The sequence below is a fragment of the Caballeronia zhejiangensis genome (assembly GCF_000698575.1).
Taxonomy (GTDB): Bacteria; Pseudomonadota; Gammaproteobacteria; order Burkholderiales; family Burkholderiaceae; genus Caballeronia; species Caballeronia zhejiangensis.
In genome coordinates, this window is sequence record NZ_JFHD01000014.1 from 1 (window position 1) to 57,671 (window position 57,671).

Genomic DNA, 57,671 nt, shown 5'->3' on the forward strand with positions numbered 1-57,671 from the left:
TGCCGAAGTGCCGGATACGAGGAATGTGAAGGTGGTGAATTTGATTGGGGCGTGATGTTCCGCTTCAATGAAGGACCGAACCGATCAGACTTCGAAGGTTTCGCGCATCGAAGACGACGGTCTTCCAGGTGTAGTAGTTGGCGCGTTCGAACTGTGCCTTGCCGACGGCCAACTGACTCTCGGCGATCGCCAGTATGTGCCCTGACTTCTTTGCCTCGCGATACTGCATGTGAATCAATTCCCCTTCCAGGAGTCGCGTGTCGCTCATGGCTGCAATGACGATCGACGGCGTCGGCGTCTCGATCACGTGGTCCGCGATGAATTTCCCTGAGATGGGCAGTTCGACCTCGGCATAGTGCTTCAAGTCGAATTCTTGGGCTATGTCGGCAATCGTGCGTGACAAGCGTCCCTTGAAATCACTTCCCGATCGGCGTTCGACGCGCGACGTCGCCACACCGTAAAGCTGCTGCGCCGCCTCGGCCACGCGAAACACGTAGGGGACCACCAGCCGCTCGTCCATTGTCGTGGCGCGAATGACTTCGTCGTTGCAAAGACGCGCCGGACTGTACTGCAAAAGGCTCTGCGACCACTGCTCGACGGCGCCGGACTCGACGTCCCCGCCGATCATGCTTGCGCAAAGGCAAGCCTCACCGTTCTCGTCGATCGAAAACGCGCCATCGCGAACGCGCACTCGAACCACCACGCGATCTCCGGTGCCCGGATACTCGAGCGGAGTGACGATGCGAAACACCTGACGCGGATCTTCGTGAACTTCGAAGAGCGCGCATACCGTTCGCTTCAGGAATTCGGCTAACACAATAAATCGCCTTGACCGTTTTGCTCGTTAGAGATCGTGATGCCTGTCGCTCGGCAAAATAGGACGATGAGCGCCGAGCGATCATCTGTGACGCGCGGATCGAAAATTCGAGATGACTTGAGGTTAAGCTCCGGCGCGCCCGGCAGCAAGCGATTCCGATAATCGATGGTCGTTTCGGAGGGCATCTTGCAATGCACGCCTCTATGGCTCGGATGATAGTGAAACTCCAACAGCGGATACAAATCGCCTTGAGGCAAAGTCCAGAGCAGGTGTCCGTAGAACGATCGATCCATTAGCTCTTCGCCATCGCGCCACATGAACAGCACGCAGTGCGCATCCGAAACGGGAATCAGATCGGTGGCCTGGACACGCGGACGCGCCATTCTGCTGAATGGCTTCGGCCACTTGCTCTTGTTCATCTGCCTGAACTTGGGCGACGCAGTCAGCGTCTTGAACGCCTGCTTGTGGGCAAGCAATTGATCGGATTCCAATGCTGCTCTCTCGGTCTGCAATCGGCAAAATCTGTCTTGGATTCCGCTGATGCTAACCGCGTCCGCACCGCAAATTATCTCGTACAACGAATGTTTCAGTCATCGATAAAGCGGCTTGTCCGCAGGCAACCCCTAGCGCTCAACACTCCACGATATTCACCGCCAATCCGCCGCGCGAAGTCTCTTTATATTTGGTCTTCATATCCGCGCCCGTCTCCCTCATGGTCTTGATTACCGAATCGAGCGAAACGTAGTGCGATCCGTCCCCGCGCATCGCCATGCGCGCCGCGTTGACCGCCTTGACCGAACCCATCGCGTTACGCTCGATGCACGGAATCTGCACCATTCCGCCGACCGGATCGCACGTCAGCCCGAGGTTATGCTCCATGCCGATTTCCGCCGCATTCTCGACTTGCGCCGGCGTGCCGCCGAGCACCGCGGCCAGCGCGCCCGCCGCCATCGAACACGCGACGCCGACTTCGCCCTGACATCCGACTTCCGCGCCGGAAATCGACGCATTCATCTTGTACAGAATGCCGATGGCCGCAGCCGTCAGCAAAAAATCGATCACGCCTTGCGTATTCGATCCCGGCACGAAGCGATCGTAGTAATGCAACACCGCCGGAATGATGCCCGCCGCGCCGTTGGTCGGCGCCGTCACGACGCGTCCGCCGATCGCGTTCTCCTCGTTCACGGCAATCGCGTAGAGATTGATCCAGTCGATCATCGACAACGGATCGCGCAACGCCTGCTCGGGCTTTTCAGCCAGCGCGCGATAAAGCTGCGGCGCGCGCCGCTTCACCTGAAACGGCCCCGGCAGATGCCCTTCCGCTTCCGGATTGCCGATGCCGCACCCGCGCGCGACGCAATCCTGCATCACGTCCCAGATGCGCAGCAGCCCGCTGCGAATCTCGTCTTCCGAACGCCACACGCGCTCGTTTTCCCACATCAGTTGCGCGATCGATTTGCCCGAGTCCGCGCACATCTTCATCAGCTCGTCGCCGGTCTGGAACGGATACGGCAACTGCTCGTGCGCCGTCAGCACCGCCGTATTCGCCGCGCCCGCCGTCACGACGAATCCGCCGCCAACAGACAGATACGTCGCCTCGCGCAGCAACGCGCCGTTCGCATCGAACGCGTAGAGCTTCATGCCGTTCGGATGCTCCGGCAGCGCCTGCCGGTAGAACGCGATGTTCTCCTTGATCGTGAACGGAATCTGGCGCGCGCCGAGCAGCGCGAGCGTTTTCGATGTTCGCACTTGCTCCAGGCGCGGCACGATGCTCGAAGCATCGACGGTATCGGGCGCGTCGCCCATCAGGCCGAGCATCACGCCGCGATCGGTGCCGTGGCCCTTGCCCGTCGCGCCGAGGGAGCCGTACAGCTCGCATTTCACCGATGCCGTCGACTCCAGCAGTTCGTCGCGCTCGAGCCCCTGCGCGAACATCAACGCGGCGCGCATCGGTCCGACGGTGTGCGAGCTCGAAGGTCCGATGCCGATCTTGAAGAGGTCGAATACGCTGACTGCCATGACATCACCTGACTGAAAGAATTAACGCGCCGGCAGCGGCAGACACACCGCGAGCCACGCGGGCGGCGCGGGCGCGAGCCGCAGCGCCACCGGCGCGTAGCGGCCGTCGAGACGCGCCGCGAGATGAAAGAGTTCCGCCGCGTTCCTCGGATCCCACTGACCCGAGTAACCCGGCAATCCTGCTTCGCGCCGCTTGGCGTCGAAAGGCACGGACGACTTCACGAATTCGTCGTGCGTCTTCGTGCCGAGCGCATACGGCGTGAGCCAGTTGAGCGCCACGGCCAGTGTCGCACCCGACTGCGCGCGCTCCGGCAGCCAGTTGCGGTTGTGCCTGCGCGCGGCGAGCGCCGCCGTCACGAGCGGCTGAAGATCGTAGGTGACGTAGCGCAGCGCATCGCGTTCGGCGAAATCGACCGTGGATCCGTCCGGCGCGATGTTGTCGCCGATATGTTCGATAAAAAGCCGCTGCGCCGCGTTGATGAGCTTGCGGTCGTCGATGGTGAACGCGCCCATCGCCACCAGCTTCACGCGATGGCTCTGCCAGTTGTTGCGATAGCTGCCGGTCAGCGGGCGCGGCTGCTTGTCCATATCGTCGATATAACCGCTCACCATCTTCGTGATGAACGCGTTCGCCGCGTTGCGCGTCTTGACCGGCAGCGCGCTCGCCGTGAGGTCGTACGCGAGAATCAGCGATTCGAAATTCGTTTCGTCGATCGGATTGAAGCTCGGCTGATACGTGGTCGTCCACGCGAACAGGAAGCGGTCGACGAGACGCAGGTAACGTTCGTCGCCGGTCGCGCGCCACGCGAGCGCGGCGTCGCGCATCAGGCCGAGGTCTTTCTCCGCTTCGACGCTTTCGTCGTAGATGCCTTCGTGCGGCAGCGTGCCTTCCGTATGCAGCTTCGCGCGCGGCTTCGGCTGATCGTTCACGCGCGACTGCACCATTTTCACGAGGGCCTTCACACCGGGATCGGCGTTGGTGCGCTCGCTCGTCTGCATCGCGGGCGCCGCGCAGAAATTCATCGCGGCGTGCGCGGACGATGCGGCAAGCGACATCACCCCGAGCATCGCCAGCGCCGCGCACGCGCGGTTCGTCCCTTTCACCTCTCGCACCTTGAGCGCCATGTGAACTCCCTGTTTTGGCTTTTGGTCCGGGGTGAGATGTTAGCCGTTCTGGAACGCGCCGCAAAACCGCCCGACGAAGCTTTACGCTTTCGGGCGGCGCTCTCTCAGGTTCGTGCGCGTAGCCTTACTCGTCCGCGTATTCCGATACCGGCACGCACGAGCACATCAGATTGCGGTCGCCATAAGCGTTGTCCGCACGGCCGACCGGCGACCAGTACTTGCGCGCGATCAGCGACTTCAGCGGATACGCGGCCGCTTCGCGCGTGTACTTGTGCTCCCACGCATCCGATGCGACGACCGCCGCCGTGTGCGGCGCGTTCTTCAGCACGTTGTCCTCGCGATCGGCGCGGCCTTCTTCGACCGCGCGGATTTCCTCGCGGATCGCGATCATTGCGTCGATGAAGCGGTCGAGCTCCTCCTTCGATTCCGATTCCGTCGGCTCGACCATCAGCGTGCCCGGAACCGGGAAGCTCATCGTCGGCGCGTGGAAGCCGTAGTCGATCAGGCGCTTCGCGACGTCTTCCACCGAGATGCCGCTCGATTCCTTGATCGGACGCACATCGAGAATGCATTCGTGCGCGACCAGTCCGCCCGCGCCGCTGTACAGCACCGGATAGTGCGGCGCGAGACGCTTCGCGACATAGTTCGCCGCGAGAATCGCGCTTTCGGTGGCGGCGGTGAGGCCGCTCGCGCCCATCATCGCGATGTACATCCACGAGATCGGCAGAATCGCGGCCGAGCCGTACGGCGCCGACGACACCGCGCCGATGCCTGCTTCATCGCGCTTGTAGCCCGTGGACGTCTGATTCGGCAGGAACTTCGCCAGATGCGCGCCGACCGCGACCGGACCGACGCCCGGTCCGCCGCCGCCGTGCGGAATGCAGAACGTCTTGTGCAGATTCAAGTGCGATACGTCGCCGCCGAACTGGCCGGGCGCGCAGAGACCGACCATCGCGTTCATGTTCGCGCCGTCGACATACACCTGGCCGCCGTGCGCGTGCACGATGTCGCAGATTTCGCGGACGTTGCGCTCGAACACGCCGTGCGTCGACGGATACGTGATCATGATCGCCGCGAGATTCGCCGAATGCTTTTCGGCCTTCGCCTTCAGATCGTCGATATCGACGTTGCCGTTCGCATCGCACGCGACGACGACGACCTGCATGCCCGCCATCTGCGCCGACGCCGGATTCGTGCCGTGCGCGGACGCCGGAATCAGACACACGTTGCGATGCCCTTCGCCGCGCGACTCGTGATACGCGTGAATGATGAGCAAGCCCGCGTACTCGCCTTGCGAACCGGCGTTCGGCTGCAACGACACCGCCGCGTAACCCGTGCACGCGACGAGCATCTGTTCGAGCTGATCGATCATCGTGCGATAGCCGACCGTCTGCTCGGCGGGCGCGAACGGATGAATCGCCGCGAACTCCGGCCACGTGACCGGCAGCATTTCCGAGGTCGCGTTGAGCTTCATCGTGCAGGAACCGAGCGGGATCATCGTGCGGTCGAGCGCGAGGTCTTTATCCGCGAGACTGCGCAGATAGCGCAGCATTTCGTGCTCGGAGTGGTGGCGATTGAAAACCGGATGCGTCAGATACTCGCTCGTGCGATGCAGTGCCTGCGGCAGCGAATCCGTCACCGATTGATCGAGCGCGTCGATATCGAATGTTTCGGTCTTGCCCGCGACCTCCGCAAAGAGCGCGAAGAGCTTCTGCAAGTCGTCGCGCGTGGTGGTTTCATCGAGCGAAACGCCGACCTGGCTCGCGCTCACATGACGCAGATTGATGTGCGCGGCGTACGCGGCCTGATGCAGCGCGGTCGTGCTCGCGCCGCTTTCGATCGTGACGGTATCGAAGAACGTGTCGTTCGCGATCGTGTAGCCGAGCTTCTTTACGCCCGCCGCAAAGATCGACGCCACGCGATTCACGCGCAGCGCGATCGTTTTGAGACCGCGCGGGCCGTGATAGACCGCGTACATGCTCGCCATGATCGCGAGCAGCGCCTGCGCCGTGCAGACATTCGACGTCGCCTTCTCGCGACGGATGTGCTGCTCGCGCGTCTGGAGCGCGAGACGCAGCGCCGGATTGCCCTGCGCATCGACGGTCACGCCAACGAGACGGCCCGGCATCTGGCGCTTGAATTCATCGCGCACGGCCATGTATGCCGCGTGCGGCCCACCGAAGCCGACCGGCACGCCGAAACGCTGCGTATTGCCGATCGCGACGTCCGCGCCCCATTCGCCCGGCGGCGTGATGAGCGTCAGCGCGAGCAGATCCGCCGCGGCGACGACATGGCCGCCCGCCGCGTGAATCGCTTCGGCGAGCGCGCGATAGTCGCGCACATCGCCGTTCGCGCCCGGATATTGCAGCAGCACGCCGAATGCATTCGCGCTGGCGGCATCGGCGGCGGGACCGACTTTCACGTCGATGCCCGCCGGCTTCGCGCGCGTCTTCACGACTTCGATCGTCTGCGGCAGCACGTCGTCGGCAACGTAGAACACGTTCGACTTCGGCTTGCCGATGCGTTGCAGCAGCGTCATCGCTTCGGCGGCGGCGGTGGATTCGTCGAGCAGCGAGGCGTTGGCCATCGCGAGGCCAGTCAGGTCCATGACCATCTGCTGGAAATTGAGCAGCGCTTCGAGGCGCCCTTGCGAAATTTCCGGCTGATAGGGCGTGTATGCCGTGTACCACGCCGGATTTTCGAGCACGTTGCGCAGGATCACCGCCGGCGTGTGCGTGCCGTAGTAACCCTGGCCGATGTAAGTCCGGAACACCAGATTCTCGTCCGCCAGCTTGCGCAGATACGCGAGCGCTTCCGCCTCGCTTTTCGGCTGCGTGAACGCGCCGAGCGGCAGCGTGTCCTTGCGGCGGATCGATTCAGGAATCACCGCGTCGATGAACGCCGCGCGCGACGCGAAACCGAGCGCGTCGAGCATCGCGCGCTGGTCGGCATCATCGGGGCCGATGTGCCGCTCGGCGAATGCGTCGTGGCATTCGAGCGCGGCGAGTGACAGGGATGTGCGGTTCATCAGGCGATCCGGGTGTTCGAGCTTCATGTGAATTCCTGCGACGCGGCTCGCTCTTGGTCTGCGCGAGCCGCCATCGTCATTGAGATGGGTTATTCGCCGATCGACTTGCCGTAGCCTTCGGCGTCGAGCAGCTTGTCGAGCGTGGCGTCGCCGGCCGGCTTGATCTTGAAGAGCCAGCTTTCGTACGGCGCGCCGTTGACCTGATCGGGCGCCGAAGTCAGCGCGTCGTTCGATGCGACGATCTCGCCCGACACCGGCGCGTAAATATCGGAAGCGGCCTTCACCGATTCGATCACCGCGATCGCGTCGCCCGCCGCAACGGTCTTGCCCGCCGCGGGCAGTTCGACGAACACGATGTCACCGAGCGCTTCCTGCGCGTGATCGGTGATGCCGACGGTCAGCGTGCCATCGGATTCGGTGCGGACCCATTCGTGCGATTCGGTGTATTTCAGATCGGCCGGGATGCTCATTGGATGCTCCTTGCGTGGTTCTTTCGTGAGGTTCTTGATCGGAGGAAACGGGCGCGACGGCTTCAGGAAAGCTCAACCAGAACCTTGCCGTTGCGCACGAACGGAAGTTTTACCACGCGCGCCGGCAGTTGCTTGTCGCGGATGACGACCTGCACCGTGTCGCCGACGGCAACACCCGTGGGCACGCGCGCGAACGCGATCGACTCCTGCATCGACGGCGAAAACGTGCCGCTCGTGATTTCGCCGTCGCCGCGTTCCGTGACGACTTTCTGATGCGCGCGCAGCACGCCGCCCGCCTTGCCGTTTTCCTTGATGAGCACAAGCCCGACGAAGTTCGCCTTCGAGCCGTGCGCTTCGAGTGCGCTGCGGCCGACGAAATCGCGCGGCGTCTTCAGATCGACGGTCCACGCGAGGCCGGCGTCGAGGGGCGAGACGTTCTCGTCCATGTCCTGGCCGTAGAGGTTCATGCCGGCTTCGAGGCGCAGCGTGTCGCGCGCGCCGAGGCCGGCGGGCTTCACGCCTGCGTCGCGCAAAGCGTTCCAGAGCGCTTCCACATGCGTCGCCGGCACGACGATCTCGAAACCGTCCTCGCCGGTGTAGCCGGTGCGCGCGAGCATCAGTTCGCCGAATTGCGTCGACGGGAAAACGACCGCGTTGAACGGCTTGATGTCCTGCGTCTGCGCGCGCGTGTCCGGCAGCACTTGCCAGGCTTTTTCGCGCGCGTTCGGACCTTGCACGGCGATGATCGCGAGATCGCGACGCGGCGTGATGGAAAGGTTGAATTCGCCTTCGGCATTCAATTGACCGAACCAGGCGATGTCCTTCTCCGCCGTGCCCGCATTCACGACGACGCGAAAACTCGTTTCGGAGAAGTAGTAGACGATCAGATCGTCGATGACGCCGCCGTCGCCGTTGAGCAGGCAGGAATAGAGCGCTTTTCCGGGCGTCGTCAGCTTGTCGACGTTATTGGCGATCGCGTACTTGAAGAATTCGCGGACGGCCTCGCCTTCGAAATCGACGACGCGCATGTGCGAGACGTCGAACATGCCGGCGTCGGTACGCACCGCGCGGTGCTCGTCGATCTGCGAACCGTAGTTGACGGGCATGTCCCAGCCGCCGAAATCGACCATGCGCGCGTTGAGCGCGAGGTGAGCGGCGTGCAGCGGCGTGTGTTGAAGAGAAGTCATCGGGGCCTCGGTTCGCGAAACAAAAAAGGCCACGCAGCGCACTATTCGCCTGCCGGATGCGCCTTTCGTGCTGCGGAAAGCAGCGCGCAAGGCCCATGCCGCGAGCGGTTGCGATGCGTGACCCCTCTGTCCTCGGTACCTGAGAGATTGCGCGAACCGTGCACGGCTGTGCCGCGGTCCATCGCGCGCCCCTTCGGTGGGCAACTGGCTCAATGACGAAGCCGCTGCCGCTCTCCAGAGTGCGAGGAAACTCGTTCCTCGACGCGGTCGGTCCTTTTGCCTGAGAGTTTGCGGGTATGCCCCTTCGGCGGCGCGGTCTTTCTCGTTGCGATGAAAGGCCACGCGCTCTCCCGACGCGTGCGGCAGAATTTACGCGACCGAATTAGGGTTGTCAAACGGATTCGGACTTGCGCGATTGCGCTTTTCCGCAGATTCGAAACCGATGCAAACGCGCGAGCGTGTATCGACAAATCCGTCGTAGTTTGTTTCAGAAGCAGCGCTTTTTCGCAATGAAATCACGCGTACACTGTTCGGATCGCGTTGATTCCTCTTCGACGAACATGGCCACGATCACCATCAACGGCGTTACTTATACAGGCAACCATGTGTCGGTTCGCGGCGGCCGCGTGCTCGTCGACGGCAAGAACGTGAGCGCCGGCGAAGCGACGCGCATCACGCTCGAAGTGCACGGCGACCTTCAGGCGTTTCAGGCGGACAACTGCGATACGGTCGCGGTTCACGGCGCGGTCGGCGTCGTGTCGACCGTGTCGGGCAACGTGACTTGCGGCGATGTCGGTGGCGCGGTGTCGACGGTGTCGGGCAACGTGAACTGCGGCGACATCGCCGGCGAAGTGCGGACGACGTGCGGCAGCGTCAGCCGCCGCTAGGCGTCAGCCGCGCGCGAAGGGCACGCGCCGCCCTTCTTGCTCGCTCTGCATCGCGAGTTCGATGATCGTCATCGTGTCGACTGCGTCCTGAGGCGAAACCGGAAACGGCTTGCCATCCAGAATCGCCGCCGCCAGCGCACGATAAAACTCGACGTACGCGCCATCTTTCGTGGCGAATTCGTGACGCAGATCGAGATCGCCATCGACCTCGCGCAACGTGCCCGGCGGATTCTTCGCGAACTCCGGATTGCCCGGGCGCATCCCCGAACGCAACTGATCTTCCTGCGTATCGAGCCCGTTCTTCACATAACTGCCGCGCGTGCCGTGGATCGCGAAACGCGGCGGCTCCAGCGCCGCGAGCGCGCTCGCGTGCAGGATTACTTCCTTGTCGGCGTAACCGAGCACGAGATGCACGTAGTCCGGCGCGTGCGCGTGGTCGCGATGCGCCTTCACGAACGCCGTCACCGTTTGCGGCGCGCCGAAGAGCGTCAGCGCCTGATCGATCAGATGCGGCCCCAGATCGAACAGCAGGCCGCCGCCGCGCTCCGCTTCCTCACGCCAGCGCTGCGGCACTTTCGGGCGGAAACGGTCGAAATGCGATTCGTAATGCGTGATGCGCCCGAGCCGTCCGCTTTCGATGAGGGCGCGCACCGTCATGAAATCGCCGTCCCAGCGACGGTTGTGAAACGGCGCGAACACGAGCCCTTTCTGCTGCGCGAGATCGGCGAGCGTGCGGGCGTCGCGCGACGAAAGCGTCACCGGTTTGTCGACGACCACGTGTTTGCCCGCCGACAGCGCCCGATGCGCGAGATCGAAGTGCGTGTCGTTCGGCGTCGCGACGACGACGCACTGGAGTTCGTCGATGGCGAGCAGCGCGTCGAAATCCGCGACGATCCGCGCGTTCGGATAATCGGCCTGCGCGCGCTCGGCCTGCGACGTGGCGACGGCCGTGACTTCGGCGCGGCCGCAGTGCTCGATGACGGGCGCGTGAAACGTCGCGCCGGCGAGGCCGTAGCCCATTACGCCGACTTTGAGTGCTGTGTCCATGCGGGCATCGTCCTGTCGTTGAATTGACCGGATATTGTGGCACGAACAGGGGCCGGAACCGCGCCGCCTCTATCGTGTTAACATCGCGCTCTCCTTTCGCGCGCAAGTCACAGCCAGGCGCGCCCAAACTCCAAAGCCAAAACGATGTCCGCTGGTCTGAACGCCGCGCAAAGCGAAGCCGTGCGCTATCTCGATGGTCCCTGTCTCGTGCTCGCCGGCGCGGGCAGCGGCAAGACGCGCGTCATCACGCAGAAGATCGCGCATCTGATCGAAGGGCGCGGCTTCGAGCCGAAGCACATCGCCGCGCTCACCTTCACGAACAAGGCCGCGCTCGAAATGCGCGAGCGCACGGCCAAGCTCCTCGAAGGCAAGACGCTCACGACGCCCGGCAAGGAAGGCCGCAAGATTCCCGTCAATCAGTTGACGATTTGCACGTTCCACTCGCTCGGCGTGCAGATCATGCGGCAGGAAGCGGAACACGTCGGACTCAAGCCGCAGTTCTCGATCATGGATTCCGACGATTGCTTCGGCATGGTTCAGGAACAGCTCGGCACGACGGACAAAGGCCTGATCCGCAAGATCCAGTCGATCATCTCGCTGTGGAAGAACGCGATGGTTTCGCCCGATCAGGCGTCCGTGCTCGCGAGCAACGAGGACGAGCATCAGGCGGCGATCGTCTATCGGAGTTACGCCGCGACGCTGCACGCGTATCAGGCGCTCGATTTCGACGATTTGATCCTGCGTCCCGCGCAGCTTTTCGCGGAGAACGAGCAGGTGCGCGACAAGTGGCAGAACCGCCTGCGCTATCTGCTGATCGACGAATATCAGGACACGAACGCGTGCCAGTATGAACTCGTGAAGCTGCTGGCCGGTCCGCGCGCCGCGTTCACGGCCGTCGGCGACGATGACCAGGCGATCTACGGCTGGCGCGGCGCGACCATCGAAAATCTCGCGCAGCTCGGCAAGGATTTCCCGAAGCTGCATGTCATCAAGCTGGAGCAGAACTATCGCTCGACGGTGCGGATTCTGACGGCGGCGAACAACGTCATCGCCAACAATCCGAAGCTGTTCGAGAAGAAGCTCTGGTCCGAGCACGGCATGGGCGACACGATCACCGTCACCGGCTGCAACGACGAAGAGCACGAGGCGGAATCCGTCGTGTTTCGCTTGTCGGCGCACAAGTTCGAGCGGCGCACGCAGTTTCGCGATTACGCGATTCTCTATCGCGGCAACTTTCAGGCGCGCATCTTCGAACAGGTGTTGCGGCGGGAGCGCATTCCTTATGTGCTCTCGGGCGGGCAATCGTTCTTCGACAAGGCCGAGATCAAGGATCTGATCGCGTATCTGCGGCTGATCGCCAATCCCGACGACGATCCCGCTTTCATCCGCGCGATCACCACGCCGCGACGCGGTGTCGGCAACACGACGCTCGAAGCGCTCGGCGCATTCGCGGGCGCGGCGAAGGTGTCGCTGTTCGAGGCGGTGTTCATGGGCGGCATCGAGGCGCGTCTGTCGGCGCGGCAGGTCGAGCCGCTGCGCACGTTCTGCGAATGGATCCGGCGTCTGTCGGACCGCGCCGCGCGCGATCCCGCGACCGAAGTTCTCGACGACATGATGGAAGCCATCCACTACGAGTCGTATCTCTATGACGCGTACGACGAGCGCCAGGCGCAGTCGAAATGGCAGAACGTGCTCGAATTTCTCGAATGGCTGAAGCGCAAGGGCACGAAGCCGGAAGCCGCGCCGGGCGCGGAGCAGACCGGTTTCGACACCGCCGACGGTTTCGCCGATGAAGGCAAGAACCTGCTCGGCCTGATCCAGACCGTCGCGCTGATGTCGATGCTCGAAGGCAAGGAAGAAGACCCGGATGCAGTGCGCCTGTCGACGGTGCATGCGTCGAAGGGGCTGGAGTATCCACACGTCTTTCTGGTGGGCGTCGAGGAAGGCATCATGCCGCATCGCGGCAGTTCGGACGACGACGCGCCCGTCGACGATTCGCGCATCGAGGAAGAGCGCCGGCTGATGTATGTCGCGATCACGCGGGCGCAGCGCAGTCTGCATCTGAACTGGTGCAAGAAGAGAAAGCGCGCGCGGGAGACGGTGGTGTGCGAGCCGTCGCGGTTCATCCCCGAGATGCTGCTCGACGATGCGCCGCCGCCGACGGCCGAAGAAGCGCCTTTGTCGCCGAAAGATCGCATGGCGATGCTCAAGGCGATGTTGCAGAAGACGTGAACGGTTTGCCGTCTTGCTGATGAAAAACCCCGCTCGCGCGGCCGCTCGCGCGGGGCTTTCGCTTACTTCGCCGCGTTCGCCATGTAATCGACGGCGGCTTTCACATCTGCATCCGATGCGTTCGATCCGCCCTTTGGCGGCATCGCGCCCTTGCCGTGCAGCGCGTAGTTGTAGACGGTGTCCATCGGCTCTTTCAGGCGCGGCGCCCACGCGGCCTTGTCGCCGAACTTCGGCGCGCCGAGCACGCCCGCCGCGTGACACGCCTGACAGACCTGCTCGTAGAGCGCCTTGCCCGCCTGAGCGGCGTCGGCGCTTTGCGCGCCCGCGGCCGGCGCCGCCGCCGGCACCGATGCGAGCGCCGCGACCGCTGCGGCGGCCTGAGCATTTTCGTTCGAACTGGCTGCGGCGGGCGCTGCCGCGCTCGATGCAGCCGCGGCGCCCGATGCCGGTTGCGCCGGTTCCGCGAGCTTGCCGCCGCTGCCGTTCGCCATATAGACGACCGCGCGCGCGATTTCGAAGTCGGAGTAATCGTCGGGGCTGGTGCCGCCGCGCGCGGGCATGCCGCCCTTGCCGTTGAGCGCGTTGTGCAGCAGCGTGTCGTAACCTTCGCCGATGCGCGGGGCCCATGCGCCGGCATCGCCGAACTTGGGCGCGCCGGCGGTGCCTGTCGCGTGACAGGCCGAGCACACGGCCTTGAAGACTTCCTCGCCGGACTTGTAGACGCGCGGCGCGTTGGCGTCGCGGACATCGACTTGTGCGGCGGGCGCGATGCGCGCGTTGACCGACTGCTCGATGTCCGTGCCGGCGCCGGTGCGCGTGGAATTGTTCACGTACACCGCGAGCAGGATGATGATGGCGACCGGGATGCCGAATCCCGCGATGACCGCGGCGATGAGTTGGCCGGGTGTCTTGATCGGGGCTCCGTGGGGTGCTTCGCTCATGCTTGTCTCGTCTCCCGTTTTTTGGTGTGAGTCGGTTCAGTGACAGCGTGACAGCTACGGCAGTGCGCTAGGCGCGCCTTGGGGAAAGGCACGGTCGATTATAGACGGAACGCTTAACTGTCGGCGCGGGGTGGCCGGGGCGGCGAAGCGGGCGTTTACCCGAATCGTGTGATGCTTTGTGACTCGTTCCGCGCAGGGCGTCCGGTCCCGCACAATGGACGGCGTCACGGAAAACAGGTATCCTCTCGGATTCGCATGGGCCTTGCAGCCGTCTTACGGCGTGTGTAGTTCTTCCGCAAGCCCTTCTCCGATGCGCCCGTAGCTCAATGGATAGAGTACTGCCCTCCGAAGGCAGGGGTTGCTGGTTCGATCCCAGCCGGGCGCGCCAAGCGTTTCCACTCGACAGCCGTCGCAGTCGAAACTACTCGAGTCCGCCCTCGCGGTTCGCCGTCGTCGTCCCCCAACCAAACCCCATCCCCGCCAACCACCTCCTATAAGCCACCGCCATCCGATCGCACTTCTGATGCAACTCCGCATCGAGATCGAGCGGCAAGCGCTGCGGCCATTGCGACTCCACCACCGGCGTGTCCTGCATCAAAATCTCCATATTGAAGTCGTATAGCTCGCGATCGGAATGCGTCGAATCATCCTCGTGAATCGAGACGAGCCACGCGCGCGTCTCTGTCTGCGTCACCGGCGACGCCGCCAGCATGATATGCAGCGCGCCCTGCCCGCCCGACGCCATCTTCGTCAGCTTCGCGATCAAAGGCCGCTTCACGCGATACACATAATCGATCATCGCGCCGCCGCCCTGCCCCGGCATTCCCGCCGGTTGCCAGTATCGGCATTGCCGCGCTTCCAGACCTTCATCGCTCGCGACGACTTCGTAATCGGGCACTTCCGTATGCGTGTCCTCGCCCAGAATCCCCGCATGCACGAACGAGAAATGCGCCATGTCCAGAAAATTCTCGACGACGCGCGGCGCCGACGACCTCACCGTCTGCGGCGCGAGATTGATGCGCCGGCCACCGGGAATCGCGGCTTCGGGAAAGAAATCGAGCGCATACGCAGGCTCGCCGAAACACATCCAGATAACGCCGTACTTCTCTTCGCAAACGAAAGTCGTCGCGCACGCGCGCTTCGACGGACGCAATGAAGGATTCGACGGAATCCGCAAACACTGTCCTTCGATGTCGTAACTCCAGCCGTGATACGGACACACGATCTGATCGCGCATCACATGCCCGAGCGACAACTGCGCGCCCCGATGCGGACAGTAATCGCGCCACGCATGCGCCGCGCCGATGCTGTCCCGCCACACGACGATCCGCTCATCGGCCACGATGAATCCGCGCGCGCCGCCTTCCGGCACGTCTTCGCTATTGCAAACGGGCAGCCATTCGGCAGCTAAAGAAATGGATTCGTCGCGCATCGCCGTGAATGAGAAATGGACGTTCTTAAGCTGTTCTTACACGAAACACAGCGTCTTCGCAAAACGTTGCAAAATAGCGGATCGCTCGCTCGGTGCAACTCGATACCACTCCATTCAGCCGATGCCATGCGACGGGGCCGCAGTACTTGGCAGCAAGATAAAAGAAAGAAATCACCATCCAGGGGTTCAGTATGGAGCAGGCGCATCAACCGGCACGCCGGACTTATGCCTTCGCATGGTCCGAACACCGGAATCCGGAACGCGAGCAGGCCACGCTGCGGGTCTGGATGGGAGCGGTGGTTCTTCTGGCTTACGGCGTTTTCGCGTGGCTCCGCCCTTCACACGATGCCTTCCTGACCACGCGCCTCGTCGCGCTCTATGTGTCTTATGGGGCGATCACGCTTCTGATCGTCAGCCGCATGAGCGCGCCTTCTGTTGCGCGCCTGACCGTCACGACCATCGCCGATCAGACGATCCTCGGGCTCGCGCTCGCCGCGGGCGGCGCAACGGCGCTGCCGCTTCTCTGGGTGATGTTCTGGTTTCTGATCGGTTCGGGATGCCGATACGGCAAGCGCACGCTCGCCGTATCGTGCGCGACGGCGCTCATCATCGTCACGGCGATGGCCGTCTGGCAGCCGTGGTGGCACGAGAATCTTCCCGCCGCGATCGGGCTCGCGCTGAGCGTACTCGGCGCATCGGTGTATCTGAGCGTGCTCGTCGATCGGCTCGGCAACGCGAATCGCGATCTAGCGCGTCAGGCATCGACCGATCCGCTCACGGGTCTGTCGAACCGGTACGCGCTGGAAAGAGTCGTCGATCGCGCGATGAACGCGCCCGAAGCCAATGGCGATCACGCCACCGCGCTCCTTCTGATCGATCTCGACGGCTTCAAGGAAGTGAACGATACCTACGGTCACGCCGTCGGCGATCTGCTGCTGCAAGCCTTCGCGGACTCGCTCGCGAAGCGCATGCGCAAGTCGGACACCATCGCGCGTCTGGGCGGCGACGAGTTCGTCGTGCTCGCGCATCAGATGCGCGACCGCGACGCCGTGTTGTCGGTGGCCGACAACATCCATTCGGCGCTCGGCGAAATTACGTCGGTGCAGGAGCGGCCGGTGTCGGTATCGGCGAGCATCGGCGCATGCCTGCTTTCGAGCGCGGCGTCCGCGCATCAAACCGGCATGACCGCCGTGCTGCGCGCCGCCGACCGCGCGATGTACCGCGCGAAAAGTCTCGGCGAAGGGAAAACGGTCTTCGCCGAGACGCGGGACTTCGAGATCAGCTAGGGAACGTCAGGCCTCGACGCTCGTCCACGCCTGCTCGCGCAGCTTCGTGCGCAGACGCGCGACCGCCTGGCTGTGCAACTGACACACGCGCGACTCGCTCACTTCCATCACCGCGCCGATTTCGCGCAGGTTCAGGCCGCGTTCGTAATAGAGGCTCATCAGGAGCTTCTCGCGCTCGGGCAGCTTGTCGATGGCTTCGATCAGCGCGCCGCGAAGGCTGTCGTCGAGCAGCGCGGACAGCGGATCCGAACGATCGACGCAATAGCGGTCGAGGAACGGCTCGTCGTCGGCGGAGCGATCGAAGTCTTCGTAATAGATCAGCTGGCTGCCGTGCAGGTCCTGAAGCATCGACTGATATTCGTCGAGCGGCATCTTCATGTGCTCGGCGATTTCCTGCTCGCTCGCCGCGCGGCCGAGGTTCTGCTCGACCTTGTGCACCGCCGATTCCACTTCGCGCGACGTCTTGCGCATGCTGCGCGGCAGCCAGTCGTTCGCGCGGAGCTCATCCAGCATCGCGCCGCGGATGCGCTGGCTCGCATATGTTTCGAACTGCGCGCCCTGATCTTCCTTGTAGCGGCTCGCCGCGTCCAGCAGGCCGATCATGCCGGCCTGAATGAGATCGTCGAGATCGACGCTCGCCGGCATCTTGGCGACGAGTTGGAGCCCCAGCCGTCGAACGAGCGGTGCGTATTTCGTCAGCACTTCCGACTGTGAGAGTTTGCCTTGGGCGTTATACATCTTGGTCACCTATCTTGATCACATCGACGCCGTGCTGCTCAATGCAAAGTCGTGAAGCGCAGCCGCACGATGCGACGCCTCCCGCGCGCCCTGTACAGAGTCGCTAACCGGATTTCGCGCGTCGGCCTGGCCGCCCGCATCGCGCATATAAGGCGCGGGGCGCATCGGCCAGTGCAGGAGCTCCGCCGCGATTGCGCGGTAGTCGCGCGCCGCGGCCGTGGCCGGGAACGCTTCGACTGCGCAGCGTGAGAGTTCCATCGCCCGAGCGACGCGCGCATCCTCGGACACATATCCCGCCTGCACGAGCGACACGGCCAGATACCGGCTCGCGACGCCCGACAGGTTGTCGAACGCGACCGCCGCGTCGGCCGGGTTCTGCACGTGATTGACGAGCACGCGGAACTGGCCGATCGCATGGGCGTAGTGCAGTCGTTTCATGCACGCATACGCCTCGGTGATCGCCGACGCGGCTACCCGCGTCACAATAAGAAAGTCATGCGCCTGCGCCGCGAGCGTCGACAGCGCGCCGTGGCGATCGAGTTGCGCATCGATCAGCACGATGTCCGCCGGACCGTCGAGCAGCGCGCGGCATTGCGCGGCATCGTGAACGATGCGTTCGTCGCGCGGCGCGGCCATCAGCGAGAAGCCGAACGGCGTGCGCTCGACGGCATCGCCGAGCATGCGCCGGCCCGACATCACCGAGGCGAGCGCGCCCGCGTCTTCGGTGCCCACGAGACGGCTCACCGATCCCGCGTTGCGGTGCTCGTCGATCACGAGCACGTCCTTGCCGTGGATGGAAAGCGCCGCGCCGAGATTCACCACCGCCGACGTGCATCCGATGCCCGCCGGTCCGCCCGCGATCGCCACCACGCGCGAACCGGCGCGCGTAAGGAGCCGTCGCAGGCCTTCCGCCTGGTCGAGCACGAACTTATCCAAAGTGCACCTCATGCAGTTCGGTCGTGGCGCGCGCGGACAACGCGGACAGCAGCGCAGGCGTTTCTTCGTCTTGCGGCACGAAGGGCGAGTTGTCGCGCGGGATGCAGAACGCGCTCTTGATGAGAAACCGCTTGGTCGCGACGTACAGGTTCTCCGGCACTTTCTGACCGGTCGACACGTAATGCACCGGCAGCTTGTAGCGGATGACCGTATCGAGCACGCCGCCGAGATTCGTCGCTTCGTCGAGCTTGGTCAGGATGCAGCCCGCGAGCGGCGGCTGGTCCGCCGCGCTCTTGTAGGCCTGCACGACTTCGTTGAGCGTGTCGCCGTGGCTCGTCGCGTTGAGCAGCAGGATGCGCTGCACCGGATGACCCGCGCCGCACAGCATCGCGATCTGATCCGAGACCATGCGATCGCGCTGGCTCATGCCGATCGTGTCGATCAGCACGATATGTTTGTTGCGGAGTTCCGAAAGCGCGAGTTGCAGGTCCGCGCCGTCTTTCACCGCGTGAACCGACACACCGAGAATCTTGCCGAAAATGCGCAGTTGCTCGTGCGCGCCGATACGGTAGCTGTCGGTCGTGAGCAGCGCGACCTTGCTTGCGCCGAAGCGCATCACGCAGCGCGCGGCGAGCTTGGCCGTCGTGGTCGTCTTGCCGACGCCAGTCGGGCCCATCAGTGCGAACACGCCGCCGCGTTCCATCAGCGCGTCTTCGCTGTCCATCACCGGAATGTTCGATTCGAGCACCTGCTGCACCCACTCGAGCGCGCCTTCGACGCTCTCGAGTTCCGGCATGTTGTCCACCATCATGCGGACGAGCTGCGCCGAGAAACCGGCGGCGAACAAACGCTTCGTGAGCGCGCCACCCGTCGGGTTGCGGCGCTGGCGCTCGCCCCACATGAGACCGGAGAAGTGCTCTTCCATCATCGAGCGCATCGACGAAAGCTCGTTCATCACCGTTTCGTTGACGACCTGCTCCATGCGCGTGCGGATCGCTTCGGTAACGACGGCCGCCGCGTTCGCGGGCAAGCCATCGAATGCGTGTTCCTTCGATGCCGGCGCGGCGTTCGCCTCGGCTGCTTCGGCGTGCGGCGCGCTCGCGTTGATCTTCTGCGCGGCGCGGCGCGCGGCGATTTGCGCGGCTTCGCGTGCCCAGTCGGGCGTTTGGACCTTCGGCTCGACGGCGGCTTCCGCGCGCTTCGTTTGCTGACGCATGGCGTAGCGGGCCGAGTCCGCCGTCTTTTCGACGCGCGTCTCTTGCGCAGTCACCGGGACCGGCACGCCCATGCCGCGTGCGATCGCAGCCGACGCGGTCAGCGGACGGTTCGACGGCATCGACGCCTGCTGCGCGATGCGCTTCGCATGCTCGATCAGCCACGGATTGGAATCGGCCATCGTCGGCGGCGTGTCGTCTTCTGCGCGAGCTTCCGGCTCGGCGTGAAATTCATCGTCCGCATCGGTGTTCGCGCCGAAGACGGACGAGAACACATCGCCGCTCGCGTACGGATTCGCGGCCGGCTGCTTCGCCGGCATCGCGGCTGCAGCGGCGGCCAGCGCGGCGCGCGACGTGCCCGCCGAACGTGCTGCCTGTTCCTTCGCGGCGGGCGAGATCGACGCGATGTCGCTGTCCGCGACGCCGACGATCTCGACCGAGCCGTCATCGAGCGTGCGATTGGACAACACGATGGCATCGGGGCCGAGCGCTTCACGAACCTGGCGCAGTGCGTCGCGGCTGTTCGCGCCGATGAATTTACGAATGTTCAAACTTGCCCCCGATGAGGTGAAACTGCGATCTTTAGCAAGCGGACCCACTTGGCTCGTTGCCGTGTCCGCTTTTCAGTGAAGCCATTATTGCGAACTTGAGTCTTTGTCCATCGCTGGATAAGGGGTGAGAAAAAGGGGTATTTCGGCTGATGGAAGCGCGCCGTGCATCGCAAGGGCGGGCGTTTGCGCGGAAAAAGATTCCGCTTCGCCCGTTTCCGCGCGCGGGCGCGGCGGCGTAAGCTTTAGGCTCCGCGCGCATCGAAGCCGCGCCGGACAATCAAAGGAGACTTCTTCGCATGACGTCCGCTGTCCCTTCCTCACAGGATCAAACCACCGGCGCGCGATTGCTCGTCGATGCGCTCGTCCATCACGGCGTCGAGCGCGTGTTCTGCGTGCCCGGCGAGAGCTTTCTCGCCGTGCTCGATTCCCTGCACGACGAGACCGAGCAGATTCAGACGATCGTCTGCCGCCACGAGGCGGGGGCGGCGAACATGGCCGAGGCGGTCGGCAAGCTCACCGGCAAGCCGGGCGTCGCGATCGTGACGCGCGGGCCGGGCGCGACGCACGCGTCGATCGGCGTGCACACCGCGTTTCAGGACTCGACGCCGATGATCCTGCTCATCGGCCAATGCGCTCGCGATCACATGGATCGCGAGGCGTTTCAGGAAATCGACTATCGGCGCATGTTCGGGCAGATGGCGAAGTGGGTCGCGCAGATCGACGATCCGCGCCGCGTGCCTGAATACATGAGCCACGCGTTTCACACGGCGATGTCCGGCCGTCCGGGTCCGGTCGTGCTCGCGCTGCCGGAAGACATGCTGACCGAAACCGTCGATGCCGTGCCGCCCGCGCCGCGATATCAGCGCGTGGCGGCGTCGCCGTCGAAGGCGCAGATGGAGCGCCTGCGCGAACTGCTCGCGAACGCGAAGAAGCCGTTCGTGATCGCGGGCGGAAGCGGCTGGACCGCCGAGGCGACGCAGGACTTCGCGCGCTTCGTGGAAGCGTGGAAACTGCCGGTCGGCTGCGCGTTCCGCTTTCAGGACACGCTCTCCAACGACCATCCGAACTACGCGGGCGATGTCGGCCTCGGGATCAATCCGGCGCTCGCCGCGCGCGTGCGCGATGCCGACGTGCTCTTCGTGCTCGGCCCGCGCATGGGCGAATCGACGACGGGCGGCTACACGCTGCTCGATATCCCGAAGACGAAGCAGACGCTCATCCACGTGCATCAGGGCGCGGAGGAACTCGGGCGCGTGTATAGCGCGGAATTGCCCATCGTGTCGGGCATGCCGGAGATCGCGTCTCTTCTGGCTTCGCTGGAAGCGCCCGCCAGCGTTGCATGGGATGGCAGCGCCGAAGCCGCGCACGCCGCGTATCTCGAGTGGCGCAAGCCGCGCCCGATGTTGGGCGATGTGCAGCTCGGCGAAATCATGCGTCAGCTCGCCGAGACGATTCCCGCCGATTCGATCCTGACGAACGGCGCGGGCAATTACGCGACGTGGCTCCATCGGCATTATTCGTATCGGCATTTCCGGTCGCAGTGCGCGCCGACGAGCGGTGCGATGGGCTACGGCGTGCCCGCCGCGATCGCCGCGAAGTCGCTGTATCCGGACCGCACGGTGATCGCGTTTGCGGGCGACGGCTGCTTCATGATGTCGAGCAACGAACTCGCGACGGCGATGCAGTATCGGCTGCCGGTGATTTTCATCGTCGTGAACAACGCGCAGTACGGCACGATCCGCATGCATCAGGAGCGGCATTATCCGAATCGCGTGCACGGGACGGAGCTCACGAATCCGGATTTCGCGGCGTATGCGCGCGCGTTCGGCGCGCATGGCGAGCTGGTCGAATCGACGGAGCAGTTCATGCCCGCGTTCGAGCGCGCGCGGGAATCCGGCTTGCCCGCGGTGATCGAGATTCGCATTCCGCGGGACCAGAGCACGCCGGGCGCGACACTCGAACAAATTCGCCAGCAAGGCAAGCGCTAGCGGACAAACTTTCAAGCTGCTTGCAGCGCGCTTCCGGTGGCAGTAGAGTAGCCAGTTCGAAAACACCGGGAGTTAGCGATGCTTAAGGTTCTGGCTTTGTCGTTGGCGTTGGGCTTTTCGGGTGCGGCATTCGCGAAGGCGGATTGCACGGCGCATCCGAAGAGCGAATGGATGAAGGAATCGGATGCCAAGGCGCAGCTTGAAGCGCAAGGCTACAAGATCCGCAAGTTCAAGGTCGATGGCAACTGCTACGAAATCTACGGTCACGACAAGAACGGCAAGAAGGTAGAGATCTATTACGACACGAAGACGCTGGCGGTCGTGAAGTCGGAAGTCGAGTGACGCTCGCGCCGTGAAAGTCTGGGACGGCTTCGTCCGGCTGACGCATTGGGCCGTCGCGGGCATCGTCTTGTGGAATCTGTTCGGACCGACGGATTCCACGCATCGCGTGCTCGGGTATGTCGCGGCCGGGCTTGTCGTTGCGCGTATCGTTTGGGGTTTCGTCGGCTCGCGTCATGCGCGGTTTTCGGCGTGGTGGCCGACGCGCTCGCATCTCGTCGACTATCTGAGGTCGCTTGCCAGGGCCAGGCCGATCCATCACGTTTCGCACAATCCGCTTGGCGGGTTGATGGCGCTCCTTCTCTGGTTCCTGATTCTCGCGCTCGCGCTGTCCGGGTGGATCATGCGGCTCGATGCGTTCTGGGGCGAGGACTGGCCGCAGGAGATTCATGCGTGGCTCGCCATCGCGGTCGAGGTTTGTGTCTGCGTGCACGTCGCCGCGGCCGTGCTGATGAGCGTGTGGACGCGGGAGAATTTGGTTCGGGCGATGGTGACGGGCAACAAAAAAGCCCCGTGACGCGAATCACGAGGCTTTCTCTCGACTCAATGCGAGGAACGCTTACTTCCCGCCCACGCTCTGCAACGTCGTCCACTTCCCGCCGACGACCTTATACAGCGTAATCCCGCCGTTCTTCAAATCGCCCTTCGAGTCGTACGACAGGTGCTTCGCCGTCACGCCCTGCATGTCGGTCTTCGCGAGGAACGGCAGGTACTTTGCCGGATCCGTCGAGTTCGCAGCCTTCATCGCGGTGAACATGGCCATCGCCCCGTCGTAGGCATACGGCGAGTACGTCTGCACGTCTTCGTTGAAGCGCTTCTTGTACTTCGCCGAGTAGTCCGCGCCGCCCGGCATTTCGTCCATCGGCAGGCCGGCGAGCGATGCCACCGTGCCGTCAGCCGCGTCGCCCGCGATCTTCAGGAACGTGTCGGTCTTCACCATTTCGCCCGCCATCAGCGGCGCGCGGAAGCCGAGCGTCTTCATCTGCTTGACCATCGGGCCGGCTTGCGAATCCGCGCCGCCGTAGTACACGAGGTCCGGATTCGTCGACTTGATCTTCGTCAGAATCGCCTTGAAGTCGACAGCCTTGTCGTTCGTGAATTCACGGTCGACGATCGTGCCGCCCGCCGCCTTCGCCGCCTTCTCGAACTGGTCGGCAAGACCCTGGCCATATGCCGTGCGGTCATCGACGATCGCGATCTTCTTGACCTTCAGCGTCTTCACCGCGAACTCGCCCGCGACCGAGCCTTGCTGCGTGTCGGAGGTCATCATGCGGAAGGCGGTCTTGAAGCCTTGCGTCGTGTACTCGGGCGCCGTCGCCATCGCGATTTCGGGGATGCCCGCGTTCGCGTAGATGCGCGATGCCGGGATCGTCGTGCCCGAATTGAAGTGGCCGAGCATGCCCTTGATGCCATCGTCGACGAGGCGTTGCGCCACGGTCGTGCCCGTGCGCGGGTCGGCCTGGTCGTCCGCCGAGTTCAGCACGATGCGAACCGGCTTGCCGCCGATCACCGGCTTCGTGGCGTTGAAGTCTTCGACGGCGAGCGTGATGCCGTTCTGCATGTCCTTGCCGTAGTGCGCCTGCGCACCGGTCAGCGGGCCGGCGTAGCCAACCTTCACGTCTTCTGCCTGCTGTGCAGCTGCGGTCCCCGCGAACAGGCCGGCGAGCGTCATGGCTGCCGCCAGCTTGGTCATCGTGTGCTTCATAGCTTCTCCTGTGTTCCAGTGTGGATGGCAGCCTGTGCCGCGCGTGTCTCCGTTACGCCGTGCCTGCTGCCGATTGTTTGAATTCGTTTGAACCGAGCGTTCGAGGGGTGTCTCAACCGATCGTCATCAAATTCGCATTGCCACCCGCCGCCGCCGTGTTCACGCTCACCGAGCGTTCCGTCAGCAGACGTTCGAGCGCGTAGTCTTCACCGTCGTGGCCAGCGTCGGCGAACGCTCCTGCAGCCACGCCCTGCACCGATACGATCGGTCCCGGACGCTTCGCGACTTCCTTCACGAGCGACAGCAGTTCATCGCTGTCGCCTTCGAACAAGACGGCGTCGAAGTCTTCCGCCGCTTTCCTGACCATCGCGAACGGCTTGAGCGCAGAAGGCAACGACGCCGCCAGTTGCTCGCCCGCCGAGCCGGAGAACAACGCCTTGTTGCCCGTCGCCAGCACGGCGGCTAGTTGCGCGCGCGCGCCGCTCGCCGTCGCCGCCACGCACAGCACCGTGCCGCGCGCGCCGAGCGTGTACGTGTTGCGTTCGCCGGTCGGTCCGCTCAACACGGCCGTCGCGCCCGCCATCACATGCTGCAGATAACCGTCGCAACGCGCGGCCGTCTGCGGATCGCGTTCGCCGATCGCCCAGTCGCGCAATGCGGTGAGCGCGGCCGTCGGCGTGTCCTTCGACGCCACCTGATCGACGACGAGCGTGCTCGCCAGCGATTTCGGCAGACCGGTCGGGCGCTTCGCGAGCAGACGCTGCAGATACAGCGCGCCGCCCGCCTTCGGACCCGTGCCCGACAGCCCTTCGCCGCCGAACGGCTGCACGCCGACCACGGCGCCGATCACATTGCGGTTCACATAGATGTTGCCGACATGCGCCCGCGAGATCACGTGCGCGATGGTTTCGTCGATACGCGTATGGATGCCGAGCGTGAGGCCATAACCCGTCGAGCGAATTTGGTCGAGGAGTTTATCAAGGTTCGAACGGCGATAACGCACCACATGCAGCACCGGGCCGAATACTTCGCGCTTGAGTTCGTCGATGCTATCGAGCTCGATCAGCGTCGGCGGCACGAACGTGCCTTGCGCGCAGGTGTCGGGCAGCGGCAGTTGCGTGACGTTGCGGCCCTTGTCGCGCATCCCGGCGATATGCGCGTCGATGCCGCGTTTCGCGTCGGCGTCGATGACGGGACCGACATCCGTCGACAGACGATCCGGATTGCCGACCGCGAGCTGGTTCATCGCGCCGGTCAGCATCTCGAGCGTGCGATCCGCGACGTCGTCCTGCAGGCACAGCACGCGCAGCGCCGAGCAGCGCTGGCCAGCCGAATCGAACGACGACTGCAGCACGTCCGCGACGACCTGCTCCGCGAGAGCCGACGAATCGACGATCATCGCGTTCTGGCCGCCGGTTTCGGCGATCAGCGGAATTGGGCGGCCATCCGGATCGAGGCGCTCGGACAGCGTCTTGTTGATGAGGCGCGCGACTTCCGTCGAACCGGTGAACATGACGGCGCGCGTGCGCGGATCGGCGACGAGCGCCGCGCCGACCGTCTCGCCATTGCCCGGCAGCAGTTGCACCGCGCCCGCCGGCACGCCCGCTTCGCGCAGGAGGCGAACGGCTTGCGCGGCGATCAGCGGCGTCTGTTCAGCGGGCTTCGCGAGCACCGGGTTGCCCGCGGCCAACGCAGCGGCGACCTGGCCCATGAAGATCGCGAGCGGGAAGTTCCACGGGCTGATACACACGACCGGACCGAGCGGGCGATGCGTATCGTTCGAAAACTCGGCGCGAATCTGCGACGCGTAGTAGCGCAGGAAATCGATGGCTTCGCGAATCTCCGCGATCGCGTTCGGCAGCGACTTGCCCGCTTCGCGCACGACGAGGCCCATCAGCGTGTGCATTTGCGCTTCGAGCAGATCGGCGGCGCGCGCGAGGCAATCGGCGCGGTCTTCGACCGGCGTCGCCTGCCAGATCGGCGCGGCGGCGACCGCGTTGGCGATCGCGGCGCTCACCTGTTCCGGCGACGCTTCCACGACCGTGCCGACGAGATCGCGCAAATCCGACGGATTGCGCACATCGCGCGCGACGCCGTTGCCGATGTCACCGCCTTCGAGCATCGGTTCCGCGCGCCACGGATGATGCGCGCTCGCCAGCAACGCCGACGACAGCGAAGCCAGCCGATGCTCGTTCGACAGATCGAGGCCCATCGAATTGGAGCGCTCGTTGCCGTAAAGCTGACGCGGCAGCGGAATCTTCGCGTGCGGCGCGCCGAGCGGCGTGATCGCCTGCGCTTCGTCGATCGGATCGCGCACGAGTTCCTTCACCGGAATCGATTCATCGGCGATGCGGTTCACGAACGACGTGTTCGCGCCGTTTTCCAGCAGACGGCGCACGAGATACGCGAGCAGCGTTTCGTGCGTGCCGACCGGCGCATACACGCGGCACGGACGGTTCAGCTTGTCGCGGCCCGTGACTTCTTCGTAGAGCGGCTCGCCCATGCCGTGCAAGCACTGGAACTCGTACTGGCCGGGATAGTAGTTCTGTCCGGCGAGGTGATAGATCGCGGAGAGCGTGAACGCGTTGTGCGTCGCGAATTGCGGATAGACGGCATCCGGCGCGCCGAGCAGCTTCTTCGCGCACGCGAGATACGAGATGTCCGTGTAGATCTTGCGCGTATAGACCGGATAGCCCTCGAGTCCATCGACTTGCGCGCGCTTGATTTCCGTGTCCCAGTACGCGCCCTTCACGAGGCGAATCATCAGGCGATGACGGCTGCGGCGCGCGAGATCGATCAGATAGTCGATCACGAACGGGCAGCGCTTCTGATAACCCTGCACCACGAAACCGATGCCGTTCCAGCCCGCGAGCTCCGGATCGAAACAGAGCGCTTCGAGCAGATCGAGCGAGATTTCGAGACGATCGGCTTCCTCGGCGTCGATGTTCAGGCCGATGTCATAACGGCGCGCCAGTTGCGCGAGCGAGCGCACGCGCGGCAGCAGCTCGTTCATCGTGCGTTCCTGCTGCGAGCGCGAATAACGCGGATGCAGCGCGGAGAGCTTGATCGAAATGCCCGGGCCTTCGTAGATGCCGCGCCCGCCCGCCGCCTTGCCGATCGCGTGGATCGCCTGCTCGTAGGACGCGTAGTAGCGCTGCGCGTCTTCTTCCGTCGTCGCGGCCTCGCCGAGCATGTCGTACGAGTAGCGGAACCCGCGCGCTTCGTACTTGCGGCTGTTCGCGAGCGCTTCGGAAATCGTCTCGCCGGTGACGAACTGCTCGCCCATCAGGCGCATCGCCATGTCGACGCCCTTGCGGATCAGCGGCTCGCCGCCCTTGCCGATCAGACGCGTCAGCGCCGACGACAAGCCCGCTTCGCTGTTCGTCGTGACGAGCTTGCCGGTGATCATCAAACCCCACGTCGCCGCGTTCACGAACAGCGACGGCGCCTGGCCCATGTGCGATTTCCAGTCGCCCTTGCTGATCTTGTCGCGAATCAGCGCGTCGCGCGTGGCGCGGTCGGGAATGCGCAGGAGCGCTTCGGCGAGGCACATCAGCGCGACGCCTTCCTGGCTCGACAGCGAGAATTCGTGGATCAAACCTTCGACGCCGCCGCCCGAGCTTTTCGCGCGCAGCGCTTCGACGAGCTTCGTCGCGAGCTTTTCGGTTTCGGCCGCGACGTTCGAAGGCAGTCGCGCCTGACCGATCAGGAACGGCACGCACTCCGGCTCCGGCCGGCGATACGCCGCCGTGATCGCCGCGCGCAGCACCGATTGCGGCTGCACGTTCTGCGCGAAATCGAGGAACGGATGCGGCGCGCCGTCTTCGTCGCCATCGACGGAAGGTGCATCCGCCATTTCCGACGAGCCGTTCGCACCCGTCAGTTCGGGCGGAAGCTGGCCATGCTCGATGCGCTCCAGATAAGCGAAGATCGCCTGCTTGATAAGCCAGTGGGGAGTGCGTTCGAGGCGCGTCGCGGCATCTTTGAGCCGGGAACGCAGCAGATCGTCGACTTTGACGCCTAGGGTTGTGCTCGCCATATTTCCTTCGTTTGCCGGTCGTGCTCGGCCGGCCAGAGACCTGAAAAGTTGGCGAATCGTACCCCGCTGATTTAAAAGGTGCAACCGAGATTTTCGCTAGGGTTGCACCACAATGAAACCCTTGTGGCACAAGGCTTTGAGCGGTGCACCGCCGGATGGCGCGCGGCGCTCGGTGCCTAGTAGTTTCCCTAATCCGGAATTTTTGAGACGGCCCCTAAGTAAATCCTCGGACACCGCCGTTATAAACGCCATGCGCCGTCGATGGCGACGCCTTCAGCGGTCGATATTCCGCGATTTCGGGGAGAGCAACGAGCATGAGCACTTGGATGGTGGTGGCCGGCGTTTGGGCGATGTTCGCGGTCTGCGTCGTGTTGTTCGTGCGGGGCGCGTCGCCGCACGTTCATCGGTCCGATGACGCTTCCGGCCAAGGCGACCGCGCGGTCAGCGACGTTCCACGCGCCGAAATCTGAATCAGACGTCCAGCGGATCGACTTCCACGTTCCAGCGCAGCACGCCCTTGAGGGAGCGCAGCACCGGCTGCCACGCGCGCAGCGACGCCTGCAGCGCGGCCCGCGACGCGCTTTCGAGCAGCAGTTGCGCACGGTGGACATTGAACACTTTCACGATGGTGAGCGGAACCGCGTCGTAGACCGTCACGCGCTCAGCGCCGGGCAGAGGTCCGAACGCCGCCGCCGCTTCTTCGAGGAATTTCAGCGCCGCATCGAGCGTGCGGCCTTCGGCGCGCAGCATCGCCTGATAGACGAACGGCGGCAGACGCGCGTCGCGGCGTTCGGCGAGCGTCGAATTGGCGAAACCCACGTAGTCTTGTCGCGAAAGCGCCTGATACAGCGCGTGACGCGGATAGCGCGTCTGAATCATCACTTCGCCGGGCAAGCCCGCGCGTCCGGCGCGCCCGCTCACCTGCGTCAGTTGCGCGAAGAGCCGCTCGCTCGCGCGAAAGTCGTGGGAGAAGAGCGCGGTGTCCGCGTTCAGCACGCCGACGAGCGTCACGCGCCGGAAATCATGGCCCTTCGCGATCATCTGCGTGCCAACGAGAATGTCGACTTCGCCCGCGTGGACATCGGAGAAAAGCGCCTGCGCGCTGCCTTTGCGGCGCGTGCTGTCGGCGTCGATGCGCAGCACGCGAGCACCCGGCACCACGCTCGCGAGCGTTTCCTCGACGCGCTGCGTGCCGCGGCCCATCGGCGCGATATCGATGTTGCCGCATTCCGGACACGACTTCGGAATGCGCGATTCCCAGCCGCAGTGATGACAACGCAGCGCGCGCTCAGGCTTATGCAGCACGGCATACGCGCTGCAACGCGGACAACCGGCGACCCAGCCGCAGGCTTCGCAGGACAGGATCGGCGCATAGCCGCGCCGGTTCAGGAATACGAGGCTTTGCTCGCCGCGCTCGACGCGTGTCTTCAGCGCCGCGATCAGCGGCCCCGCGAGCCCCTCGACCGAGGCGCGGCCTCGCCGTCTTTCCTCTTCCAGATCGATGAGCCGGACGCTCGGCAGCACCGCTTCGGCGACGGCGCGGCGCGTGAGCGTGAGTCGCGTGTAGCGGCCCTGCTCGGCCTGCCACCAGGTTTCGAGCGATGGCGTCGCCGATCCGAGCACGACGGGAATATCCAGTTGCTTCGCGCGATAGATGGCGAGATCGCGCGCGGAGTAGCGCAAGCCTTCCTGTTGCTTGTACGCGGGATCGTGTTCCTCATCGACGACGATGATCGCGAGCTTCGGCATCGACGCGAGAATCGCGAGGCGCGTGCCGAGCACGATGCGCGCGCTGCCCGTATGCGCCGCGAGCCAGTTGCGCGCGCGTTCGCCTTCGGCGAGTCCGCTGTGCATCGTGACGATCGAGCCGTCCGCGAGCGCCGCGAAACGCGCGCGAAACGCCGCTTCGAACTGCGGCGTCAGATTGATTTCGGGAACGAGGACGAGCGCCTGCGCGTCAGGCCGGTCGGCGAGCAACGCGGCGAGCGCGTGCAGATACACCTCGGTCTTGCCACTGCCCGTCACGCCGTGCAGCAGGAACGGGGCGAACCCTTGCGCGCCGGAAATTGCATCGACGGCTTCGCGTTGTTCATCGGTCAGCAAGGGCAGCGGCACCGCGCCGGTCGGCAGCATGGGCGCGCTCGCGTCGGGTTCGGCGATCTGCGCTGTCACCGCTTCGATCCATCCGCGCGCGATCCAGTCGTCGAAGGTCGCGCCCGCTTTCGGATGCAACGCACGCGCGTCGGACAACGTCAGCGACGGCTGTTCCGCGAGCGCATCGGCGAGACGCCGGAGGGCGCTGGCGCGGGCGGGCAAAGCATCGGGGAGTTGCGCGCGCCCTTCGGGGAGAATCCGAAAGCGCGGCTCGACGGCAAAAAGGCGATCCCAGCGCGAGGCGTCGCGCAACGCCTGCGGAAGCGCCGGCAGCGCGACTTCGCCCAGCCCGCGCTGATAGTAATCGGCGGCGAAGCTGACAAGCGCGATCCACTTTTCCGACAGCGGCGCGCAGCCTTCGCAAATCGAAGTGATGTCGCGCAGTTTGGCAGCGGGCACGTCGCTTGAATGGGCGATTTCGCAGATCAACCCGACGACTTCGCGTCGCCCGAACGGCACCTGCACCAGCATGCCGACGGCAGGCGCGGCCGGCAGCGCATAGCGGTAGTCGAACAGCACGGGCATGGGCTGATCGACGGCGACGCGGACGAATAGATCAGTCACCGCGCGGGACCCCGCGCAAGACGGTTCGACAGAACCAAGCGCCCGAGGCGGGAGAAGTTAAAGTGAAACATCAGAATCGTCTGTAAACCGCCGATTATTTTTGGATTTCCGATGCTTTCCACAGCCCTGTGGATAACTTTGTTGAGAAGTGCGTCCGTGATCGCCGCAAACAATGTCACGAATCCCTTATGTGCGCTAACCCACATTTCGGGCGAAGCCGTCGAAATGCGTTAAGAATCATTGGCTTGAAGCACATATAGCGACATCTTATTGGTTGCTGTAAGCCATACGTCTGATGGCGCGCCGCAGCGAACAAATTGTGCATAAGTTCAGTCTTGACATCGGGGAGCGCCGCCTGAGGCGGGCGATCCGGACAGAACCCTCCAGTTCCTGATCACTTGCCCCGAATCACCGATATTGCACTGCAGCACGCGTCCGCAACGCAGGCTTTCGTACGCCGTTTACCGGGCGGCTTGGTCGGCGCGCATGGCGCGGCTATGTCGATGAACCTCGTCGACCAGCTCCGCGACATTTTCCGGCGGCGTGAACTGCGAGATGCCGTGGCCCAGGTTGAAGACGTGGCCCGGAAAATTGCCGAAGCTTTCGAGCACGGCGCGCGCTTCGGTGCGGATCGACGCGGGCGGCGCGAACAACACGCTCGGATCGATGTTCCCCTGCAGCGCTACACGCGAGCCGACCTTTTCGCGCGCCCGGCCGAGATTCATGGTCCAGTCGAGACCGACCGCATCGACGCCCGTCGCCGCGATTTCCTCGATCCAGAGTCCGCCGCCCTTCGTGAACGTGATGACCGGGACGCGCGCGCCATCGTGCTCGCGCTTCAGGCCGGCAACCACCTTCGCGATGTATTCGAGCGAGAAGCGCTGATACGCGCCATCCGCGAGTGCGCCGCCCCATGTATCGAAGATCATCACGGCCTGCGCGCCCGCTTCGATCTGCGCGTTCAGGTAAGCGGTGACGGCTTGCGCGTTGACCTCGAGAATGCGATGCATCAGGTCCGGCCGCGAATACGCCATCGACTTGACCGTGCGATGGTCGTCCGAGCCACCGCCTTCGACCATGTAGCACGCGAGCGTCCACGGACTACCGGAGAAGCCGATCAGCGGGACCTTCTGGCGGCCTTGCGCGTCGGTGAGCGCGCGGCGAATCTGGCTTACGGCGTCGGTGACGTAGGAAAGCGTCGCGCCGATGTCCGGCACGGCAAGGCGCTTCACATCGTCTTCGGTACGCACCGTGCGCTCGAAACGCGGCCCCTCGCCCTGCACGAAGTTCAGACCGAGCCCCATTGCGTCGGGGACGGTCAGGATGTCCGAGAAGAGAATCGCGGCGTCGAGCGGAAAGCGTTCGAGCGGCTGAAGCGTGACTTCGGTCGCGTAATCCGGATTCTTCGCGAGACCGAGAAAACTGCCCGCCCGAGCACGCGTCGCGTTGTATTCCGGCAGATAGCGCCCTGCCTGGCGCATCAGCCAGATCGGCGTGTAGTCGGTCGGCTGGCGCAAGAGCGCGCGCAGGAAGGTGTCGTTCAGAAGAGTGTGTGCCACGTCGCTCGATGCTCAAGGCAGAGAATCGTCCATTCTACCGGAGCGGTCGAACGTTTACGCCGGCTGAGCCCGGCAATTCGGAACGGCTCATGCCGCGCGGCCTATGTCGTTTGGCCGGATTTCGGGCAAGCGAAGCCCTCGTTATGATCAGTGTGCTTACACAACTAGAACCAGGAGAATCGATGCAACGCACGTCCGTCAGTCTCGCAGCCGCTGCCTTCGCGGTGTCGCTCTCGCTTTTGAACGCCGCGCACGCGCAGACGATTCAGGCCGGCACCGTCGCCGGAGCAAAGTCCGCCGCGCCCGCGCCTTCGTCGGTTGCCGCGCCCTCTCGCCTCGACGACATCCTCGCACGCCACACGCTGCGCGTCTGCACGACCGGCGATTACAAACCGTACTCGTTCCTGCGTCCGGACGGGCAGTTCGAGGGCATCGACATCGATCTCGCGGAAAGTCTCGCGAAGTCGCTCGGCGCGAAGGCCGAGTATGTGAAGACGTCGTGGTCGAATCTGATGAACGACTTCATCGCGAAATGCGATATCGCCGTGGGCGGCGTCTCGACGACGCTCGAACGGCAGAAGCGCGCGTTTTTCACCGCGCCGTACATGGAAGACGGCAAGACGCCGATCGTGCGTTGCGACGATGTCGAGAAGTATCAGACCGTCGCGCAGATCGATCAGCCGAACGTGCGGACGATCGTGAATCCGGGCGGTACGAACGAACGCTTCGCGAAGCAGTTCTTTGCGCACTCGCAACTGATCGAGTATCCGGACAACGTGACCATCTTCAAGCAGATTCTCGACGGCAAGGCCGACGTCATGGTCACGGACGCATCCGAAACGCTGCTTCAGCAGAAGCTCAATCCGGGGCTGTGCTCGGTGCATCCGGACAAGCCGTTCCAGTTTGGCGAAAAGGCGTATCTGCTGCCGCGCGGCGACGTGCCGTTCCAGCAGTATGTCGATCAGTGGCTGCATCTCGCCCGTTCGTCGGGCGAGTTCCAGGCTGTCTATGACAAGTGGCTGAAGTAGCGGTCAGCGCGCGGCGCGCAAGAGTTCGCCGGTGCGCTCGCCGATCTTGCGCAGCCAGCCGAGCGCCGCGTCGGACTGTGAATGCATGCGGCCGAATCCGTGCGTCATGTCGCGCGCGTCGATCAGCTCGACACGGCCGCCGTTCGCTTGTAGGAAGCGTTCGAGTTCGACGGCGTCGTCATAGAGCGGATCGTACGCCGCCGCGACGACGATCGCGGGCGCCGGCGTGCGCTCGAACGGCTCGGAGAGCGGAAAGGCGCGCACATCGTGCGCCTGCGGTGTTTCACCCGAAAGGAACTGGATCCAGTACCACTTCATCTCATCGTTCGTGAGACCGGGACCGTTCGCATTGGCGATGCAACTCGGGCTCTCGAACTGACGACGCATGACCGGGTAAAGCAGCAGTTGCAAGCCGACGATGCCCGCGACGCGCTCGTTCGCGCCGCGTGCCGCAACAACCGCCAGATGCGCGCCCGCGCTGTCGCCGCCGACAGCCAGCCGGTCGGTCGCGAAGCCGAGCCGCGACCGGTGCTCCGCGAGCCAGAGCAGCGCGTCGAGCGCGTCTTCGCACGGCGCGGGAAACGGATGCTCGGGCGCGAGCCGGTAGTCGACGCTCGCCACCGCGCATTGCGAGTCGCGCGAGAGCCGTGCGACGAGGCCATCGTGCGTGTCGATATCGCCGACGACCCAGCCGCCGCCGTGAAAGTACACGATCAGCGGCAGCGGGCCGCGGGCCTCTTTCGGCTTGTAGATGCGGGCGGCGAGCGTGCGGCCTTCGAGATCGAGCTGAATATTTTCCGCCGTTACGGCATCGTCGCGCTCTCCGGCGTAAGCTCGAGCGACCTTGCTGAAGCGCTCCCGGATCGCCAGCGCGTCCGCGTCGGGCGGCAAAGCCGGAAAAGCGTCCTCGACGGCGCGGTAATAGCGAAGCAGGGCTGCATCAATGCTCATGCGTATCTCCATAGGTTTTTGTGTCGTTATGCGCGCGCGGCCTACTTTGCGCATCGATTTCATGCGTTCGGGCGTTCGATTTCCGCGAAAAAAATAGAATAATCGCACGAGTTCGAAAATCTGCAATCGCGCGTCAAGTCATCCCGAACGGATTAATCGTCCGAATAACAGACAATATATCGGTCGAAATCTGGACAATCGCGCTCGAAAATTTCCTCCGAGCCTTATCGGGCGCGGGTTACAACCTGAAACACTTTGTTACGGCGACTCGGATTCAATTCGCCCACAATCTGTTGAAACGGTTTCAACACGGATGTATTGCGTCGCGTCGTGCGAGAACAACGCGATCCGATGGCAGGCTGTGGCCGAAGCACTCACATTTGGGGCATCGGTGTTGGGATCGTTATTCGAATGCAAGGCATTCGACACATCCCACGTTTGGTCTCCTCGCGCTAACCCCGTAGCGTGTGGTTTTTAGCGGGCTCCAGGCCCGCTTTTTTTTCGCCCGGACAAACGTTTGCGTTTTGGGATTTCAACACCCGAACGTTTCGTCCAATGACAGAAGGGAGCGCCGCAGCGCTCCCTTTGTCTTTTCACCGCGAAGCGGCGCCGAAGTTCAGGCCGTTTTGGCCTCGGCGATCTTCAGTTCGTCGATCATGCGAGCGCGCATCACGAATTTCTGCGCCTTTCCGGTGACGGTCATCGGCAGTTCGTCGACGAAGCGGATGTAGCGCGGAATCTTGTAGTGCGCGATCTGTCCTTGGCAAAACTCGCGAATTTCCTCCTCGCTCGCCTGCTCGCCGGGACGCACGACGATCCACGCGCATACTTCCTCGCCGTATTTCTGATCGGGCACGCCGAAGACCTGCACCGACTGCACCTTCGGATGACGGAACAGGAATTCCTCGATTTCGCGCGGATAGACGTTCTCGCCGCCCCGAATCAGCATGTCCTTCAGGCGGCCGACGATGTTGCAGTAACCTTCCGCGTCGATGGTCGCGAGGTCGCCGGTGTGCATCCATCCGTCGACGATCGCCTCGCGCGTCTTGGCGTCGTCGCCCCAGTAGCCTTTCATCACCGAATAGCCGCGCGTGCACAGCTCGCCGGTTTCGCCGACCGGCACGATATTGCCCAGCGGATCGACGATCTTCACTTCCAGATGCGGCTGAATGCGTCCGACGGTCGTGGTGCGCTTGTCGAGCGGATCGGTCGTCGAGCTCTGGAAGGACACGGGGCTTGTCTCAGTCATGCCGTACGCGATCGTGATCTCGCTGAGATGCATCTTCGACACGACGCGCTTCATCGTCTCGATCGGACACGGCGAACCCGCCATGATGCCCGTGCGCAGCCGGCTCAGATCGTACTTCCCGAAGTCCGGGTGGTCCAGTTCGGCGATGAACATCGTCGGCACGCCATGCAGCGCCGTGCATTTTTCCTCGTGCACGGCAGCGAGCGTCGCGGCGGGGTCGAAGGCTTCGCCGGGAAACACCATCGTGCAGCCCGTCGATACGCACGCGAGCACGGCCAGGACCATGCCGAAGCAGTGATACAGCGGCACCGGAATGCACAGCGAATCCTGCTCGGTCAGGCGCATCGCCATTGCGATATAGCGCGCGTTGTTGACGATGTTCCGATGTGTGAGCGTCGCGCCCTTCGGATTGCCGGTCGTGCCGCTCGTGAACTGGATGTTGATCGGGTCGTCCGGCTTCAGCTTCGCCTCGACTGCGTCGAGCGGCGTCGCGTCGAGCCGTTCGCGACCGGTACGCATCACGTCCTCGAAATTGAGCATGCCGGGCGTCTTGCTCTCGCCCATGCGGATCACGGCGCGCAATTCCGGCAGATTCGCGGCGTGAAGCGCGTTCGGCTCGGCATGCGCGAGTTCGGGCGCGAGCGTCTGCAGCATCTCCAGATATTTCGATGACTTGAACTGCTCGGCCGCGATGATCGCCTTGCAGCCGACCTTGTTCAGCGCATATTCGAGCTCGGCCAGCCGGTACGCCGGATTGATGTTGACGAGCGTGGCGCCCATGCGCGCGGTGGCGAACTGCGTGAGCAGCCATTCGATGCGGTTGGGCGACCAGATGCCGACGCGATCACCCGCCTCGATGCCGAGCGCGAGCAGTCCGCTCGCGAGCACGTCGATCTGATTTGCGAACTCGCGCCACGTCCAGCGGATGTTCTGCTCGCGGAACACGACGGCCGGGCGATCGGGGAATCTCCCAGCGGTTTCGAGAAGGAAGCGCGCAACGGTCGCGTCGCTCAATGGGATGTCGGTCGCGCCGCGAACATAGGAAATGCCGTCGCGCGGTTCGATCTGCGCGCCGGCGTGGGTCGGTTCAGTTGTCATCGATGGTCTCCGCCAATGTGAATCGCCGCCCGGTGAAGGCTAATTGGAGGCCATTGTGCATCGCGAGGACGGGCGCGGGCATTGAGTGTTTCCCGCAATGCCGCTTTCGTGCAATCGGCGAAAGATGCGCTGAATCAATCGCTTACGTGAATCGGAGTGAGCGCCACATAACCGTTATGCAGATTTGCGTGCGCGATTTGCCGATTAGGAGCATAAAAAAAGCAGCCCGAAGGCTGCTTTCTTGACCTGCTGATCGCTGCTGCTCGATGCGTCGTGCGCTTAGTGCTTTGCGTGCGCCTTGCGCAGACGTTGGATCGCCGCGAGTTGAGCCGTCGCGTAAGCGAGTTCCGCTTGCGCGGTCGCGTACTCGAGCTCCGAGGTGTTGTTTTGAATCGCTTCCTCGGCGCGCTTCTTCGCCTGCTCTGCCTTCGCTTCGTCGAGATCCGCGCCGCGGATGGCTGTATCGGCGAGCACGGTCACGATGCCCGGCTGGATTTCGAGAATCCCGCCGGCAACGAACACGAACTCTTCCGTACCGTCTTCCGCCTCGATACGCACCGCACCGGGACGAATGCGCGTGATGAGCGGCGTATGACCCGGCAGAATGCCGAGTTCACCCGCTTCGCCCGGCAGCGCGACGAACTTCGCCTGGCCCGAGAAGATCTGCTCTTCCGCGCTGACGACGTCTACCTTGATGGTTGCCATGTATGTCGACTCCTGTCGTCGGTGTCATGAGTGGACGCCCGCGCTGCGCGGACGTCCGCCTGAAAAACACCCGACTCTTACTGGATCTTCTTGGCCTTTTCGAAGGCTTCGTCGATCGTGCCGACCATGTAGAACGCCTGCTCCGGCAGATGATCGCACTCACCTTCGACGATCATCTTGAAGCCGCGGATGGTTTCCTTCAGCGGCACGTACTTGCCCGGCGAGCCCGTGAACACTTCAGCAACGTGGAACGGCTGCGACAGGAAACGCTGGATCTTACGAGCGCGCGCAACCGACAGCTTGTCTTCCGGCGACAGTTCGTCCATGCCCAGAATCGCGATGATGTCGCGCAGTTCCTTGTAGCGCTGCAGCGTCTGCTGCACGCCGCGCGTGATCGTGTAGTGCTCTTCGCCAATCACGTTCGGGTCGATCTGACGCGAGGTCGAATCGAGCGGGTCCACTGCCGGATAGATACCCAGCGAAGCGATGTCACGCGACAACACGACGGTTGCATCCAGGTGGCCGAAGGTCGTAGCCGGCGACGGGTCGGTCAAGTCATCCGCAGGGACATACACGGCCTGAACGGACGTGATCGAGCCGGTCTTCGTCGACGTGATGCGCTCTTGCAGCTTGCCCATTTCTTCAGCCAGCGTCGGCTGATAGCCCACTGCCGAAGGCATACGGCCGAGCAGTGCGGACACTTCCGTACCCGCCAGCGTGAAACGATAGATGTTGTCGACGAAGAACAGCACGTCGAGGCCTTCGTCACGGAAGTGCTCGGCCATCGTCAGACCGGTCAGCGCGACGCGCAGACGGTTGCCCGGCGGCTCGTTCATCTGGCCGTAGACCAGCGCGACCTTGTCGAGAACGTTCGAGTCCTTCATTTCGTGATAGAAGTCGTTCCCTTCACGGGTACGCTCGCCAACGCCCGCGAACACGGAGTAACCGCCGTGCTCCTTCGCGATGTTGTTGATGAGTTCCATCATGTTCACGGTCTTGCCCACGCCTGCACCGCCGAACAGACCGACCTTGCCGCCCTTCGCGAACGGGCAGATCAGGTCGATAACCTTGATGCCGGTTTCGAGCAGTTCCGTCGACGGCGACAGCTCGTCGAACGAAGGTGCGTTCTGGTGGATCGAACGCGTCGTTTCCGATTCGATCGGACCCGCTTCGTCGATCGGACGGCCGAGCACGTCCATGATGCGGCCGAGCGTCGGCTTGCCGACCGGCACGCTGATGGGCTTGCCCGTGTTCTTGACCATCGTGCCGCGGCGCAGGCCGTCGGATGCACCCAGACAGATGGTGCGAACCACGCCGTCGCCCAGCTGCTGCTGGACTTCGAGCGTCAGTTCGGTGCCTTCCAGAATGAGCGCGTCGTAAATCTTCGGCATTTGCGCACGCGGAAATTCCACGTCGATAACGGCGCCGATGCACTGTACGATCTTGCCTTCTACCAAAGCAGTAGTACTCATCGCATTTCCTTTAGATACTGTGTTCTTTCACGCGGCCGTCAGACCGCTGCGGCGCCGCCGACGATTTCCGACAATTCTTTCGTAATCGCGGCCTGGCGGCTCTTGTTGTAGACGAGCTGCAGTTCGTTGATCACGGTCTTCGCGTTGTCCGACGCGGCCTTCATCGCGACCATGCGCGCGGATTGCTCCGACGCCATGTTTTCCGCGACCGCCTGATAGACGAGCGCTTCGACGTAGCGCACGAGAAGCTCGTCCACCACGGTTTGCGCGTCCGGCTCGTAGATGTAGTCCCACGAGGTCTTCGGCGTGACGCCGCCTTCGTCCTTCGCGTCCAGGTCGTCCACCGACAACGGCAGCAGTTGCTCGATCACCGCTTCCTGCTTCATCGTGTTGATGAAGCGCGTGTACGCGAGGTACACCGCGTTGATCTTGCCTTCCGAATACAGGTCGAGCTGCACCTTGATCGCGCCGATCAGCTTTTCCAGATGCGGCGTGTCGCCCAGTTGCGTGACTTGCGACACGACCTTCGCCTTCAGGCGATTCAGGAAGCCGAGTCCCTTGCCGCCGATCGCCGAAGCTTCGATCTGGACACCGCTTTGATCGAGTTCCTTGATCTTGTTCAGCGACGCACGCAGGATGTTCGTGTTCATGCCGCCGCACAGACCCTTGTCGGTCGTGACGAGGATCAGGCCGGCCGTCTTTGCGCCCTTGTTCTCGACCATGAACGGATGGCGATACTCGGGGTTCGCACGGCTCATGTGCGATGCGATCGAACGGACCTTGTCGGCATACGGACGGGCGGAACGCATGCGCTCCTGGGCGCGGCGCATCTTCGATGCGGCGACCATTTCCATCGCTTTCGTGATCTTGCGCGTGTTCTGCACGCTCTTGATCTTGCCGCGAATTTCCTTCATTCCAGCCATTGCTTACTCCTTGATCGAAGCCGCGCGACGTCCGGTGACATCGCGCGTTGCTCCTCTATCCCGATCAATAAGCGCCCGACTTCTTGAAGTCCTTCAGCGCGGCATGCAGTGCGCCTTCGTCGTCCTTCGACAAGTCTTTATTGTCTTCGATGCGCTTAATCAGATCGCCGTGGCTGGTCTTCAGGAATTCGCGCATGCCCTTTTCGAATGCGAGCACTTGCGAAACTTCGAGATCGTCCAGATAGCCGTTGTTGGCTGCGAACAGCGCGACGGCCAGTTCCCACACTTGCAGCGGCTGATACTGCGGCTGCTTCAGCAGTTCCGTCACGCGGCGGCCGCGCTCGAGCTGCTTGCGGGTGGCTTCGTCGAGGTCCGATGCGAACTGCGCGAACGCGGCGAGCTCGCGATACTGCGCGAGGTCGGTACGGATACCGCCCGACAGCTTCTTGATGACCTTCGTCTGAGCCGCACCGCCGACGCGCGACACCGACACGCCCGCGTTGATAGCAGGGCGGATACCGGCGTTGAACAGGTCGGTTTCCAGGAAGATCTGGCCGTCGGTAATCGAGATCACGTTCGTCGGAACGAATGCGGTCACGTCGCCGGCTTGCGTTTCGATGACCGGCAGTGCCGTCAGCGAACCGCTCTTGCCTTTCACTTCGCCGTTCGTGAACTTCTCGACGTACTCTTCCGAGACCCGAGCCGCACGCTCGAGCAGACGCGAGTGCAGATAGAACACATCGCCCGGATACGCTTCGCGGCCCGGCGGACGGCGCAGCAGCAGCGAGATCTGGCGATACGCCCACGCCTGCTTGGTCAAGTCGTCATAGACGATCAGCGCATCTTGGCCGCGATCGCGGAAGTATTCGCCCATCGTGCAGCCGGCGTACGGCGCGAGGTACTGCATCGCGGCCGATTCCGAAGCCGAAGCCGCCACGACGATGGTGTAAGCCATCGCGCCGGTTTCCTCGAGCTTGCGCACCACGTTCATGATCGACGAAGCCTTCTGGCCGATCGCGACGTAGATACAGATGAGATCCTTGCCCTTCTGGTTGATGATCGCGTCGACGGCCACCGCGGTCTTGCCGCACTGACGGTCGCCGATGATCAGCTCGCGCTGGCCACGGCCGATCGGCACCATCGAGTCGATCGATTTCAGACCCGTCTGCACCGGCTGCGACACCGACTTACGCCAAATCACGCCCGGGGCGATCTTTTCGATTGCGTCCGTTGCCTTCGCGTTGATCGGGCCTTTACCGTCGATCGGGTTGCCGAGCGCGTCGACCACACGGCCGACGAGTTCCGGACCGACCGGCACTTCCAGAATGCGGCCCGTCGTCTTGACGATGTCGCCTTCCGAGATGTGCTCGTACTCGCCGAGAATAACGGCGCCGACCGAGTCACGTTCGAGGTTCAGCGCGAGGCCGAAGGTGTTGCCCGGGAATTCGAGCATTTCGCCCTGCATCACGTCCGACAGGCCGTGGATACGCACGATACCGTCGGTCACGGAGATCACGGTGCCCTGGTTGCGAACGTCCGCGCTCGCTTCAAGGCCCTGGATCCGGCTCTTGATCAGCTCGCTGATCTCAGAGGGATTGAGTTGCATTATTCGCTCCTGATAGTCAATTCTGTTGCGTGCCAGTCATCAGACTCGGTTGATCGCATTAATTCGCAAATTAAGCGGTCAGAGCCGTCTGCATGCTGGCGAGGCGCGCGCGGACCGAGGTATCGAGCACTTCGTCGCCAACCGTCACGCGAACGCCGCCGATCAGCGACTGATCGATTTCGACGGTCGGTTTCAGCTTGCGCTGGAACTTGCGTTCGAGGCTTGCAACGAGGTCGTTCAACTGTTCGCCTTCGAGGGGGAACGCGCTCACGATGTGAGCATCGGCAGCACCTTCACGGGCGTTCTTCAGCTCGTCGAACTGGACGGCGATTTCCGGCAGCAGCGGCAGGCGATGGTTCTCGACCAGCATGCCGACGAAGTTCTTCGCTTGAGGCTGGCTTTGGGCCAACGGCGACTTCACTGCGGCGAGCAGGAGATCGACGATTTGCTGGCGGCTCACCTTCGGGCTCGAAGCGACCGTTTCCACTTCGGGCAGACGCGCAACCTGTGCCAGCTCCTCAACGAAGGTGGACCAGCCCGCGAGATCGCCGGTTTCGGCCACGCGGAACAGCGCTTCTGCGTAAGGACGAGCGATGGTTGCAAGTTCGGCCATGATCAGAGCTCGGTTTTGAGTTGATTCAGCAGATCGGCGTGTGCCTTCTGATCGACTTCGCGCTTCAGAATCTGCTCAGCGCCTTTCACAGCCAGCGCAGCGACTTCGCCACGCAGCGCTTCGCGAGCCTTCACGATTTGCTGGTCGGCGTCGGCCTTGGCTTGCGCAACGATACGCGCGGCTTCGGCTTGAGCGTTGGCCTTGATTTCTTCTGCGACTGCGGCAGCGCGCTTTTCAGCGTCGGCGATGCGTTGCTGGCCGTCGTTGCGCGCTTGCGCGAGTTCCTGGTCGACGCGCTTGTGCGCAGCTTCGAGTTCCGCTTTGCCCTTGTCGGCGGCGGCGAGGCCGTCGGCAATCTTCTTCGAGCGCTCGTCGAGGGCGTTGATCAACGGCGGCCACACGAACTTCATCGTGAACCACGCGAGGATCAGAAACACGACCATTTGCGCAAACAGGGTTGCGTTGAGATTCACGGTGTTTCCTTAAACGTTGCTTGATCGGAGGTGAAACGGTTAAAAGGCGCTCATCGGCTTGTTGAGCTCGATCAGCGCCTCACCCGTTCCGTTAAGCGTCTTTAAAAAGTCAGACGCACACTTCCGAGGAACCTCAGCCTGCGAGCTTCGAGAGCAGCGGGTTCGCGAACGCAAACAGCATTGCCACACCAACGCCGATCAGGAACGCCGCGTCGATCAGACCAGCCAGCAGGAACATCTTGGTCTGCAGCGGGTTCATCAGTTCCGGCTGGCGGGCGCATGCTTCGATGTACTTGCCGCCCATCAGACCGATACCGATACAGGCGCCGATTGCACCCAGGCCGATGATGATGCCGATACCGATGGCGGTCAGACCTTGGATGTTGGCGATGAAAGCTTGCATGATCACTCCTTTGATTAAAGACTTTGGAACTGGATTTATAAAAAACGAAAACCTAAAACCTGAACGATTCCGGAACGTGCCGCAACGCGTCAGTGTGAGTCATGCGCCTGGCCGATGTACACCAGCGTCAGCATCATGAAAATGAACGCCTGCAACAGCACGATCAGAATGTGGAAGATCGCCCAAACCGTGCCCGCGACCACGTGGCCGATGAAGCCGAGCACGGAAGCGTCCGCACCGAACGTCCACATGCTGCCCAGAAGGGCGATCAGCAGGAACAGCAGTTCGCCGGCGTACATGTTGCCGAACAGCCGCATGCCGAGCGACACCGTCTTGGCGACGAACTCGATGATGTTCAGCGCGAGGTTCGGAATCCACAGCAGCGGATGCGCGCCGAACGGAGCGGACAGCAGTTCGTGCACGAAGCCGCCAGCGCCCTTGATCTTGAAGTTGTAGTAGATCATCAGCACGAACACGCCGAGCGCGATACCGATGGTGCCGTTGAGGTCAGCCGTCGGAACGATGCGATGATGCGGAAGGACGTTTTCGAGACCGAGCCAGCCGATGATGCGCGGCGGCAGATCCACGGGGATGAAGTCGAGCGAGTTCATCAGGGCGACCCAGACGAACACGGTCAGCGCGAGCGGAGCGATGAAGCGGCGGCTGCCGTGGATCATCGACTTCGACTGGTCTTCGACCATTTCGACCAGCATCTCGATGGCGCACTGGAAACGGCCGGGAACACCGGACGTCGCCTTGCGTGCAGCAAGACCGAGAATGACGATGGTGATGACACCGCACACGATCGACCAGAACAGCGTGTCGAGATTCCAGACGTGGATGTCGAAGATCGACGTCTGTGCGTGCGTGGAAAGATTCTGCAAGTGGTGCGCAATGTACTCGGACGGATCCAGAGCGTGCGTTCCTTCGCTAGCTGCCATATCGTTAAAGCCACCCAAATTGTCAAAAATCTTTCGCCGCCTGTCGCTTCCGAGCCGCCGCTTCGCGGCGCGGCTCCGGGTCGAGAGGCCCGAGTGCGGCACAACGTCCGCACTTGTTCATACGTGATGCTACTTACAATCCGTGCTGCGGGCACTTACCTGGGACGTCAAGAATCGTCACCGAAGCGCCATTGCAACCCAGTAAGTCTTCAGAGCGACGATGTACGTAACGAGCAGCGGCAACCACAACGCGCTCTTGTACCAGTACGCGACCGCCACGAACATGGCGATCGTCGCTCCCATCTTGAGCGCTTCGCCGATCATCCAGCTCATGATCGTCTCCGCGCCGCTCTTCGCCCGCAGGCGCGCGGCGAACAGAGCGCTCGGCACCCAGCAGATCGCTCCCCCCAGAAATGCGGACAGCGCAGCATCGCCCGGCGGCTTGTAGAACAGCCACCACAACAGCGTCGCACCCAGGGACAAAACCATTTGCGCTGCCACGACCTTAAACGGCGTGACACGCGATGGACGACTCACCTCGGGCCCAAACAGCTTCTGTGCCTGATCCCGCGTGAGCGGAACGATATTATTTTCTTGCGCTTCGGCATCCCACGAGTCGCTCGACGAACTGCGCGGCTGATTTCCGGAGGCGTTTTCATCGCCGGTTGCGTGAGCGTCCGGCGCTCGATTTTCCTCTCGCACCGTCTTCCAACCTTCAACCAAAAGTCCGGGAAAATCACCCTGCGCTTTCGCTGCGCTTTCGAGGTGGCCTAGCTGATAAATCCGGGCGATTGTAAGCGATTGTTGTCACGGATTCAATAGTTTAGGCGCGTCAAAAACCAAGCAGACGAACCTTAAAAAACGGTCTCAAAAGCGAGACTTTCCTTGCAATTGCAAGGAGATTTTCATTCGATGGAGGAGCCTGCGCCGAGCATCAAACGAGCGCCCAGCCGATGACGATTGCCACGATCCAGAACGGGATCGACACCATGTGAAATGGCATCCACATGCCTTTTTCACCCGACAAGCGCACGGCGATGAGATTCGCGAGCGAACCGATTGCGATACCGAATCCACCGACGCTCACGCCAAATGCGAGCGCGCGCCAGTCCTTCGAGAACTCCGCGAGCACGATGGCCGCCGGCACGTTGCTGATGGCCTGCGACAGCACCGCGCCCGCCGCATACGCGCGCATCGGCGTATCGATGCCTATATGGGCGATGCCTGCGTGAATCGACGGCAACGCGGCCGCGCTGCGCAGCACGATGAACATCATCACGAAGATGAGGAGCAGCAGCCAGTCGATCTTCAACACGACTTCACGTCGCCACAACAGGAAGACGGCCGCCAGAACGGCCAGCGCCGGGCCGGCGTGATGCGCATCGGCGAGCGCGACGAACGCCGCAAACGCGAGCACGCTGACACCGCACAGCACGCGATCGACGCGATGTTCCTCGACATCGCCGGAAAGATCCAGCGGCTCCGCGCGGAACATCGCGAACGTGACGATGCCGAGCAGCGCCATCAACGCGGCGCACAGCGGCAGCATCGCCCAGACGAACGCCGGGAAGCCGACGCCGCTCGTCTGCCACAGGAAAAGGTTCTGGGGATTGCCGAGTGGCGTGAGAATCGAGCCTGCGTTGACCGACAGCGCAATGACGATGACGAGCCGTTTGATCGGCAGCGGCGCGAGCTTGTGCAACGACAAGGCGAGCGGGACGACGGCGAAAAGCGCTACGTCGTTGGTCAGCACCGTGGAGAGGCCCGCGGCGAGCGCCACGAGGAGCAGCGCCAACGTGCGTTCGCCATGAATGTGATGCACGAGCCGATGCGCGGCCCACATCAGGAATCCTGATAATTCGATGGCCTTGGTCAGCACCAGCAGGCCCGCGAGTGTAAGCACCGTCTGCCAGTCGACGAGACCCGGCAGGGACATCCACGGACGTGGGTGGGCGATCTGCAACACGACGAGCGCGAATACCAAAATGGCGAGAACCGGCTCTTTCGAGACGGCCCGCCAGATGCGCGCAAGAAAGTCGGAACGTGTACGGTTGACGTCGAATTCGGACAAGATGTGCGCGGGTCAGGCTGTGGGAGTCGTCGCTTCGATGCTGCCGCGCAGCTTCGTCAGAATGCCTTCGAGCGAGTCGAGCGTGCCGAAATCGATCGTGACTTTTCCGCGCCCTCTTCCGCCCAGCTTGATCTTCACGTTGGCCGATAGCAGATCCGACAACTCTTCTTCGAGCCGACGCGTATCACGTCCGCCGTCGTTCGCGGCGCGTGCTTTTGTCGCAGGCGCTTCCTTGGTCGTCGCCGCGACGAGGCGCTCCGTTTCACGCACCGACAAGCGGCGATTGACAACGTGATTGGCAAGTTGAATTTGCGTCGCTGCGTCGACGGCGAGCAGCGCGCGCGCGTGGCCCATGTCGAGGTCGCCGGCGAGGAGCATCGTCTGAACGGGCGTCGCCAGGTTCAAAAGACGCAACAGATTAGAGACGGCGCTGCGCGAGCGGCCGACCGACTCGGCAGCCTGTTCGTGCGTGAAGCTGAACTCATCGAGCAGGCGCTGGATGCCCTGCGCCTCTTCCAGCGGATTCAAATCCTCGCGCTGGATGTTTTCGATCAGCGCCATCGCTGCGGCAGCCTGATCTGGCACGTTTTTTACGAGAACGGGGACTTCATCGAGCCCCGCCAGGCGCGCGGCGCGAAAACGCCGCTCGCCTGCGATGATTTCATAGTGATCGTCGCCGACCGAGCGCACGAGGATCGGTTGCATCAGCCCTTGCGCGCGGATACTCGCCGCGAGCTCCTGCAGCGCGCCCTCGTCCATGCGCGTGCGCGGCTGATACTTCCCGGCCTGCAGCTTGTCGAGCGGCAACACCGACGGCGTGCCTTCACCGCGCACGGCTTCCGTAATGTCGACGCTGCCGCCGAGCAATGCATCCAGGCCTCGGCCCAAACCCTTCTTTTTCATCACAGCGCTCATTTCGGTTCCTCCATCGGCGTGACTGCCGCATCGAATGGGTTTGCTTAGTTGAGGTCGAGCGCACGCACGCGCTCGATCATTTCCGTGCCGAACTGGATATACGCCTGCGCGCCGCGCGACGATTTGTCGAACACGACACCCGGCAGCCCGTAGCTCGGCGCCTCGGCAAGACGCACATTGCGCGGGATCACGACATCGAACAGCTTGCTGCCGAAATGCTCTTTCAATTGATCCGACACTTGTTGTTGCAGCGTGATCCGGGGATCGAACATCACGCGCAGCAAGCCGATGACCTTCAGGTCGCGGTTCAGATTGGCGTGAACCTGCTTGATCGTGTTCACGAGGTCGGACAGCCCCTCCAGCGCGAAGTATTCGCACTGCATCGGAATCACCACGCCGTGCGCCGCGCACAACGCGTTGAGCGTCAGCAGCGAAAGTGCCGGGGGGCAATCGATCAGCACGAAGTCATAGTCATCGACTACTTCTTCGATCGCGACGCGAAGAATGCGCTCGCGGTTTTCCATGTCCACGAGTTCGACTTCCGCGCCAGCGAGTTCGCGATTGGCCGGCAGCACGTCGTAACCAACGGCCTCCGGACGGGTACGCGCTTCGCGCAGCGTGACGCCATCGACGAGCACTTCGTAAACCGTGTTCTCGCACGCGGCCTTGTCGATGCCGCTACCCATGGTCGCGTTGCCCTGCGGGTCCAGGTCGATCAGCAACACGCGCTGACCCAGCCCCGCGAGGCTCGCCGCGAGATTGACCGCTGTCGTGGTCTTTCCAACGCCGCCCTTCTGATTTGCGACGCAGAAGATTTTTGCCATCGTTTAGTGTCCTCGTTTCTTCGCTGTCAGAAGATCAGCGTGCCTGGAATGGCGGATGAAAACCTTCAACGAACCGTCATACCGGCTCGACGGCAATCTCGACGAGATGCCGTTCGGCGTCGAGCATCGGCACATTCAAGCGCTCGATGCCGAGCACCGTGGCGCCCGCCGGCACTCGCGCGGCTTCGGCATCTGGCTTCACCCCTTTCATCGCCAGAATCCGCCCGTTGTCCGCAACCAGATGACGCGAAAGTGTAACGAAATCGGAGAGCTCTGCGAATGCGCGCGACACGATTACATCGAATTTTTCCGGTACTTCGATGCCCGGACGTAAACTTTCGACGCGCCCGGTTGCGACAGACAGATTGTTCAGACCTAACTGGGCCTTCGCCTGCGACTGAAAAGCTGTTTTCTTGTGGACGATGTCATTCAACGTCACACGCACATCGGGCTGCGCGATCGCCAGCACGACGCCGGGCAAACCGCCGCCCGAACCGACGTCCAGCAGGGTCGACGGATTTCGCGCGGATACAGCCGGGACGATCGCAAGCGAATCGAGAATGTGCTGGATCAGCATCTGCTGCGGGTCGCGGATTGCCGTCAAGTTATAGACGGAGTTCCACTTGCCGAGCAGCGCGACATAATCGAGTAATTTCTGGCTTTGCGAAGACGACAGCGCGAGGCCGAGCGCGGAGACGCCCTTTTCGAGCGTCGTCGCCAGAGTTTGGTTGCGCTCCGTCATTGAACCGCCGTCGTATTACGGCTTGACGAATCGTCGCTAGGCGAGTTGAGGCCGCGACGTCCCGCGCCGCGCTTCAGATGCACCATCAGCAGCGAGATCGCGGCCGGCGTAATGCCCGAGATTCGCGATGCCTGACCGATGGTCTCAGGCCGGTGCTGAATCAGTTTCTGGCGAGCTTCAAACGACAAGCCGCGGACTTCGTTGTAGTCGAGACCTTCGGGCAGGCGCGTATTTTCCTGCGCGTCGTTCCGCACGATCTCGTCCGCTTGCCTGTCGATGTAACCTTGATACTTCACGCCGATTTCGATTTGCTCCTTGATCTGGCTGAGAAGAACCGAATCCTCCGCTAACGGCGCGTCCGGGCCACAAGCTCCGTCGCGCAGCGCGCAGATGCCGTCGTACGAAACACCCGGCCGGCGCAGCAGATCCGCCAAGCTGTACTCATGGTCGATCGGCTTGCCGAGCAACGCGGTCGCCTCTTCGGCCGGCAGCGTCTTCGGGTTGACCCATGTCGAGCGAAGACGCTGTGTTTCACGTGAAACAGCGTCGCGCTTGCGGCTGAACGCGTCCCAGCGAATATCGTCGATGACACCAAGCTCGCGGCCAATTTCCGTGAGACGCATATCCGCGTTGTCCTCGCGGAGTGACAGACGGTACTCTGCGCGGCTCGTGAACATGCGGTACGGCTCAGATACGCCCCGCGTCACGAGATCGTCTACGAGCACGCCCAGATACGCCTGATCTCGACGCGGCGACCACGCCTCTTTACCTTGGACTTGGAGTCCGGCGTTGATTCCCGCAAGCAAGCCTTGCGCAGCGGCCTCTTCGTAGCCGGTCGTACCGTTGATCTGTCCGGCGAAGAACAAGCCGTTGATCGCCTTCGTTTCCAACGACGCCTTCAGCGCCCGCGGATCGAAGTAGTCGTATTCGATCGCATAGCCAGGACGAAGGATGTGCGCGTGCTCCAGGCCCCGCATCGAGCGCACGAGCTCGAGTTGCACGTCGAACGGCAGACTCGTGGAGATGCCGTTGGGATAGAACTCGTTCGTGGTCAGTCCTTCCGGCTCCAAGAAGATCTGGTGCGCGTCTTTCGAAGCGAAGCGGTGGATCTTGTCCTCGATCGACGGGCAATAGCGCGGTCCGACGCCTTCAATAACGCCCGTATACATCGGCGATCGATCGAGTCCGGAGCGGATGATGTCATGCGTCCGCGCATTCGTGTGCGTGACCCAGCACGGCAATTGACGCGGATGCTGCTCTACTCGACCCAGAAACGAGAACACCGGGATCGGATCGAGGTCGCCCGGTTGCTCTTCGAGCTGAGAGAAATCTATCGTGCGGCCATCGATGCGCGGCGGCGTGCCCGTTTTGAGACGGCCCTGAGGCAGCTTCAATTCCTTCAGACGCGCGGAAAGCGACACCGCAGCGGGATCGCCCGCGCGACCGCCGACATAGTTATTCAGACCAACGTGGATCTTCCCATCGAGGAACGTCCCTGCGGTCAGTACGACGGCGCGCGCGCGAAAACGCAGACCCACCTGGGTCACAGCACCGACGACGCGATCGCCCTCGACCATCAAATCATCGACCGCTTGCTGGAACAGCCAGAGATTCGGTTGATTTTCCAGCCGATGGCGGATCGCCTGCTTGTACAGAAGGCGATCAGCTTGGGCGCGCGTCGCCCGCACCGCCGGCCCCTTCGACGAATTGAGAATGCGGAACTGAATGCCGGACTCGTCCGTCGCCGCAGCCATGGCGCCGCCGAGCGCGTCGACCTCCTTGACGAGATGGCCTTTGCCAATCCCGCCGATGGACGGATTACAGCTCATCTGACCGAGCGTCTCGATGTTATGGGTCAAAAGCAGCGTTTTGCAGCCCATACGCGCGGAGGCGAGCGCCGCCTCAGTGCCCGCGTGACCGCCTCCGACGACGATCACATCAAATTCTGTGGGATAAAGCATTGGGATATCGTGTGCGAACGACACGAACCTGAAGAGAGAATAGCTTTGAATTATAACGGTTTCTTCCCGCCCTCGAATTCGCTCGAACGGCCCGCGACGAAAAAAATGGCGTGTTTCACGTGAAACACGCCATCGGTGGGCACCGCCGTTGTGGCGTCTAAGCCACCTTCTTCGTCAGGCCAAGATAAGTCTCGATAACTTGGGGATTGTGTTGAAGCGCATCGGCGTTCCCTTCGAGGGCAAACTCACCCGTCTCGAGAACATAGCCGTAGTCGGAGATTTGCAGCGCCGCGCGTGCATTTTGTTCAATCAGCAGCGTGGCAACGCCCGTCTGACGCAGAGCGCTGATGATATGGAAAATCTCCCTGACGATCAGCGGCGCCAGCCCGAGGCTCGGCTCGTCGAGCATGAGAAGTTGCGGCTTACCCATCAGCGCGCGACCCACCGCCAGCATCTGCCGCTCTCCACCCGACAAGGTTCCGGCCGCTTGCTTCCGCCGTTCCTTCAGTCGCGGGAAAAGCTGAAACACATGATCGAGCTGATCAAGGTAATTCCGTTCGCCTGCCTTCTTACGCCGATAAGCGCCGAGCACGAGGTTGTCCTCTACCGCCATCGTCGCGAATAGCTCGCGTTTTTCCGGCACCAGGCACATTCCACGTGCGACACGACGCTCAATCGGTAACGCAGAGATATCTTCTCCAAGATATCGCACAACGCCCTTCGAATGCCCCGTCTGCGGCAGCGCACCCATGATCGCGTTAAGCAGCGTCGACTTTCCTGCGCCGTTCGGCCCGATGACGGAAACGATCTGCCCCGCGCCGACGGTGAGCTTGCCGTCGTGCAACGCCTCGACCTTGCCGTAGCGTACCGACAAGCCGTCCACTTGAAGAATCGGATCTGCCATCACTCCACCCCACCCAAATATGCTTCGAGCACCGCAGGATCCTTCTGGACTTCTGTCGGCAATCCTTCGGCGATCTTGGTGCCGAACTCCATCACCACAAGCCGATCCGTCAGATTCATCACGAAGTCCATGTCGTGTTCGACCAGAAGAATGCTCATCCCTTCGGCGCGAAGTTTTCGCAGCAAGTCAGCCAGTTGTAGCTTTTCCTGATACCGCAAGCCAGCGGCAGGTTCGTCCAAGAGCAACAGAGTCGGATCGCAGCACAGCGCGCGGGCGATTTCCAGAATCCGCTGCTGACCCAGCGCGAGACTCCCCGCTTCGCTATAAATATGCTTCTCCAGCCCGACGCGCTTGATCTGCTTCGCGGCCTCCGCCATCAGCCGCGCTTCCTCCGCCGCATTCAGACGGACGACGCTGCGCCAGACGCCCGTATTGCCACGCAAATGCGCTCCGATCGCGACGTTCTCCAGAACCGTCATCCCCGGCAGCATCTTGACGTGTTGAAACGTCCGCCCGATGCCACGTTTGACGATCTCGCGCGAAGTCAGCTTCTCGATGCGTTCGCCGTGAAAACTGATCGCGCCGCTCGTCGCTTGAAGCACGCCTGTGACGAGATTGAACGTCGTGGATTTGCCTGCGCCGTTTGGTCCGATCAAACCGATGATCTCGCCCGCCTTCACCTCGAAACTGACATCATTCACCGCGACGAGCCCACCGAACTGCTTGCGCGCCTTGTCGACAACCAGCAAGCGCTCGCCCGCCGTGGGTTTGCTGCGCTGCGGCAGGGCGTCGCCGTGATCTGGAACCTGAGCGCGAGGACCACGAGGAAAGATGCGCGCGACGAACGGCCATACGCCCTGTCTCGCGTATTGCAACAGCAGAACCATCACGACGCCGAAAACGATGATCTCAAAGTTGCCGTTGGCGCCGATCAGCTTGGGCAGAAGCGTCTGCAGATAATCCTGCAGAACGGTGAGGATCGTCGCACCGAGAATCGCACCCCAGACGTGCGACACGCCGCCGACCACCGCCATGAACAGGAACTCGATGCCGTGATTCAGCCCGAACGGCGTCGGATTCACCGCGCGCTGCAAGTGCGCGTACAGGAAGCCGGAAATGGCCGCCAGAACTGCTGCATAGATGAAAATGACCACGCGCATCCACGCAGTATTGACGCCCATCGCCTCGGCCATCGTGCCGCCTCCGCGCAATGCGCGAATCGCGCGGCCGGGCCGACTATTAAGCAGATTCTGAACAGATATCACCGCGAGCAGCACGACGACCCAGATCAGGTAGTAGATGCTGCGCCCCGATTCGAGCTGCCAGCCGAACACGTTGAGCACCGGAATCCCATTGATGCCGTCGTACTTGCCGAGCAGTTCCATGTTGCCGAACAGATAGAACAGCGAGAGGCCCCACGCGATCGTCCCGAGCGGCAGAAAGTGCCCGGACAGACGCATGGTGATAAGACCGAGCAGCAGCGCGATAAATGCCGTCAGCACGACGCCTGCGATGAGCGCGAGCCACGGCGAGACGCCATAGCGCGTCGTCAGGAAGGCCGTCGCGTATGCGCCCACGCCGACAAACGCAGCCTGGCCGAAGCTCGTCATCCCGCCGATGCCCGTCAGCAGAACGAGGCCGATCGCGACGATCGAATAGAGGCCGATGTAGTTCAGCAGCGTGATCCAGTACTCGGGCACGGCGACCGGCCCGGGCAGAATCGGCAACGCGAAAACGATCAGCAGAAAGATCCAGAAAGAACGGAATTTCATCGGCTCACTCCTCGTCCTCATCCGAATGCGGGCTCGCCAGGCTTCGCCACAGCAGCACCGGAATAATCAGCGTGAAGACGATCACCTCCTTGTACGCGCTCGCCCAGAACGACGAATACGATTCGAGCAGACCCACGAGCAGCGACCCCGCCGCCGCGAGCGGATAGCTCACCAGACCGCCGACGATCGCGCCCACGAAACCCTTCAGGCCGATCAGAAAGCCCGAGTCGTAGTAGATCGTCGTGATGGGCGCGACGAGCACGCCGCAGAGCGCGCCGAGCCCGGCCGCGAGCGTGAACGCGAGGCGCCCCGCCTGTGTCGTGCCGATGCCCACGAGCCGCGCGCCCAGACGATTCACCGACGTCGCGCGCAACGCCTTGCCGGAAATCGAGCGATCGAAGTAGAAGTACAGCGCGACGATCAACACGACAGCCGTCCCCACGACCCACAGGCTTTGCCCGGAGATCGATACGCTGCCGAGATTGAAGTTGGCGTCGGAGAATGCCGTCGTGCGCGATCCTTCGGCGCCGAACATCACGAGCCCGAGGCCGACCATCGCGAAGTGCACGGCGACCGCGACGATCAGCAGCAACAGCGTGCTCGCCTCCGCGATCGGCTCATAGGCGAGGCGATAGACGAACGGCCCCATCGGCACGACGATGAGAAGCGTCAGCGCGATCTGGGCCAACATCGGCAAAGGCTGCGCAAAAGCGGCTTGCGTAATGCCCCAAACCGCAACGGGAAACAGCAGATACTTGCCGGCCAGGACGGTGAGCAAGCGTCCGATCTGGTGATATCGCGAAGGATGCCGAACGATGCCAGCGAGTTCGGCGATAAAGCAGCCGACGCCCATCGCGATGAGCAAATAGCAGGTGGCGGGCAGCTTCTGCGTCTGCAGCGCGGCCAGCGTGAGCGCGCCATACGCGACGAACTCGCCCTGCGGAATGAAAATGACGCGTGTCACGGAGAACACGAGCACCAGCGCGAGCGCGAGCAACGCGTAGATCGCGCCCGTGGTGATCCCGTCCTGCGCGAGGATCGCCGCAATCGATAAGTCCATACTTCCTCTTTGGAGCTTCTTGTGAAACATGGTCAAGCGGCGCGCCGTTGCCGGTGCGCCGCTTGTTCTACGAGATCATCTCGAAATTAAGAAACACGAACGCGCGGGTAGGCGCGTTCCACGACATCAGTCGTTCAGCAGCTTCCACTTGCCGTCGACGATCTGCACCATCACGCGCGCGCGATTGTCGAAGCCGTTGTGATCGGTCGGCGTCATGTTCATGATGCCGTGCGACACCGGCAGATCCTTGAGGTTTTCGAGCGCCGCGCGCAGCGCTTCGCGGAACTCCGGCGTGCCCGGCTGGCCCTTCTTCAGCGCTTCGGGAATCGCGCGCTGAAGCATCTGCCCGGCGTCCCAAGCGTGGCCGCCGAACGTCGACAGCGAACCCGCGCCGTAGGCCTTCTCGTACGCGTCCTTGTACGCCGCCGACGACTTCTTCACCGGATTGCTCTCCGGCAATTGCTCGGTGACGAGCACCGGACCGGCGGGCAGGATCTCTCCCTCGCAATCCTTGCCACACACGCGCAGGAAGTCGTTGTTGGCGACGCCGTGCGTCTGATAGACCTTGCCCTTGTAGCCGCGCTCCTTCAGCGCCTTCGCCGGCAGCGCGGACGGCGTGCCCGCACCCGCGATCAGCACCGCGTCGGGGTTCGCGCCCATCGTCTTCAGCACCTGGCCGGTCACGGACGTGTCCGTGCGGTTGAAGCGCTCGTTCGTGACGATCTTCAGCTTGTGCGCCGTGGCCGCCGTGTTGAACACGTTGTACCAGCCGTCGCCGTAGGCATCGGCGAAGCCGATGAAGCCCACGGTCTTCACGCCGTGCTTCTCCATGTAGCTCGCGATCGCGTCGGCCATGAGCGCGTCGTTCTGCGGCGTCTTGAAGACCCACGCTTTCTTCGCGTCCATCGGCGAGATGATCGCGGCCGAGGCGGCCATCGAGATCATCGGCGTCTTGCCCGCGGCGGCCGGGTCGATCATCGCGAGCGAGTTTGGCGTCACGGTCGAGCCGACGATCGCATCGACGTGATCTTCGTCGATCAGCTTGCGCGTGTTCTGCACGGCTCGGCTCGTGTCGGAACCGTCGTCGAGCACGATCCATTCGACCGACTTCCCGCCGATTTCCTTGGGCAACAGCGCGACGGTATTTTTCTCGGGAATCCCGAGCGATGCCGCCGGTCCCGTCGCCGAGAGCGTCACGCCGATCTTCACTTGCGCGAGCGCCGCGCCCGCGCCCGCGAACACGCTGCCCGCGATGGCGAGCGCGATGCCGGTCTTGATCCATGCCTTCTTCGTTTTCATTGCTTGTCTCCAAACGCGCACACTGGCGGTGCGTTGCTGCGAGTTGTTATCGATGCGACTTTCGAGGCCAATCAAAGAGCCGCCCCAATCTATTTACCGCGATACTGCGTGCCAAGGCTCGTTTTCCCTGACCGTTGCGCCCTCTTCTTCGTCGGGGCTTTCGTTGCACAGCGCAGAAAAAAGGCGCGTTCGAAACGACGCGCCTTTGTTCTTCGAATCAGTTCACATGCGATTGCGTCAGTTGCCCGAGAGCTTCCACTTGCCGCCTACGATCTCCACCATCACGCGCGCGCGCTGGTCCAGTCCGGAGTGATCGTTGGGGCTCATGTTGAAGATGCCGTGCGATGCCGGCAGATTCTTCGTCTCTTCGATGGCCGCGCGCAGCGCTTCGCGGAACGCCGGCGTGCCGGGCTGGCCCTTCTTCAGCGCAATGGGAATCGCGCGCTGCAGAATGAGGCCCGCGTCCCAAGCGTGACCGCCGAAGGTCGACACCGAACCCGCGCCGTAGGCGCCTTCATACGCTTTCTTGTACGTGAGCGCGGCCTGCTTCACGGGATTGCTGTCGGGCAACTGCTCCGCGACGAGCAGCGGTCCGGCGGGCAGGAACGTGCCTTCGCAATCCTTGCCGCACACGCGCAGGAAGTCGTTATTGGCGACGCCGTGCGTCTGATAGATCTTGCCCTTGTAGCCGCGCTCCTTGAGCGTCTTCTGCGGCAGCGCGGCCGGCGTGCCCGCGCCCGCGATCAGCACCGCGTCCGCGTTCTGCGACATCGTCTTGAGCACCTGGCCCGTCACCGATGCGTCGTTGCGCGCGAAGCGCTCGTTCGCGACGATCTTCAGCTTCGCGAGATCGGCCGCTTTCGAGAATTCCTTGAACCAGCTCTCGCCGTAGGCATCGGAGAAGCCGATGAACGCGACCGTCTTCACGCCATGATTCGACATGTGCTGCGCGATGGCGGTGGCCATCAGAATGTCGTTCTGCGGCGTCTTGAAGACCCACGCCTTTTTCGCGTCCATCGGTTCGACGATGCTCGCGGCTGCGGCCATCGAGATCATCGGCGTGTGCGTTTCAGCGGCGATGTCGGTCATCGCGAGCGAGTTCGGAACGACGGTCGAGCCGACGAGCGCATCGACATGATCTTCGCTCGTCAGCTTGCGCGCGTTTTTCACGGCTTGCGTGGAATCGGTGGCGTCGTCGAGAACGATGTATTCCACCTTCTGCCCGGCGACCTCCTTCGGAAGCAACGAAACGGTGTTCTTCTCGGGAATGCCAAGCGACGCCGCCGGGCCCGTTGCCGAAACCGTCACGCCGATTTTCACGTCCGCCAAAACCTGATTGCTGATTACCGCCGATAATGCCGCGACGGCCATTGCGACCGCCTTTCCGCGTAATGCCAACTTCATTGATTTGCGCCCCGTAAATCGTGCTTATGCGTAAAGAATCGCCTGCGGATATGTCCGTGATTCGCGCCGCTTCGAATCGCCGACCGACGGGTCGGGAAATGCAGTTTAGCGGACGAAAGCGCCGGGCAGCAAGCGTTTTGAAGGGTCTTCCCGGGCTTCGAACGTTGTTTTTTCAGCGCTTTTCCGACGACGCCGCACGCATCCCTAAACCCTCGGGAAAACCCCGCCTTAAATCCGTCGAGGGATTAATTCGTATTATCGACGGGCAAATAAAAAAGCGCTGTTGGACTCATCCAACAGCGCTTTTCGGTCGGGCACTTCGTGCCTCATGTCTCCTCGTTCTCCACCTCAAAAATCTGGGTGCAACAGAACTAGGACGCATGTTAAAGAACGCAACAGTGCCCGGCAACCTAGCATTTACCCTAGTGGTGCACAAAAGCACCTCAACGGGGCGTATTTCTTGCAATACAGCGCGCTTCTCGCGAAGCCCCAATTAATTCGCAATTCAAAGTAAATCGCTTCAGCCTTGCAGCGGCCGAACCCGCGCAACGATCTCCCCGACAATTCCGCGACGGAACGCCAGCACGCACGCGATGAAGATGACGCCCGTCACGATCGTCACCGATTCGCCCAGCGAGTTGAACCACGTTACGCCCGTGAGCCGCGCGATGCCGCTGCCGATATCGCCGAGCCGGTCTTCCAGCGCGACGATGATCGCCGCGCCGAGCAGCGGGCCGAACATCGTGCTCATGCCGCCGACGAGGGTCATCAGCACGACGAGGCCGGACATCGTCCAGTGCGCGTCGCCCAGGGTTTCGAAGCCGAGCACGAGCGTCTTCGTCGCGCCCGCGAAACCCGCGAGCCCCGCCGACAGCACGAACGCGAGCAGCTTGTAGCGCGACGTGTCGTAGCCGAGCGAAATAGCGCGCGGCTCGTTCTCCTTGATCGCGATCAGCACTTGCCCGAACGGCGAATGCACGATGCGCACGATCAGCGCGA

47 protein-coding genes, 1 tRNA gene and 2 riboswitches (1 of these 50 running past the window's edge) are annotated in these 57,671 nt (G+C 62.9%); of the genes, 9 read left to right on the forward strand and 39 right to left on the reverse strand.

Annotated elements, in window-relative coordinates; all coding sequences use genetic code 11:
- Positions 1–64: 64 nt before the first annotated feature.
- The 7 genes from BG60_RS18465 to gcvT all read right to left on the reverse strand — a co-directional run bounded on the left by BG60_RS18465 (position 65) and on the right by gcvT (position 8,646).
- Positions 65–817, reverse strand: a complete 753-nt coding sequence (locus tag BG60_RS18465; RefSeq protein ID WP_034472301.1) for a hypothetical protein — start codon at positions 815–817, stop codon at positions 65–67.
- Positions 811–1,308 (reverse strand): hypothetical protein, encoded by a 498-nt coding sequence (locus tag BG60_RS18470; RefSeq protein ID WP_034472304.1) that lies wholly within the window; start codon positions 1,306–1,308, stop codon positions 811–813. The genes BG60_RS18465 and BG60_RS18470 overlap by 7 nt, the downstream gene beginning before the upstream one ends.
- 139 nt (positions 1,309–1,447) lie before the next feature.
- Entirely contained in the window at positions 1,448–2,836 is a 1,389-nt protein-coding gene (locus BG60_RS18475; RefSeq protein ID WP_034472306.1) for an L-serine ammonia-lyase, read from the reverse strand.
- A 21-nt stretch (positions 2,837–2,857) separates the two neighbouring features.
- Positions 2,858–3,961: an alginate lyase family protein gene (locus BG60_RS18480; protein ID WP_008352523.1), complete on the reverse strand. Its 1,104-nt coding sequence runs from the start codon at positions 3,959–3,961 to the stop codon at positions 2,858–2,860.
- 124 nt (positions 3,962–4,085) lie between these two features.
- Entirely contained in the window at positions 4,086–7,016 is a 2,931-nt protein-coding gene (gcvP, locus tag BG60_RS18485; protein ID WP_008352522.1) for an aminomethyl-transferring glycine dehydrogenase, read from the reverse strand.
- Between the two features lie 62 nt (positions 7,017–7,078).
- Positions 7,079–7,459, reverse strand: coding sequence for a glycine cleavage system protein GcvH (gene gcvH, locus BG60_RS18490; RefSeq protein ID WP_008352521.1), 381 nt, complete (start codon positions 7,457–7,459; stop codon positions 7,079–7,081).
- A 62-nt stretch (positions 7,460–7,521) separates the two neighbouring features.
- On the reverse strand, positions 7,522–8,646 hold the full coding sequence (gene gcvT, locus BG60_RS18495; RefSeq protein ID WP_034472309.1) for a glycine cleavage system aminomethyltransferase GcvT: 1,125 nt from the start codon (positions 8,644–8,646) through the stop codon (positions 7,522–7,524).
- Between the two features lie 116 nt (positions 8,647–8,762).
- Positions 8,763–8,894: riboswitch (glycine riboswitch) on the reverse strand.
- Between the two features lie 9 nt (positions 8,895–8,903).
- A riboswitch (glycine riboswitch) is annotated at positions 8,904–9,009 on the reverse strand.
- 197 nt (positions 9,010–9,206) lie between these two features.
- On the opposite strand from gcvT, the gene BG60_RS18500 reads away from it, so the two are divergent.
- Positions 9,207–9,533, forward strand: a complete 327-nt coding sequence (locus BG60_RS18500) for a hypothetical protein (RefSeq protein WP_008352517.1) — start codon at positions 9,207–9,209, stop codon at positions 9,531–9,533.
- A gap of 3 nt (positions 9,534–9,536) precedes the next feature.
- On the opposite strand, the gene BG60_RS18505 is transcribed toward BG60_RS18500, so the two are convergent.
- Positions 9,537–10,580, reverse strand: coding sequence for an oxidoreductase (locus tag BG60_RS18505; RefSeq protein WP_034472311.1), 1,044 nt, complete (start codon positions 10,578–10,580; stop codon positions 9,537–9,539).
- 144 nt (positions 10,581–10,724) lie between these two features.
- Here BG60_RS18505 and BG60_RS18510 point away from each other — a divergent pair, with 144 nt between their 5' ends.
- The gene (locus tag BG60_RS18510; RefSeq protein ID WP_008352515.1) at positions 10,725–12,812 is read left to right on the forward strand and encodes a UvrD-helicase domain-containing protein; all 2,088 of its coding nucleotides are present in this window, start codon (positions 10,725–10,727) and stop codon (positions 12,810–12,812) included.
- Between the two features lie 62 nt (positions 12,813–12,874).
- Here the strand turns inward: BG60_RS18510 and BG60_RS18515 are convergent, their stop codons facing one another.
- A complete protein-coding gene (locus tag BG60_RS18515; protein ID WP_034472314.1) occupies positions 12,875–13,753 on the reverse strand; it encodes a c-type cytochrome in 879 nt (292 codons plus the stop codon).
- A gap of 312 nt (positions 13,754–14,065) precedes the next feature.
- Between BG60_RS18515 and BG60_RS18520 the strand changes: the two genes are divergently transcribed.
- Positions 14,066–14,141: transfer RNA gene (locus BG60_RS18520), tRNA-Arg, on the forward strand.
- A 33-nt stretch (positions 14,142–14,174) separates the two neighbouring features.
- On the opposite strand, the gene BG60_RS18525 is transcribed toward BG60_RS18520, so the two are convergent.
- Entirely contained in the window at positions 14,175–15,185 is a 1,011-nt protein-coding gene (locus tag BG60_RS18525; protein ID WP_034472317.1) for an aromatic ring-hydroxylating oxygenase subunit alpha, read from the reverse strand.
- 191 nt (positions 15,186–15,376) lie between these two features.
- On the opposite strand from BG60_RS18525, the gene BG60_RS18530 reads away from it, so the two are divergent.
- Positions 15,377–16,471, forward strand: a complete 1,095-nt coding sequence (locus BG60_RS18530) for a GGDEF domain-containing protein (RefSeq protein ID WP_008352510.1) — start codon at positions 15,377–15,379, stop codon at positions 16,469–16,471.
- A 6-nt stretch (positions 16,472–16,477) separates the two neighbouring features.
- On the opposite strand, the gene BG60_RS18535 is transcribed toward BG60_RS18530, so the two are convergent.
- Genes BG60_RS18535 through flhF form a run of 3 tightly spaced genes read right to left on the reverse strand, consistent with a single transcriptional unit; the run spans position 16,478 to position 19,910 of the window.
- On the reverse strand, positions 16,478–17,209 hold the full coding sequence (locus BG60_RS18535) for an RNA polymerase sigma factor FliA (protein WP_008352509.1): 732 nt from the start codon (positions 17,207–17,209) through the stop codon (positions 16,478–16,480).
- 18 nt (positions 17,210–17,227) lie between these two features.
- On the reverse strand, positions 17,228–18,145 hold the full coding sequence (locus BG60_RS18540) for a MinD/ParA family ATP-binding protein (RefSeq protein ID WP_034472320.1): 918 nt from the start codon (positions 18,143–18,145) through the stop codon (positions 17,228–17,230).
- Positions 18,138–19,910: a flagellar biosynthesis GTPase FlhF gene (gene flhF, locus BG60_RS18545; protein WP_008352504.1), complete on the reverse strand. Its 1,773-nt coding sequence runs from the start codon at positions 19,908–19,910 to the stop codon at positions 18,138–18,140. The genes BG60_RS18540 and flhF overlap by 8 nt, the downstream gene beginning before the upstream one ends.
- Positions 19,911–20,206: 296 nt before the next feature.
- Here flhF and BG60_RS18550 point away from each other — a divergent pair, with 296 nt between their 5' ends.
- The 3 genes from BG60_RS18550 to BG60_RS18560 all read left to right on the forward strand — a co-directional run bounded on the left by BG60_RS18550 (position 20,207) and on the right by BG60_RS18560 (position 22,754).
- Positions 20,207–21,898 (forward strand): thiamine pyrophosphate-binding protein, encoded by a 1,692-nt coding sequence (locus BG60_RS18550; RefSeq protein WP_034472322.1) that lies wholly within the window; start codon positions 20,207–20,209, stop codon positions 21,896–21,898.
- A gap of 78 nt (positions 21,899–21,976) precedes the next feature.
- Complete coding sequence (locus BG60_RS18555; RefSeq protein WP_008352500.1) at positions 21,977–22,240, forward strand: PepSY domain-containing protein; 264 nt, start codon at positions 21,977–21,979, stop codon at positions 22,238–22,240.
- A 10-nt stretch (positions 22,241–22,250) separates the two neighbouring features.
- Complete coding sequence (locus BG60_RS18560; RefSeq protein ID WP_008352497.1) at positions 22,251–22,754, forward strand: cytochrome b/b6 domain-containing protein; 504 nt, start codon at positions 22,251–22,253, stop codon at positions 22,752–22,754.
- A 42-nt stretch (positions 22,755–22,796) separates the two neighbouring features.
- Here the strand turns inward: BG60_RS18560 and BG60_RS18565 are convergent, their stop codons facing one another.
- Positions 22,797–23,942: a branched-chain amino acid ABC transporter substrate-binding protein gene (locus BG60_RS18565; RefSeq protein ID WP_008352495.1), complete on the reverse strand. Its 1,146-nt coding sequence runs from the start codon at positions 23,940–23,942 to the stop codon at positions 22,797–22,799.
- 112 nt (positions 23,943–24,054) lie between these two features.
- Positions 24,055–27,981 carry a trifunctional transcriptional regulator/proline dehydrogenase/L-glutamate gamma-semialdehyde dehydrogenase gene (putA, locus tag BG60_RS18570; RefSeq protein WP_008352493.1) on the reverse strand — a complete coding sequence of 1,309 codons (3,927 nt, stop codon included), beginning with the start codon at positions 27,979–27,981 and terminating at the stop codon, positions 24,055–24,057.
- 314 nt (positions 27,982–28,295) lie between these two features.
- On the opposite strand from putA, the gene BG60_RS38765 reads away from it, so the two are divergent.
- The gene (locus tag BG60_RS38765; protein WP_160172900.1) at positions 28,296–28,451 is read left to right on the forward strand and encodes a hypothetical protein; all 156 of its coding nucleotides are present in this window, start codon (positions 28,296–28,298) and stop codon (positions 28,449–28,451) included.
- A 1-nt stretch (position 28,452) separates the two neighbouring features.
- Here the strand turns inward: BG60_RS38765 and BG60_RS18575 are convergent, their stop codons facing one another.
- Positions 28,453–30,699: a primosomal protein N' gene (locus tag BG60_RS18575; RefSeq protein WP_008352491.1), complete on the reverse strand. Its 2,247-nt coding sequence runs from the start codon at positions 30,697–30,699 to the stop codon at positions 28,453–28,455.
- 461 nt (positions 30,700–31,160) lie between these two features.
- Positions 31,161–32,258 carry a uroporphyrinogen decarboxylase gene (gene hemE, locus BG60_RS18585; protein WP_008352487.1) on the reverse strand — a complete coding sequence of 366 codons (1,098 nt, stop codon included), beginning with the start codon at positions 32,256–32,258 and terminating at the stop codon, positions 31,161–31,163.
- A gap of 182 nt (positions 32,259–32,440) precedes the next feature.
- Here hemE and BG60_RS18590 point away from each other — a divergent pair, with 182 nt between their 5' ends.
- Positions 32,441–33,286 (forward strand): transporter substrate-binding domain-containing protein, encoded by an 846-nt coding sequence (locus BG60_RS18590; protein ID WP_008352486.1) that lies wholly within the window; start codon positions 32,441–32,443, stop codon positions 33,284–33,286.
- A 3-nt stretch (positions 33,287–33,289) separates the two neighbouring features.
- Here BG60_RS18590 and BG60_RS18595 read toward each other — a convergent pair whose 3' ends face one another.
- From BG60_RS18595 to BG60_RS18700, 22 genes are all read right to left on the reverse strand, one after another.
- The gene (locus BG60_RS18595) at positions 33,290–34,237 is read right to left on the reverse strand and encodes an alpha/beta hydrolase (RefSeq protein ID WP_034472368.1); all 948 of its coding nucleotides are present in this window, start codon (positions 34,235–34,237) and stop codon (positions 33,290–33,292) included.
- A gap of 616 nt (positions 34,238–34,853) precedes the next feature.
- Positions 34,854–36,584 (reverse strand): AMP-binding protein, encoded by a 1,731-nt coding sequence (locus BG60_RS18600; protein WP_008352482.1) that lies wholly within the window; start codon positions 36,582–36,584, stop codon positions 34,854–34,856.
- Between the two features lie 279 nt (positions 36,585–36,863).
- Complete coding sequence (locus BG60_RS18605; RefSeq protein ID WP_008352481.1) at positions 36,864–37,289, reverse strand: F0F1 ATP synthase subunit epsilon; 426 nt, start codon at positions 37,287–37,289, stop codon at positions 36,864–36,866.
- 77 nt (positions 37,290–37,366) lie between these two features.
- Entirely contained in the window at positions 37,367–38,761 is a 1,395-nt protein-coding gene (gene atpD / locus BG60_RS18610; RefSeq protein ID WP_033536458.1) for a F0F1 ATP synthase subunit beta, read from the reverse strand.
- A 38-nt stretch (positions 38,762–38,799) separates the two neighbouring features.
- Positions 38,800–39,684 carry a F0F1 ATP synthase subunit gamma gene (gene atpG, locus BG60_RS18615; protein ID WP_008352479.1) on the reverse strand — a complete coding sequence of 295 codons (885 nt, stop codon included), beginning with the start codon at positions 39,682–39,684 and terminating at the stop codon, positions 38,800–38,802.
- A 64-nt stretch (positions 39,685–39,748) separates the two neighbouring features.
- Positions 39,749–41,290: a F0F1 ATP synthase subunit alpha gene (gene atpA, locus BG60_RS18620; RefSeq protein WP_008352478.1), complete on the reverse strand. Its 1,542-nt coding sequence runs from the start codon at positions 41,288–41,290 to the stop codon at positions 39,749–39,751.
- 70 nt (positions 41,291–41,360) lie between these two features.
- Entirely contained in the window at positions 41,361–41,903 is a 543-nt protein-coding gene (locus BG60_RS18625) for a F0F1 ATP synthase subunit delta (protein ID WP_034472325.1), read from the reverse strand.
- A gap of 2 nt (positions 41,904–41,905) precedes the next feature.
- A complete protein-coding gene (locus BG60_RS18630; RefSeq protein WP_008352476.1) occupies positions 41,906–42,376 on the reverse strand; it encodes a F0F1 ATP synthase subunit B in 471 nt (156 codons plus the stop codon).
- 133 nt (positions 42,377–42,509) lie between these two features.
- Positions 42,510–42,779 (reverse strand): F0F1 ATP synthase subunit C, encoded by a 270-nt coding sequence (gene atpE, locus BG60_RS18635; protein WP_007180033.1) that lies wholly within the window; start codon positions 42,777–42,779, stop codon positions 42,510–42,512.
- Positions 42,780–42,868: 89 nt separating this feature from the next.
- The gene (gene atpB, locus BG60_RS18640; RefSeq protein ID WP_008352455.1) at positions 42,869–43,720 is read right to left on the reverse strand and encodes a F0F1 ATP synthase subunit A; all 852 of its coding nucleotides are present in this window, start codon (positions 43,718–43,720) and stop codon (positions 42,869–42,871) included.
- 177 nt (positions 43,721–43,897) lie between these two features.
- Positions 43,898–44,422 carry an ATP synthase subunit I gene (locus tag BG60_RS18645; RefSeq protein ID WP_033536468.1) on the reverse strand — a complete coding sequence of 175 codons (525 nt, stop codon included), beginning with the start codon at positions 44,420–44,422 and terminating at the stop codon, positions 43,898–43,900.
- Positions 44,423–44,654: 232 nt separating this feature from the next.
- Positions 44,655–45,791: an SLC13 family permease gene (locus BG60_RS18650; RefSeq protein WP_008352451.1), complete on the reverse strand. Its 1,137-nt coding sequence runs from the start codon at positions 45,789–45,791 to the stop codon at positions 44,655–44,657.
- A gap of 12 nt (positions 45,792–45,803) precedes the next feature.
- Positions 45,804–46,706, reverse strand: a complete 903-nt coding sequence (locus tag BG60_RS18655) for a ParB/RepB/Spo0J family partition protein (protein ID WP_008352449.1) — start codon at positions 46,704–46,706, stop codon at positions 45,804–45,806.
- A 44-nt stretch (positions 46,707–46,750) separates the two neighbouring features.
- Positions 46,751–47,530: a ParA family protein gene (locus tag BG60_RS18660; RefSeq protein WP_008352447.1), complete on the reverse strand. Its 780-nt coding sequence runs from the start codon at positions 47,528–47,530 to the stop codon at positions 46,751–46,753.
- A gap of 76 nt (positions 47,531–47,606) precedes the next feature.
- Complete coding sequence (rsmG, locus tag BG60_RS18665) at positions 47,607–48,272, reverse strand: 16S rRNA (guanine(527)-N(7))-methyltransferase RsmG (protein WP_034472328.1); 666 nt, start codon at positions 48,270–48,272, stop codon at positions 47,607–47,609.
- Positions 48,269–50,233 (reverse strand): tRNA uridine-5-carboxymethylaminomethyl(34) synthesis enzyme MnmG, encoded by a 1,965-nt coding sequence (mnmG, locus tag BG60_RS18670; RefSeq protein ID WP_034472331.1) that lies wholly within the window; start codon positions 50,231–50,233, stop codon positions 48,269–48,271. Before mnmG ends, rsmG begins: the two co-directional genes overlap by 4 nt.
- A 157-nt stretch (positions 50,234–50,390) precedes the next feature.
- Positions 50,391–51,137, reverse strand: a complete 747-nt coding sequence (locus BG60_RS18675) for an ABC transporter ATP-binding protein (protein ID WP_008352441.1) — start codon at positions 51,135–51,137, stop codon at positions 50,391–50,393.
- Positions 51,137–52,909 carry a branched-chain amino acid ABC transporter ATP-binding protein/permease gene (locus tag BG60_RS18680; RefSeq protein WP_008352439.1) on the reverse strand — a complete coding sequence of 591 codons (1,773 nt, stop codon included), beginning with the start codon at positions 52,907–52,909 and terminating at the stop codon, positions 51,137–51,139. The genes BG60_RS18675 and BG60_RS18680 overlap by 1 nt, the downstream gene beginning before the upstream one ends.
- 4 nt (positions 52,910–52,913) lie before the next feature.
- Entirely contained in the window at positions 52,914–53,969 is a 1,056-nt protein-coding gene (locus tag BG60_RS18685; RefSeq protein ID WP_008352437.1) for a branched-chain amino acid ABC transporter permease, read from the reverse strand.
- 126 nt (positions 53,970–54,095) lie between these two features.
- Positions 54,096–55,268, reverse strand: a complete 1,173-nt coding sequence (locus BG60_RS18690; protein WP_008352435.1) for an ABC transporter substrate-binding protein — start codon at positions 55,266–55,268, stop codon at positions 54,096–54,098.
- Between the two features lie 237 nt (positions 55,269–55,505).
- Positions 55,506–56,672 (reverse strand): ABC transporter substrate-binding protein, encoded by a 1,167-nt coding sequence (locus tag BG60_RS18695; RefSeq protein ID WP_033536459.1) that lies wholly within the window; start codon positions 56,670–56,672, stop codon positions 55,506–55,508.
- 520 nt (positions 56,673–57,192) lie between these two features.
- On the reverse strand, positions 57,193–57,671 hold the 3' portion of the coding sequence (locus tag BG60_RS18700) for a branched-chain amino acid ABC transporter permease (protein WP_008352433.1). It continues 493 nt past the right edge of the window; 479 of the gene's 972 nt are visible here — the last part of the coding sequence; its start codon lies off the right edge, out of view; it ends in the stop codon at positions 57,193–57,195.

Coding starts and splice junctions, on each gene's coding strand:
- BG60_RS18565 (WP_008352495.1), bottom strand. CDS start 23,942: ATGAAGCACACGATGACCAAGCTGGCGGCAGCCATGACGCTCGCCGGC.
- BG60_RS18660 (WP_008352447.1), bottom strand. CDS start 47,530: ATGGCAAAAATCTTCTGCGTCGCAAATCAGAAGGGCGGCGTTGGAAAG.
- gcvT (WP_034472309.1), bottom strand. CDS start 8,646: ATGACTTCTCTTCAACACACGCCGCTGCACGCCGCTCACCTCGCGCTC.
- atpA (WP_008352478.1), bottom strand. CDS start 41,290: ATGCAACTCAATCCCTCTGAGATCAGCGAGCTGATCAAGAGCCGGATC.
- BG60_RS18685 (WP_008352437.1), bottom strand. CDS start 53,969: ATGGACTTATCGATTGCGGCGATCCTCGCGCAGGACGGGATCACCACG.
- BG60_RS18675 (WP_008352441.1), bottom strand. CDS start 51,137: ATGGCAGATCCGATTCTTCAAGTGGACGGCTTGTCGGTACGCTACGGC.
- BG60_RS18550 (WP_034472322.1), top strand. CDS start 20,207: ATGACGTCCGCTGTCCCTTCCTCACAGGATCAAACCACCGGCGCGCGA.
- gcvP (WP_008352522.1), bottom strand. CDS start 7,016: ATGAAGCTCGAACACCCGGATCGCCTGATGAACCGCACATCCCTGTCA.
- BG60_RS18595 (WP_034472368.1), bottom strand. CDS start 34,237: ATGAGCATTGATGCAGCCCTGCTTCGCTATTACCGCGCCGTCGAGGAC.
- rsmG (WP_034472328.1), bottom strand. CDS start 48,272: ATGACGGAGCGCAACCAAACTCTGGCGACGACGCTCGAAAAGGGCGTC.
- BG60_RS18475 (WP_034472306.1), bottom strand. CDS start 2,836: ATGGCAGTCAGCGTATTCGACCTCTTCAAGATCGGCATCGGACCTTCG.
- BG60_RS18530 (WP_008352510.1), top strand. CDS start 15,377: ATGGAGCAGGCGCATCAACCGGCACGCCGGACTTATGCCTTCGCATGG.
- BG60_RS38765 (WP_160172900.1), top strand. CDS start 28,296: ATGAGCACTTGGATGGTGGTGGCCGGCGTTTGGGCGATGTTCGCGGTC.
- BG60_RS18655 (WP_008352449.1), bottom strand. CDS start 46,706: ATGAGCGCTGTGATGAAAAAGAAGGGTTTGGGCCGAGGCCTGGATGCA.
- BG60_RS18590 (WP_008352486.1), top strand. CDS start 32,441: ATGCAACGCACGTCCGTCAGTCTCGCAGCCGCTGCCTTCGCGGTGTCG.
- mnmG (WP_034472331.1), bottom strand. CDS start 50,233: ATGCTTTATCCCACAGAATTTGATGTGATCGTCGTCGGAGGCGGTCAC.
- gcvH (WP_008352521.1), bottom strand. CDS start 7,459: ATGAGCATCCCGGCCGATCTGAAATACACCGAATCGCACGAATGGGTC.
- BG60_RS18690 (WP_008352435.1), bottom strand. CDS start 55,268: ATGAAAACGAAGAAGGCATGGATCAAGACCGGCATCGCGCTCGCCATC.
- atpG (WP_008352479.1), bottom strand. CDS start 39,684: ATGGCTGGAATGAAGGAAATTCGCGGCAAGATCAAGAGCGTGCAGAAC.
- BG60_RS18605 (WP_008352481.1), bottom strand. CDS start 37,289: ATGGCAACCATCAAGGTAGACGTCGTCAGCGCGGAAGAGCAGATCTTC.
- BG60_RS18600 (WP_008352482.1), bottom strand. CDS start 36,584: ATGACAACTGAACCGACCCACGCCGGCGCGCAGATCGAACCGCGCGAC.
- BG60_RS18625 (WP_034472325.1), bottom strand. CDS start 41,903: ATGGCCGAACTTGCAACCATCGCTCGTCCTTACGCAGAAGCGCTGTTC.
- BG60_RS18480 (WP_008352523.1), bottom strand. CDS start 3,961: ATGGCGCTCAAGGTGCGAGAGGTGAAAGGGACGAACCGCGCGTGCGCG.
- BG60_RS18500 (WP_008352517.1), top strand. CDS start 9,207: ATGGCCACGATCACCATCAACGGCGTTACTTATACAGGCAACCATGTG.
- BG60_RS18535 (WP_008352509.1), bottom strand. CDS start 17,209: ATGTATAACGCCCAAGGCAAACTCTCACAGTCGGAAGTGCTGACGAAA.
- atpE (WP_007180033.1), bottom strand. CDS start 42,779: ATGCAAGCTTTCATCGCCAACATCCAAGGTCTGACCGCCATCGGTATC.
- BG60_RS18525 (WP_034472317.1), bottom strand. CDS start 15,185: ATGCGCGACGAATCCATTTCTTTAGCTGCCGAATGGCTGCCCGTTTGC.
- BG60_RS18555 (WP_008352500.1), top strand. CDS start 21,977: ATGCTTAAGGTTCTGGCTTTGTCGTTGGCGTTGGGCTTTTCGGGTGCG.
- BG60_RS18695 (WP_033536459.1), bottom strand. CDS start 56,672: ATGAAGTTGGCATTACGCGGAAAGGCGGTCGCAATGGCCGTCGCGGCA.
- BG60_RS18510 (WP_008352515.1), top strand. CDS start 10,725: ATGTCCGCTGGTCTGAACGCCGCGCAAAGCGAAGCCGTGCGCTATCTC.
- BG60_RS18515 (WP_034472314.1), bottom strand. CDS start 13,753: ATGAGCGAAGCACCCCACGGAGCCCCGATCAAGACACCCGGCCAACTC.
- putA (WP_008352493.1), bottom strand. CDS start 27,981: ATGGCGAGCACAACCCTAGGCGTCAAAGTCGACGATCTGCTGCGTTCC.
- atpB (WP_008352455.1), bottom strand. CDS start 43,720: ATGGCAGCTAGCGAAGGAACGCACGCTCTGGATCCGTCCGAGTACATT.
- BG60_RS18505 (WP_034472311.1), bottom strand. CDS start 10,580: ATGGACACAGCACTCAAAGTCGGCGTAATGGGCTACGGCCTCGCCGGC.
- BG60_RS18680 (WP_008352439.1), bottom strand. CDS start 52,909: ATGAAATTCCGTTCTTTCTGGATCTTTCTGCTGATCGTTTTCGCGTTG.
- atpD (WP_033536458.1), bottom strand. CDS start 38,761: ATGAGTACTACTGCTTTGGTAGAAGGCAAGATCGTACAGTGCATCGGC.